Source organism: Gallibacter intestinalis, from assembly GCF_014982745.1.
GTDB classification, from domain to species: Bacteria; Bacillota; Clostridia; order Peptostreptococcales; family Anaerovoracaceae; genus Gallibacter; species Gallibacter intestinalis.
Genome location: NZ_JADCKA010000009.1, coordinates 1 through 57671, shown reverse-complemented (window position 1 = coordinate 57671; position 57671 = coordinate 1). Strand labels below are relative to the sequence as shown.

The following is a 57671-nucleotide window of genomic DNA, read 5'->3' as shown; positions in this document are numbered from 1 at the left end:
TTATGATTTGTTACGGCTTCAAAATAAAATAGGAGGTAAAACATGAATAAATTGCAGTTATTTGCGTATGACAATAACGATTATTGCGATTTCAGTGCGACCGCAGCAAAAGCGGTTGCCGGCAAAGACATATTGCTTGCCATATGGAACTCTGACGGTTCAGAGCTGCTTGCGATATCAGGGCAGCAGGGTTTGACAATCAACCGTTCTGCAGATTCCATCGAAATCACATCAAAAGACACAAAGGGCGGTTGGAAGTCAAAGATTGCTGGTATGAAGGAATGGTCCATTGATAATGATGGTATCTATGTTAACAACGACCAGTCGCATAAAGAACTCTCACAGGCATTCAATAACGGCGAGCCTGTATGTATCAAGGTCATAAACAATAAGACTAAGGCCGGAATGTTTGGCGGCCTTGCGGTAATTACTGATTATCCTCTTGAAGCGCCGTATGACGATTCTATGACATACTCATTAACCCTTGAAGGTATGGGCGAACTCGTAGACCTTACTATTGACCCAGTAGACCCAGACACAATGCCGGAAAGTGCAGGTTCACTCGGGAGTTTAACAGTAGTATCTGTTGCTGGCTCAACATCTGGAAAAACTAATGTGTATGTTAATCCGGCAAAAGGCGGAAGTAACAAGTATTTTTACAGAACTGGCTCAAATGTAGAGTATCCATCATATGGGGAAGTAATATCTGCTACAGCTTGGGACGGCACAGCAGAAATACAGGCTATTACAGGAAATGAGATAATGATTATCGAAACTGACTCTACAGGCAAAGCCTTAAAAGCCGGCAAAGCAACAGTGACATCGAAAGCGTAGGTGACAAATGAAGATAGGAACTAAAAAATACGAACTAAAATATAGCATTCAGCGTATCAATATGATTGAAGCGGCTACAGGAGTGCCTGTAATGGCTTCCATGCAGAAAAATGGCGGTATGCTCGGGATTGCTGAATATGAGACATATTTTGCATACGCTTTAAAAGAAGAGGGCAGTGATACTTTTGTACCATTCAAAGAAGCAAGGGAGCTGGCTGAAAAGTACCTTGTTGAAAGAGGATATGCAGAAGCGATAACAGAAGTTATTGAAGCCATCGAAAGGGACTGTCCTTTTTTCTTCCAAGCCGGCTAATTGAGTTCGAATACCTCGGCGATGATGAAGTTGATTCTGAATACGAAAAAATAGCGAAGCCTTTTCAAAAAGAGATAGACTTCGCTTTTTTCGTAGTTAATTTTGGATACACCAAAGCAGATTATGAAGCCTTAACACCAAAGGAGATTAGATTCATATACAAAGCATGGGAAAACAAGAAAATTTCTGATACATATAACGCATACAATGCTGCATTTACGGCTGCATATAATGTCCAAAGACCAAAGAATAAAAAGGCTTTGAACTTATTTAAAAAGCGCAATAAAAAGGCTGATATGGAAGTCGTAAACGAAAATCGCACCATCATTTACGAGGTCGAAGAAAAAGAAGGAAAATCATGGGTTAGAAAAGTTTACGAAAGAAATGGACTTCGATACCCGGAAAGGAGGGGAAATGGCTGATTATACTTTATCCGTCAATATAAAAGGTGATTCTGAAGAGTTTAAAAGGGCCCTTAAGGCGGCGCAAGATGCAGTTGACGGATTTGAAAAGAAAACAACATCAATGTCATCAAAGTTAAACAAAATTGGTGACAAAATGGCCGGCATAGGCGCAAAAATGAGTATAGGCCTTACTACTCCTTTGACTTTAGCAGGTAAGGCAGCAGTGAATGCGGCATCTGATTATGACGAGAACATGAACAAGATAGATGTTGCCTTTGGAAAGAGCGGCAAAGCTGTTAAAGAATGGTCTGAAACAGCTATTAAGGAGTTTGGACTTTCAAAGAACCAAGCACTTGAAGCGGCTGCACTATTTGGCGATATGGCGACATCTATGGGGCTTACAAAGCCTGCCGCATCGGATATGTCTATATCGCTTGCCAGCCTTGCCGGTGATTTAGCGTCATTTAAGAACATCGGAGTAGATCAGGCGATGACTGCTCTTGCCGGAGTTTTCACTGGTGAAACAGAATCGCTCAAACAGCTTGGTATAGTAATGACCGAGACTAACCTTGAGGAATTTGCGAACAAAAGTGGACTTGTATATAAAAATATGTCGCAGGCTGAGAAAGTACAGCTGCGATATAACTATGTAATGGCAATGTCGCAAAATGCTGTAGGTGACTATGCAAGAACAGCAGATGGAACCGCAAACTCCATTAGAACTTTTCAAGGTTCAGTTGAGAACTTAGGTATTGCATTCGGTCAAAACCTACTTCCTGCGGTCACTCCGATAATTCAAAAATTAACTGACATAGTAAACAAATTCGCAGAGTTATCACCAGCAACACAAACTAACATTATTAAAATCGGTCTTCTTGCGGCGGCTATGGGACCATTAACAACTGTTGCTGGTGGAGTTACTAAAGCGATTGGCACAACTATGTCAGCAATGAGTACTGCATCACAAGCTACTAGCGGTTTTATTGCTGGATTTATAGGTTTGGATACTAAACTAAGCGGCACAGGTGCAAAATTTCAGCAATTTGGAACTACAGCATCAAAAGCGTTGCGAAATTTAAGAACCGACATTGGAGTCTTAAAGATAAATGCATCAGACATGGCTAAAAGCCTTAAAAGTTCGCTTGCCGGCACAATGACATCAATTTCAACTTCATTTACAGCTGCTGGGTCAGGCATTCGAGCTACAGCGGCAAGTATGAAGGCGTCTCTTATAAGTGTTGGAACAGCAGCAAAAGCAGCGATAGCACCGTTTCTTCCGGCAATAGCGATATTTGCTGCAGTCGCAGCGGCGATGGTGTATTTATTCAACACCAATGAAGAGTTCAGAAATTCTATGCTGAAATCATGGGGTGAAATTAGTGCTGCTTTCAAACCTGTGCTTGAACAACTTGGAACTATGATATCTCAAGTCGCAGCGGCGATAACCCCGGCAATAAAACAATTGGCTACGGCTTTTTCGTCTGTAATGACGGCTGTTGCACCGCTTGTGTCGATGCTTTCAGGAGTATTTGCGCAAACACTTGTTACGATTGTGGGAACAATAAGCAATCTCATCACTACTATGGCGCCGCTTGTATCAACTTTAATCAGTCAGATTGCACCAGTTATGTCGACTATTATTCAGGCGATTGCAAACATAGTATCGCAGATTGCTTCTGCGCTATCTCCAATAATTGAAACAGTAGTTTCATTCTTATCTGGCACAGTAATACCAATAATAACTAAAGTAGCGACAACGGTTGCAAGTGTGATATCGAAAATAATAACAGTAATTACACCTATAGTTACATTTATTTCACAGGTGATTTCTAAAATTATCAGTATAATCTCAACGATCATCGGAAAAGTGGCAACTATATTTAACACTGTTAAAAGTACTATAACAAAGGTTTGGAATACTATAAAAAGTACAGTTGGTACAGTGGTAAATGGTATTATTTCGATAATTAAAAAAGTAACATCACCGGTTAGGACTGTATTTAACGGTGTCAAGTCGATAGTGGTTACTTGCTTTAATGCAGTTAAAAGTGCGTGGGGCAAATTGACTGGAGTTGTAAGTGGAGTTGTTGGAGGTATTTCCAGTGCTTTCAGTTCGCTCGTGAACAAAGTCAAAAGCGTGGTTAATTTCGTTATCGGAGGTATTAACGGTGCTATAGGAATTATCAATAAAATTCCGGGAGTAGAGATAAACAAAATACCTTACTTGGCACATGGTACCGATAACTGGCAAGGCGGTTTTGCTTACATGAACGAAGGCGGCAGAGGAGAGTTGACCTATTTACCAAATGGCGCACAAGTAATCCCTCACGACATTTCAGTTAAATATGCAAAAGAATCTGCGAGGGCTAATGCATCTGCAGAGCCGATAAGTCTCGAAGGTTTAATGAACGGCATGGTAGTGCAAATAGTTAATAACACATCGGTTGATGGTACTCCGCTTAAAGAAACTATCTCAGATTACACTATCAAAAAAATAGGCAACCAACAGAAAGCTACATTAAGATCGAGGGGGTATGCATATTGATTTACACAATGGACTATAATGGACATTCATCTACTGAATATGGGGTAATATTTAATGATTACCCCTCCTTCTCAGGAGCAAAAAAGCAGTATACGACCTCTGCGATTGCTGGCATGGTTGGAGAATTGGTAGGGAAAGATACGGGTGTCTCGAATTTAGAAATATCTTGTGTTTTCTCCGTGGTTAATGATAATTTTTTTGAAAACATCAGAGCTATAAAAAAATGGCTGTACGGTCCCGGCAAATTAAAGTTTTCTGATATGGACGATACTTTTTATAGGGTTCTAAAAATCAATTATGGAGAAATTGAAAGAGAGATGAGGTATTTTGGTACATTTACCGTTACCTTTACCTGTATTCCATATGAATATAGAGATGATGGCAACGCTGAATGGCCAATGATATGCAGCAACCCCTATTCTACATGCAAGCCTATATATAGGATTAACGGGGAAGGGATGTGCACTCTTGCTGTGAACGGCAAAAGTGTAAAGGCGCAGGTTGGCCAGAATTTGACTATAGATAGTGAAAAAATGATTTGCTACAGAAACGATGGTACTTTGGCAAATGTTCAGATGCAAGGCGATTATGAAGATTTATGGCTTCCAAATGGTAGTTGTGACATTTCAGTATCTTCTGGGTTTGACTTATCAATAATTCCGCAGTGGGGGTATGCAGTATGATTCAACTTTATAAACCAACAAATACAGACTATACGAAGAATGGAGACATGACATTGTTCCCCACATCTGCGGAGGTGTCTGTGGAACTTAATGGTACATGGGAAGCGTCTTTGTCACATCCAATAGACGAAGATGGACGTTGGCAGTATATCGTTGATGAAGCAGTAGTTAAGATGCCATCATTTAATGGTGAACAATTATTCCGAATCAAACAGAAAACAAAAACTGACAGTGGCGTGACAGTTACAATGGAGCCAATATTTATGGACGCTATGGAAGATTGTTACCTTGTGGATGTAAGACCTACATCGAAGAATGGGCAACAAGCGTTAGATTTAATGACTGCAGCTAATTCCAAATACGAAGGCGAAAGTAACATTTCTAAAGTATCAACAGCCTATTATATGGACAAAAACCTTATAGAAGCTATAAATAGCGATGATGAAAATAGTTTCGTGAATCGCTGGGGCGGTGAGATACTGTTTGATAATTTTAAAGTTATTATCAATGAAAAAATTGGTAGCGATCATGGCGTTGAAGTTCGATATGGGAAAAATTTGCCGATAAATGGTATCCAAGAAGAAGTAGATTTTAGAGACGTGAAAACTAGAATCTATCCGAAAGCATACAACGGTTATAAGATGACCGGGAATGGATACGTTGATTCACCGTTGGTTGATTCATATCCGACAATCAAAGTGGCATCTATTACATTTGATGACGTCAAAATGCGTGCAGACGCTGTCGAAGATGAGGCGGATAATGTTATTATCTGTGACAATCAGTCGGAGCTTGATGCGGCGCTTACCGAAAGATGCGAACAGCAATATGAGTTAGGGTTGGATAAACCTAAAATAACATTGTCGATTGATATGGTACTCCTGCACAATACAGAGAATTATAAGGAGTACGAGAATTTAGAGACTGTATCTCTCGGAGACACGATTCATTGCATCCACAACAACCTTAATATCAAGACAGATGCAAGAGTTATCAAACTCAAATACAATAGTCTGTTAAAAACAATAGATAGCGTAGTCTTAGGAGACTTTTCATACAATTACTTCGATAATGTTTCTGCTGGTATAAATAGAATCGATAATGTAGTACGAAAAGATGGTTCAATTATAGCAGAACAGATAAAAGGATTTATAGACGGAGCAATAGCACAGTTGCGAGTCCAGAGCACCATCGCTAAAAAACAAGAAACGAGAGCTATTTTATTTGAAGATTTAGACCCGGAGAGTGATATGTTTGGAGCAATGGCACTCGGCACTCAAGGACTTGAGATATCAAGGCAAAGAACGGCGGATGGTAGAGAATGGGAATGGACTACAGCATTGACTGCAGAAGGTCTTATAGCAAACGTCATTGTTGCCGGCACTATCTCCGACAAGCTCGGAAAGTCGTTCTGGAATTTGAACACTGGAGAATTTGAGATGGCGGGAGTTTTTAAGCAGTACGATGACGAGACTGGATACATATCAATATCCATCACGGATCATGAATTGTTTTTTTTCGATTATATGAAAAACGGAAAACTCGCTGGAAGCGTTGGCACGCTGCATCAAGGAGAACAAGTCGGAGTCGGAATGTGGTGTCAAGAAGACGGGCAAGTAGTATTAGGGGTATACGACTCGGAAGATGAAAACATTAAGTCAATAATCGCCTATGATGACATGTACCCAAAGCGAACTCCGTACATCACGAACACGGCAAATGGAACCATTTTTCAAAATAACTCTGGCGGCGGCATAGTCGTAGAAAATGGATTGATAAAGTCGTGGAATTTAGGAACGGCTACGGGCACCTTGAATCTTATGGGAGCGAACGGACAAGAAGTTATAGTTATGACGATAAAGGATGGGTTGATTCAATCATGGAGAGTAGAATAAATAAAAATGAAGAAATGAATAGAGATATACCCGACAGCGTGAACATTAAAGGGGAAACCATACCTTATAAGGAGGTGGAGGCTAATAATGATAATAATACCGATTCAAATAACAAACAAATCGATAACTCCAGTCATTAACTATGTGCAGGGAACCAACAGCGTACCATTGGCATTCGAGTTAACGGACTATCAAATTCCAACGGAATCTGAGGCAAGGATTTTTATAAAAAAACCGTCTGGATTAGAAGTTTATAACTCCGCGAGTATAACGGGAAACCGAGTTGTTGTGAAGCCGACAACCCAAATGTTCGCTGAATCAGGAAAACAGTTTGGGCAGATTCAAATATCCAAAGGAACGGATATTCTTGTTTCATTTTTACTTGATTTTCGTATAGAGAAAAATATCATCTCAGAAACAGCGGTTGAATCGAAGGATGAGTATGGCATTCTTGACGGTCTTATTAACGATGCAAGAGACGCTGTTACATCGGCGAATAATGCAGCCTCATCAGCGAACAACGCTGCCAACTCTGCGAATAAAGCGGCAAGCAGTGCAAATGCTGCAGCGACCGCAGCAAACAACGCAGCAGAAGAACTGCAAGAGAAAGTCAACGCTGGTGACTTTACCGCTTCAGTAACGGTCGGAACTGTAACCACCGGAAATCCGGGAACGCAGGCGTCAGTCGTAAACTCGGGAACGGATAAGGACGCGGTGCTGGACTTTACCATTCCAAGGGGCGACACGGGCAGCGTTGAGAACATAAGCAGTCAACCTGTGACATTCGCAGAGGCTTCAAATAATAACAAGATAGCATCAGGCGAAAGCCTATCAATATTATTCGGAAAAACCTCAAGACTTTTCACGCGTGTAGGAACTGCAGAAACAAACATTACCGACATTCAATCGGATATATCAATATCCGAAGAAACTATTGCAGCCTTCAAAGCCCTTGGCTGGACTCCTCCTAGTGGGGGGGCAGTGATTGAATCGCTGCTTAATTTGATATTTGACCGGGCGCATCCGGTCGGAAGTTACTATTGGTCATCTGATTCCACAAATCCATCCAAGTTATTCGGTGGAACATGGGAACAGGTGACTGATAAATTCATATTAGCCGCCGGAGATACCTACAAAGCTGGAACAACCGGCGGAGAGGCTACACATGTATTAACAGCCGATGAAATGCCCCGTCATGACGGACATTTGCAAAAAAATAGCGGAAGTATGAGTGGAGGCAATACAAACATGTATCTACCGACAACATCACTTAATAACTATATATCCGGTAGAGGATGGAACAATGACGGTGGCGGTGAAATGTACCCGGTTGGTGTAAGTAGAGGCAACAACGAGCCGCATAACAATATGCCGCCTTATGAAGTAGCCTACTGCTGGAAACGAACGGCTTAATAGCTCGCATAAGGGCGGGCGGAAGGGAGAAATACATGGATGAAAATACAATTGATAGCATGTTAGGCTTTACCGCCGAAAAAATCGGCGACATAGACGGCAAAGTTGACAATATTGGCGACTTACTGGTAGATTCCACGACAGAAGCGAGCGTATCGACATCAACTCCGAAGGTGCTAGAAATCACACTCCCAAAAGCTGGAGTGTATGTAGTGACAGGCTCTTGCGAATGGGGTGTTGATAATGCAAATTTAATAACCAAGTTGGTGCTGTTGGATGACGCCAACAACAGCTTCGCGAACGAACGGAACACGATGGCGAACGGTGGCGGTTCAAGTATCGCCGGGATAATAAAAGCAGACGCTGGCGATGCCGTTAAGCTTCAAATCTCTTGGAGCGGCGGCAGTGGAAGTGTTAGATGCGAAAAAATTAACTTCCGAGCCGTCCGCGTCGGGGGGCAATAGAATAAAAAAGCTCATCCACCGCATAAGAAAGTAACTCCAACATAGGAAGGCGGACAGGTAAATTTAAATATTAAAGGCAGATGGAAATAGGCTTAAGGCCTATATTTTTTATGGAAAGGAGCGAAAAAAATGAGTAACAAAACATATGACATATTGAAGTGGATAGCAGCTTTAGTGCTGCCAGCGCTTGCGACTCTTGTTATCGCCTTGGCTGGCATATGGGGGCTGCCATACGGCGAAGCCGTCGGAGCGACCATCACGGCAGTTGATGCATTCCTTGGCACTGTCCTCGGGATAAGTTCAAAGAACTATCAGGCTGGCACAGATGAGACCAATGCAGGAGAATAAAAATGACTGATACTAACATTATGGTGATATTGGGGTTTATCGGGACGATTATATGCGTAATGACTCCGATTATCAAATTAAACACTACTATCACCAAACTAAATGCAACGCTCGAACAGTTCCAAAGGCAAACGGAAGATAACCACAGGAATCTCGCCGACCGTGTGACAGTACACGGAAAGGAACTGGACGGGCACGAAAAAAGAATCACGATAATCGAGACCCATATGGGAATCGAGAAAGGAGAGGAATAAATGTCAACAGTCTTTAAAAGCAAAATAGGAAAGACACTGGCCAGGCACTTCATCGGCGTCGGCCACGGCGGAAGCGATCCGGGGGCGAGCAAGTATGTAGTCGAAAAGACTGCAGCACTAAACATGGCACTGGCAGAAAAGGACTATCTTGTAGCTCACGGGGTTGAGGTCTGCATGAGTAGGGTTAGAGATGAGAACGACCCAGTTGAGGAAGAGGTTAGGGAGTGCAATAGGTATAACCCAGACGCGACCAACGAAGTGCATCTGAATTCCGGCGGCGGTGACGGTTTTGAAGTATATAGATCCGTCATAGGGACAGACAGCAAAAAACTGGCCGAATGTATCGAAAAGCAGGTCAAGGCCATCGGCCAGAACAGCAGAGGCGTAAAGACAAAGACGCTCGCCAATGGTCAGGACTACTTTATGTATGTCCGCGAGACTTACGCTCCGGCAGCCCTCTGCGAAGGCGGCTTTGTTGACAATAAAAACGATTCCAAAGACTTTGACGAACTCGACGAGCAGAGAGCGTTCGGAATTGCATACGCGAAAGGAGTGCTCGACTACTACGGCATCGCCTACGACAAGGACGATACAGCCGGACAGACGAAGCCGTCTGGCGGAAGTTCTGGGAACAAAAAACCGGCAGTTAAAAAAGCGCCGGACGTCAAATATCAAACTTATACACGCGGCAAGGGGCTGCTACCTAACGTCATAAACTGCAGCGGCAAAGGAACGGACGCCTATGCCGGCTGGATAGGCTATGACATACTGGCTCTCTTTGCTAACACAGTTGGCAAAGAGGAAGTTGCCGGAAAACTCAAGTTTAGAGTACATGACAGAGAAAAAGGCATCTGGCTCAATTGGCAGTACGATAGAGAGAAAGATGCGAACGGCGAGAACTTCGCCGGCACGAAAAAGACAGCTATCGACGGACTACAGATGGAACTGGAAGGACTCAAAGGCTTTGAAGTTTGGTATCAGGCCTACACTGCCGAAGATGGCTGGCTTGAGTCTGTCACTGGCTGGGGCGCTGGTGATAACGGGTATGCCGGCATTTACGGACATGACATCCAGGCCATAAAAATCAAGATTGTAAAAGCGGCCTAAAAAAGTGAATATGTTGTTTTGCGAGAGGGGCATTTTGCCCCTCTTTTTTTATTTAACTATGAATGATATAATATAAAAATATACTAAATAAGTTTGAGGTGTCTAAAATGGAATACAATATTTATTGTGACGAAAGTTGTCATTTGGAAAATGACGGAATTAATTCGATGGTTATTGGTGCCGTATGGTGTCCAAAAGACAAACTAAAAGAAATAAATGATAGAATTTCTAAAATAAAAGAAAAATATAGAGTGTTAAAGCAATCAGAGCTTAAATGGGTTAAAGTTGCACCTGTTAAACTTGACTTATATAAAGAGATTGTCAATTACTTTTTTGATTGCAGTGATTTACATTTTAGATGTGTAATTGTGCCAGATAAAAACAAATTAGACCATAAAAAATTCGAACAAACACATGATGATTGGTATTATAAAATGTACTTTGAAATGCTAAAAGTAATTTTTAATCCACAAGATAAATATAATGTCTATGTAGATATTAAAGATTCTCATTCCTACGAAAAAACAACCAATTTAAAAAAAATCTGCAATAACAGCATGTACGATTTTTCAGGGAATGTAGTGAAAAAAATACAACCCATAAGGTCGCATGAAACTCAAATAATGCAAATAGTAGACATTTTAATTGGTGCGATTTGTTATGCTAATAGAGATTTTGATGAAAATTTTAAAAATAGTACAGCGAAGTTAGAGTTAATACGATTAATAAAGGAAAGATCTAATTATCAGTTAAATAAGACAACTCTTTATAGGGAAGATAAACTTAATATGCTGTTGTGGAGTGCGAGATAATAGGGAGATTAAATATAGATGGAATGCAAGTGGTTGCCTGAATTAATATATTACAATGATTTTGATTCATGCGAAGAATATAAAGCTGCTTTATATAAAATTTTTTGTGATGACTTGAAAAATTCAACTTTAACGCTTGATGGCTTAAAAATTCAAATAAGATATCATCCTAAAGAGAATAATATGGAAGAGGCGTTTTACCATGTAACTTGTCAAGATTATAACAAAGATAAGGATCGGGCTCCTGATTTTAGAAGGTGCGAACGTATTAAATGGATTAGAAAATTTATAGAAAATATTAATTGCAATGAGCCTGATTGCGAAGATTGTGAAGGGATAAAAGTTTGGGAGGAAAAGTATAAAAGCAATAAAAGAATACATATTCTTTTAGAAGAGGAAAGATATATAGTTGTTTTAGAAAAAAGACCTAAATACATCCTTTTGATAACAGCTTTTTATATAGAGCATGACCATTTTCTGGATAAGAAAATAAAACAATATAATCGATATAAAGCAAAAAACGCTTCACAAAGGTGAAACGTCTTTAGGAACTCCTTCTACAACTAGTAGATGAGCTACTTATAGTATAGCATATATCAACAAATTGTCAATTGACGATACAAGTATATAAAAGGGCGCAATAATGGTGTATATATAATAGTAGAAAGTGTGCACCAACCATGCACCAGAAATAATCGTAATCATTAGAAATAGAATAAAAATGAAAAGCATTTCCTATTTAATGTATAAATCCATAAATGTAAATCTGCGGAGGAATCTAAAGATGAAAGATATGGTAAAAAGGGCTCAAAGCCTTGCTGCAAAAGTCCATGCAAGCCAAAAGGATAAAGGCGGAAACCCATATATAAATCATATTGAAGGGGTAGCAGCGGGAGTGGAAAGCGTTGAAGCTAAGACAGTAGCCTATCTTCACGATGTGCTTGAAGACACTGCAACCACGGAAGATGATTTAAAAAAAGAAGGATTTCCTGCTGAAATAATTGAGGCGGTAAAGGCTCTTACAAAGGGGAAGGATGAAACCTATGAAGAATTTATAAAGAGAGTAGGGGAAAATTCTCTAGCGACAAAAGTTAAACTTTCGGATTTGGCAAATAATATGGACATTTCCCGCATACCGGAACCGACGAAAAAGGATTACGAAAGAATAGAAAAGTATCGTAAAGCGGCAAAATACCTGAAAAACTTATAATCTGACAATAAAAAAGACCTTGTGATACCAAGAAATGTATCACAGGGTCTTTATTTCGTTGTCTAAAACTATGCTGTCAGGAGTGATGATACAATCAAAGGCCTTTATATGAACTCCAGCTTTGCGGGCAGCACAGTAAGCCGCATCAAAATCCGGGTCGTTGGCTGCATTTGTTTTAAAGAAATCAATGCCCTTCATCTGTATAACAAAAATGGCATAGGAAATGAATCCATCCTGTGTTGCTGCTATAAGTTCTTTGAGGTGTTTTGCGCCTCGCAGGGTTGGGGCGTCGGGAAACATGGCGATGCCGTCATTTTCCAAAGTGACTCCTTTTACTTCCATATAGGCTTTTTGTCCTGCGCTGTCCTCAATATAAAAGTCAAATCGGGAATCCATATACTTTTGTTCTCGCTTAACGGTTATTGGATAAGTCATTTCCTTAATGTGCAGGCGTCCTGAAAGAAGAGCTTCTTCGACAACCTTGTTGGGTGCCTGACTGTCTATATTGGCCAAAACTCCAGTGGACGGTTTTCTAACTGTAACAAGAGAATATCGGGTCTTTCTGTTTTTTATACTCTTTGTATGGTCTTCAAGATGTATTTCTGCTCCCTCTTGTAAAAGCTCAGCACACCTTCCGGTATTTTTGATGTGAACCTTTTCTTCTACACCATCGACAAGTGCTGTTCCTACAAACCTATTGTGCCGCTTGACAAAGCGTCCGGATACTATTTTATCGTATTTCATTTTAAGTTTTTTCTCCTTTAAATCATAAAACTTATTATACAGTTTTTGATTGAAATTTCCACATTTGTAAGGACAAATTATAAAATAATTTTTGGCACATATATAGTATAGCCTTATTAAAACACACCTATATATTGGGGAAATAACAGCATGGGGTGGCGCAATGTGGTGTAGCGTGGAGTGCTGCGGTTATATAAGCCCATTTTTACCATGAAAAAAGTTGAAAAGTGGAGTAAAGTGGAGTAAAATTGAACATATATTGATAGTGCCCAACTATAACCAAAATTCGGAAGAAAGGAGCTTTCTCTAATGTTTATAGGGACATATAACAATTCAATAGATGCAAAGAACAGAATGATTGTCCCTGCTAAATTCAGAGAGGAACTGGGGTACAAAGTCGTGCTTACTTTGGGCATCGATAATTGTATTTATCTGTATCCGATGAAGGAATGGGAAGTTTTTATGGAGAAGTTGGCAAAGCTGCCGATTTCGGATCCTAAAGCGAGAAATTTTGCAAGAAACTTCACGGGAAATGCTGAAGAATGTGAAGTGGACAGACAGGGAAGAATAACCCTTCCGCAGAATCTCAGAGAGCAGACGGGCATGGTCAAGGAGCTTACCACCATCGGCTGCATGAACAAAATTGAAATCTGGAGCCGTGAAGAATACGAAGGCGCCGGAGATCAGGTGCAGATGGATAGGGGCGAGATAGCCAAAGGAATGGTGGAATATGGAATTTAACCACAAGTCGGTGCTCTTTGATGAATGCATGGAGCATCTTGATATAAAGCCGGGCGGCATATATGTGGACGGCACCTTGGGCGGCGGCGGACATAGCAGCGGCATTTGCGAAAGGCTCGGCAGCGAAGGCCTTCTAATAGGCATTGACAGAGATGAGGATGCTTTGGCTGCGGCAAAGGAAAGACTTGCAGGATACCAATGCAAAAAACTGTTTGTGCAGAGCAATTATTCGGACATTAAGGATGTACTAGCCGAAAATGGTATCGACGGTATAGACGGAGCTCTGCTGGACTTGGGAGTTTCCTCGTTTCAGCTTGATAATGCTGACAGAGGCTTTTCATACATGCAGACTGCACCTCTGGACATGAGAATGAACAGAAGGGATGGACTTACCGCATACGATGTGGTGAATACATATAGCAGACAGGAACTTACAGACATTATAAAAAAATACGGTGAAGAAAAATGGGCATCACGAATTGCGACCTTCATTACAGACAGAAGGAAAGAAAAGCCCATTGAAAACACCGAAGAACTTGTTGAAATCATAAAGGCGGCGATTCCAGCCAAGGCGAGAAGGGAAGGCCCTCATCCAGCCAAAAGAACTTTTCAGGCCATAAGGATTGAGGTAAACGACGAGCTGGGACAGTTAAAAAAAGCCGTCGGTGATTTCTGCGACGTTTTAAACCCAGGTGGAAGACTGTGCATTATCAGTTTCCATAGCCTGGAGGACAGAATAGTAAAGGATATATTCAATGAAAGGTTTGATCCGTGCATATGCCCAAAGGATTTTCCGGTGTGCGTGTGCGGCAGAAAACCTCAGATAAAAAAGATTACGAAAAAGCCTATAGTGGCAGGTGAGGATGAGCTTGAAGAAAATCCTCGTGCCAGAAGCGCAAAGTTGCGTGTGGCTGAAAAGATATAAAACAAATATTTATTTAAGGAGATAAAATGGCAGCTGAAAGAGTTTACGCAAGCACGGCAAATTCATATGCAAACACATACAGGATGGAAAGACAATATCAGGCAGCACCTTCTGTAAAGGACAGAAGAAAAGTCAATGTTGTCTTTAACAGCAAAACAAAAAAACATACCCTGACAGCGGTTATCGCAGCCGGGTTATTTTTCGTGATGATGGTTGTGTTTACGGCTTTTGCTTCACACCTGGCTTACGCAAATAATCAGCTTCAGAAAGAAAATCAGGACCTTGCCAACGAAGTACAGTCACTTAAGGTTGATATAAAAAGTGCGATGAACATCGGAACCATAGAAACCGCGGCTTCAGAGCAGCTGGGAATGGTTTATCCGACGGGTTCTCAAATGGTGACCCTGGAAAAAGGCAGCGGCGTTGACAACTTGGCAGCTAAGCTTAAGGCTGAGGCATTTAATTGAGGGGAAATTTAACAGCTATTTTCATAGGGACGGACAACTGAATGAGGTTATCATTTTTGTCCGGCCTTTTTACTTTCAGGAGAAAAAATGAAAAAGATTAAAGGATTTAAAGCGACAATCCTCAATAAAAAAAGAATAGTAGTGGCCTTTTGCATTTTTTCCGTAGTGCTTGTTGCTTTGTGTGTGCGTACGGGCTATTTGCAGATTGTGCGTGGCAATGAGCTTGAAACCATGGCTGTGGAACAGCAGATGAAGGATGAAATCCTTCAGCCTAAAAGAGGCGGCATATACGACAGAAACGGAAATGAGCTGGCGGTTAATATAGAGTCGTATTCCGTATGGGTAAGACCGGGCGAAATGAAAACCGGCAAAGACGAAGCGGAAAAACAGAAAAATTATGAGGATACAATAGCTAAACTCGCAGAACTCTTAGGTAATGATAAGGAAGAACTGCAAAAGACAATAGAAGATTCAAAAAGGACACTGCTTAAGGTTAGTAAATCTGTAGATAGAGATAAAGCAGATGAAATTAGAGAAGCAGGACTTACAGGGGTATCTTTAAATCAGGAAGTTAAAAGATATTATCCTATGGGTGATTTTCTTTCCCATACTTTGGGAAGTGTTACCGATGATAACAGCGGACTTTCTGGAATTGAGCTGGCCTATGACAGATACCTTGCGGGAGTTGAAGGCAGATGGGTTAAAAACACTGACATAAGCGGTAACTCTCTGGTGGATGGAACGGAAAAATACTATGAACCTCAGGATGGCAGCAATGTTGTTCTGACCATAGACCAGGTAATACAAAATTATACTGAAAAAAGCGTTAAGGCGGCTTATGAAAAATATAAAGCAAAAAGAGTAAGCTGTATTGTCATGGAAACTGAAACGGGAGAGATCATGTCCATGGCTTCGGCGCCAAGCTTTGATCCTAACAATTCAAGGGTTCCTACTGACGAAAAGGAGAAAGAGGAATTTTCTAAACTCTCTGCAGATGAGCAGATGGATTACCTTAATAATATGTGGAGAAATCCTCTTATAAGTAATGTTTACGAGCCGGGCTCCACAGCAAAGCTTATAACAACGGCAGCAGCCTTGGAAGAGGGTATTACAAAAAAAGAAGAGAGTTTTAAATGTGAAGGTTACTATACTGTAAACGGTATAAAAGTAAAATGCTGGAGCTATGAAAAACCTCATGGCACAGAAGACCTTTACGAAAGTGTGGGTAATTCATGCAACCCTGTTTTCATGCAGCTTGCCATGAGGCTGGGCAAGGAAAAATATTATGATTATCTCGATCTGTTTGGACTAAGTGAGCCGACGGGCATTGATTTCCCGGGAGAAGCATCGCCTATATTGGCAAATGAAGAAACTGCTTCTCAGCTGGATTTGGCCATAATGGGATTTGGACAGACCAATGCGGTGACCCCGATACAGATGATAACTGCCGCATCTGCCCTTGGAAATGACGGTAAGCTTATGGAACCTCATCTTGTTAAGGAACTTACAGATAGCGACGGTAATACTGTTGAAACTATCGAGCCGAAGGTTGTAAGACAGGCGGTATCAAAGGATACAGCAGACGAGATGCGTGTAATTATGCAGTCTGTAGTTGACAATGCCACAGGAAGCAAAGCGCAGATAGCAGGTTACAGCGTAGGCGGTAAAACAGGAACTTCACAGGTTGCCGATACGGAACACGGAGGATATACATCGGATGTTATCGCATCATTTATAGGTATGGCTCCTATGGAGGATCCGAAATACACGATACTTTACATAATAGACAGTCCTGCAGGTGGTGACCAAGGTGGTGAAATAGCAGCACCTGAATCAAGAGACTTGCTTGAAAAGATATTGAAGTATGCTGATATCAAACCTAATTACACTGAAGAGGAACAAAAGGAAATAGAAGAAGAGACTACGGTTTCCGTTCCAAATGTAACTGGCAAGAAACTCAGCGAAGCTAAGAAACTGTTGTCCGAGAAAGGACTTAAGTATATAATATCTCCGGAAATGGAAAAGGAGACCGAATTCGTCATCAAGGAACAGTATCCTGCTGCTGGCGAAAAATCCACAAAAAATGGTATAGTATACCTATATAGGGAGTAAATTTATGAGACCTTTCACAACTTATGAAATAGCGAATATTGTAAAAGGTAAAGTGATTGCCGGAGAAGATGTGACGGTAACGGGAGTATGCCAGGATTCTAGACTTGCTACTGAAGGAAGTCTGTTTGTGGCTATAGACGGTGATGCCTTTGATGGCCATGACTTTATAGGTTCAGCCATGGAAAAAGGCTGTGTGGCGGTAATTGCCGACAACGATAAAAAGGCTGCAACAGCTTTATCTGAAGCAAAGGGTAAAGTATGTTTGATCATCGTTGAAAGCAGCGAAAAAGCTCTGCAAGATTTGGCTTCATCATATATCAGAAGTCTTGAACTGAAAAAAGTGGCTGTGACCGGAAGCACCGGTAAAACTACAACAAGAGACATGCTTTACCATGTACTTAAGGGAAAATATAAAACTGGCAAAAACGAAGGCAATTTCAATTCGACGGTAGGCGTGCCGCTGACTATTATGACCTTTGATGATGATATGGAAGCAGCGGTTATAGAAATGGGTATGGATAAGCCCGGCGAAATAAGTATAATGACAAACATTGTCGAGCCGGATATTGCTGTTATAACAAATGTCGGAGTTTCCCATATGGAAAGACTGGGAAGCAGAGAAGCCATATTTAGGGCAAAGATGGAAATAACAGAAACCTTGGATGATACCAATACATTGATTGTTGCCAGGGACGATATGTTTTTGAATAAAGAAAACATAAGGGAAAAAATTGGAGGAAATTTCAATATCATCACTGTCGGCGAAGATAAAGATTGCGATTTTGTAGTTTCTGAAATAAACATGAGCGGAGATGGGCGAGTATCCTTTAATCTGACAGGTCCGTCTCGGTTTGAGGCGGGTGAAGGTAGATATATTGAAAGCTTAGCGTTTCATCTCCCGATTCCCGGAAAGCACAATGCAATTAACGGCTCTTTGGCTGTAGCAGCAGGCATCATGATGGGCGTTTCCATGAAGGAAGCAGCAGAGGGCCTTGAAAAAATGATTCTCACAGGCAAGAGATTGTCCATTGAAAGAAATGGCGGCATTACCGTAATAGATGATACATACAATGCCAGTCCTGATTCCATGAAAGCTGCTCTGGATATTTTGAGCAACATGGATGGAAAAAGGAAAATCGCTGTTTTAGGTGATATGTATGAGCTTGGTGATGAAGAGGAAAAACTTCACAGACAGGTGGGGCAGATAGCTTCGGAAAAGGCTGATATCCTGTTCACATTGGGAGAACTGGGAAAGTTCATTTCCTGTGAAAATCACTTTAATACGGTGGAGGAGTTTAAAGAGGCCACAAAGGATTTCTTTAAGGACGGCGATGTGGTGCTTGTGAAGGCATCACGAGGCATGGCCCTTGAAAGAATCACAGAATATATTTTGAATGAGATTGGGGAGAGATAAAATATGGATTTTGCTACAACCGACGCACTGCTTACAGGGCTTTTGGGATTCCTGCTGGCATTTATTTTAACAAAGCAGGCTATTCCTATTTTACAAAGAAAGCAGATGGGCCAGAACATAAGAGATGAAGGCCCTCAGTCGCATATGAAAAAATCCGGAACACCTTCCATGGGTGGAATTGCCATAATAATTGCAGTGGTAATTGCCGCCATCGTGGGAAGCGTCAGCAAGACTTCAATGGCAGATACTCTTATATGTCTAAGCGGATTGATATTCTTTGGAGCCATAGGTTTTTTTGACGACTATCTTAAGGTAATAAAGAAGCAAAACGAAGGGTTGAAGCCTTATCAGAAGTTCGGTCTGCAGTTTCTGTTTGCCGTGGTAATTGCAGTTTATATGGCGGAGTTTTCAGACATAGGAACTTTGGTATACATACCGTTTGCGCAGATTTATGTAGATTTTGGTATTTTCTATATACCTTTTGTTATCTTTACCATATTAGCCATGACAAATGGTGTTAATCTTACGGATGGCCTGGATGGCTTGGCTGCCGGTGTAACAACTATAGTATCCCTTTATATGGCATATGTGGCAAGCAGCGTTGGTCATCTTCCGAGCGAATTGATGTTTGCGGCTCTGTGCGGCGCATGCATAGGGTTCTTAGCCTTCAATAAAAACCCGGCAAAGATATTTATGGGAGATACAGGCTCCCTTGCCATAGGCGGAGGAATCACCGTTGCGGCGTTTATGATGAAAATGGAATTTTTGCTCCCAATAGCGGGACTTATATATGTGCTAGAGACTCTGTCAGTTATTCTACAGGTGGGATATTTTAAGGCCACAGGAGGAAAGAGACTGTTCAGAATGGCGCCTCTTCACCATCATTTTGAAGAAGGCGGCATGCACGAGAGAAAAGTTGTTCTGATGTTTTGGACCGTAACCCTGATCTGTTGCGGACTGGCGTTATGGTTAGCATAGGAGAGGAAATATATGAACGGATATCTTGATACACTTAAAGAAAAAAGCGTCCTGGTAGTCGGGCTTGGCAGATCTGGAAGGGCTTCCATTGAGGCTCTTGCAGGAAAAGTAAAAAGATTGGCTTTGCAGGATTCCAAGGAAGAAAGAGACATTTCCGATGAGGATATGAAATTCCTTAAGGATAAAGGCGTTGAGTGCCATTTTGCCCATGTACCAGAGGATGTCATTGATTTTGACATGCTGGTATTAAGTCCAGGAGTACCGCCTGCTGTAGCATTTGTGCAAGAAGCAAAAAATGCCGGTGCGGAAATCATCGGAGAATTAGAGCTGGCATACAGATGTGGCAGTGGACATTTTATAGCAATAACAGGTACCAACGGCAAAACAACTACAACAACTTTAGTAGGTGAGATTCTTGCCAACGCAGGAAGAGACACGAGAGTTGTCGGGAATATAGGAAATCCAGTGGTAACAGAAGCTTTAAATTCAACAGAAGATACATGGATGGTTACGGAAACCAGCAGCTTCCAGCTGGAAACAATAAAGGATTTTAAGCCTCAGGTTTCGGCGATATTAAATCTCACGCCAGACCATATGGACAGACATAAAACCATGGAAAATTACGGCAAGGCCAAGGCCAGAATTATGGAAAATCAGAGTGAAGGAGATTATGTTGTTATAAACTTTGATGACAAGCAGAGTCTAGCTCTGATTTCCGGAACAAAGGCAAAGGTTGTGCCTTTCAGTAGACTGGAACCTTTAAAATTCGGAGCTTTCGTAAAGGATGACCGAATTGTGGTGATAAATGAAGAGGAAAATTTGGTGGATATCTGCGGAAAGGATGAGCTTCTTATACCGGGAAGCCACAATCTGGAAAATGCATTGGCAGCGGTTGCCATGGCATATTTTGCCGGAGTTTCTGTGGAAATCATCGCAAAGACATTAAGAGAATTTGGAGGAGTCGAGCACAGGCTTGAGCCGTCAGGAGAAATCAACGGAGTTAAGTTTGTAAACGACTCAAAGGGAACGAATACAGATGCGGCTATAAAGGCCATTGAAGCGGTGGACGGACCGATTGTGCTTATTGCAGGAGGATATGATAAAAACGCCGATTATGGTGATTTTATAGACAGCTTCGGAGACAAGGTTAAACAAGTGGTCATGATGGGTGCGACGGCCGGTAAAATAAAGGCTGCCGCTGAGAAGAAAGGATATCAAAATACCATTATAGTAAAGGATATGGAAGCCTGCGTCAGAGAAGCATTTCGCGTGGCAGAACCGGGAGACACAGTGCTTCTTTCTCCGGCGTGCGCAAGCTGGGACATGTATAACAGCTTTGAGGAGCGTGGTCGCGACTTTAAGGAATGTGTTAATAAATTAAAAGATGAAGAAAGATAAGAGAAAACACGAAAAACACAAAACAAGAGAAATAAAAAAAGCGAAAAGAGGAGTGCTTAAAAAGCATACAAAGGCAGGAGCTGGATTTATAGAGCAGGTTAAAACCAGGGTACCGGGAGTTGATTTTCCGCTGGTGCTGGTTACTTTAGGACTAATGGTTTTCGGCGTTGTTATGGTATTCAGTGCCAGCTATTATTGGTCAATGGACCAGTACGGAAAACCCTATTCCTATCTTATAAGGGACGCGGCTTGGGTCATAATCGGCGCTCTGTGTATGTTTGTCTTTTCATATATAGACTACAAGCTGTATAAAAAGTATTACAAAATAATACTTATAGTCAGCATTGTTTTGCTATTGCTTTTGTTTACTCCTTTAGGAGTTACCGTAAAGGGTGCCACAAGATGGCTTAACCTTAAGATTACAACTTTGATGCCGGGAGAAATTGCTAAGATAGCAGCAATACTTTTTACGGCAGGTTATTTGGCAGATAAAAAAGAAAAAGAAATAAACTCCCTTACGGGCACCATTATTCCGATGCTGCTCATATGTGGCATTTACGGCGTGCTTATAATGATGCAGCCTAATATGTCAACGGCGGCAACGGTGGTAGCAATCATCATAGCAATGATGTTTATTGCGGGAGTAAGAATAAGTTATTTCGTTATTCTACTTGCCATTGGCGCGGCGGCAGGTTTACTGTACATATTTGCCGGCGGCGGATATCATCTGGATAGAGTTACTTCATTCCTAGACCCATTTGCAGACCCTCAGGGAGACTCTTATCAGGTAGTACAATCCCTTTTAGCCTTGGGCTCTGGAGGGCTTTTCGGTAAAGGATTGGGTAACAGTATACAGAAAACCCTGTATCTTCCGGAACCACAAAATGACTTTATCTTGGCTATTATTGGAGAGGAACTGGGTTATATAGGCATACTGATTATGGTTGCGGCCTTTGCTTATATGATATGGAGAGGACTTAAAGTTGCTCTCAACGCTCCGGATAGATTTGGATTGCTTCTTGGCTGTGGAGTGATGATGCAGATAGGAATACAGCTTATTTTCAATATAGCGATTGTAACTTCTTCCATGCCTCCTACGGGAGTTGCACTTCCTTTTGTAAGCTACGGAGGAAATGCGATGGTACTTTATTGTATAGGCATGGGTATAGTTTTAAATATTTCAAGGCAGGCGAAAAAAAGCGAGGAACAAGCAGCCACCAGGAAAAACCTGGAGGAAAGGATATATATTAACTGAGGTGTAAAATGAAAATTCTAATGACAGGAGGAGGTACCGGAGGTCATATTTATCCGGCCATAGCTATAGCTGACAAGTTTAAGGAAAGAACTCTGGATGCAGAGGTACTTTTCGTTGGCACGCAGCATGGACTGGAAAAGGAACTGGTGCCAAGAAGCGGATATGAGATACGCTTTATAGACGCCAGCGGCATAGATCGCAGAAACCTTCTTAAAAATTTCAAGACCCTTAAAGATTACAGTGCCGGTAAAAGACAGGCAAAGCGTATAATTGAAGAGTTTAAGCCTGATGCGGTTATAGGTACAGGTGGATATGTATGTGGACCGGTGGTGAAAACTGCTGCAAAGATGGGAATAAAGACATACATTCATGAACAGAATGCTGCGCCGGGACTTACAAACAAGCTTTTGGAAAAATATGTGGATGCGGTTTTTCTGGGCTTTGAGGAAGGAGCACAGTATTTTAAGGAGCCTAAAAAACATGTAGTGTCTGGAAATCCGGTAAGAGATTCGTTTTTTAGCGCCGATAAGGCAGAATCAAGAAAAGAGCTAGGCATTAATCCGGATGATTTTGTGCTGCTTTCCTTCGGTGGAAGTCAGGGTGCAGGAAGAATAAATCGTGCCATGCTTGATGTGGCAGCAAGGTACAATAACCAGGACGGTGTGCAGGTGTATTTTGTAACAGGTAAGAGATATTATGAGCCTGTGCTTCGCGAAATGGAAGATAGAAGTATTGAACCGGGCGGCAATATTCATGTTCTGGAATATATAAACGATATGGAAAAATATCTGTCAGCATCTGATATTGTGGTATCGAGAAGCGGTGCGTTGGCAGTTTCAGAAATTGCAGTGTGCGGAACACCGTCAATACTTATTCCTTCACCTAATGTAACAGGCAATCATCAGATGTTTAACGCCAAGGCCATAGCGGACAAAGGTGGGGCAGTTTTGATGGAGGAATCGGAGCTTTCCGGTCAAGCTTTGGTAGACGAGATAGAGAGTTTAAGGCAGGATACGGATGCCATATTAAAGATGTCTGGAGCGGCAAAGGATTGTGCGCCTTTAGATGCAGCTGATATTATTTACTATCATATAATCAATAACATGGAAGGATAGAATGGCAGAGGAAAGGGAGTTGAACCCGGAACTTACAACTGATACGATGACGAATGTGCAGCAGGAATCGGATACAACGGAGGATTCCATTGTGCAGCCGGAGGAAGAGCAGCTCAGACCTCAAAGACGAAAAAAGAGAAAGAAAAAACATTATCTCTTAAAGTTTTTTATACTGATAATAATAGTCGGAGCAGCTTTTCTTGTGATGTCTTCATCCAGATTTGATATTACGGAAATAAAAGTAGAGGGCAATGTTAATATTGCTGTGGAAACTGCCATAGAGGATTCGGGCATAAAGACCGGAGACAATATCTTTTTTATGAATAAAAGGCAGATAGTGAAGAAAATGCAGGAAAAGAGTCCTCTTTACGGAGATGTGACAATAGACAGACAGCTTCCGGGAACTCTTACCATAAATGTGGCAGAGAGAACGGCAGCCATGACCCTTCCATATGGCGAGAAATATGTGGTATTAGATGCGCAGGGCATTGTCATAGGCCTTGTGGATTCACAGCCACAGGTGACGGAAATAAATGGGATAACCATTAAAAAAATGGACAGCGGTGAAGAAGTAGAGCCGAAAGAAGCGGAAATCTACCAACAGTCAGTTGAGATAATACAAAAAGCAAATGCTGCAGACTTGTTCTTTAAGAGTGTCTCCGTGGGCGAGAAAGAAGTGGTCTGCAATGTGTATGATAGACTTTATGTTAAATGCACATATGATGAGCTGATTAAGATTATAGATAACGGAGATCTTAAGGGTGTTTTGTCAGATCTTTACGGAAGAAAAATAAAGCGAGGAACAGTAACCGTGGAAAAGAAAGGCTATTGCTCATTTAGCCCGACTTTTGAATAATTTTTAGATAATATTTTAGAGAATTGCTACAATATATACTACAATATTCGATGTAATTATGATATAATCAATACATATTGTAAAAAAGATAATTTACCGGAGGATTACATAAATGGGAGCAAATTTTTTGGACTTTGAAATCAACAATGAAGGCAAGGCCAAGATCATAGTTGTAGGTGTCGGAGGTGGCGGATGCAACGCAGTAAACAGAATGATTGAGGCAGATCTTAAAAATGTAAACTTCATTGCTATAAATACAGATAAACAGGATTTGGATGTATGCAAAGCAGAAGCTAAGATTCAGATCGGTGAAAAGCTTACAAAGGGTCTTGGTGCCGGAGGAAATCCTGAAGTTGGACAGCGTTCTGCAGAGGAAAATATCGAAGATATAACAAGACATATCAGCGGAGCCGATATGGTATTTGTTACAGCAGGTATGGGAGGCGGAACAGGTACAGGTGCTGCTCCTATCATTGCAAAGGTTGCCAAGGATATGGGAATACTTACAGTGGGAGTTGTGACAAGACCGTTTACCTTTGAAGGCAGAAGAAGATCTGAACATGCCGAAATGGGTATAAAATTCCTTAAGAAGTTTGTTGACTCCATAGTTATAGTTCCAAACGATAAGTTGCTTGATATAGCAGAGCCTAATACTTCAATGGTTGATGCTCTTAAAATGGCAGATGAAATCCTCAAGCAGGGTGTTCAGTCAATTACTGAGCTTATCGGAGATAACAGCTTGATTAACGCTGACTTTGCCGACGTACAGACTGTAATGAGAGACAGAGGCGTTGCTCATATGGGTATAGGTGTAGGAAAAGGCGAAAACAAAGTGCAGGATGCGGTTAAGAATGCCGTGGAAAGCCCTCTGCTGGAAACTACCGTTGCCGGAGCAAAAGCGATACTCTTAAATATCGCAGGCGGATACGAAATGGGAATGCTAGATGTAAACGAGGCTGCCAACCAGATACAGAATGTTGCGGATAAGGATGCAATCATCATATTCGGAACTTCCGTAAAGGAAGAGTTAAAGGACGAAATGAAGATTACTGTTATCGCTACAGGCTTCGAAAATCAGCCGGGTAATTATTCAGACGTACGCAAATTCGACGAAGAAGGTGACGATACAGAAGGCGAAAACACAGACAAGGACACTTTTGAAGACGGAACACCTAAAAAGCAGACATTAAGCGATGTACTTAAGGATCTGGAATCCGATACAGTGCCATCAGATTTCGAAGTACCGTCATTCCTTAAATAAATAACTTGTTAAAAAAGCCGGTAATTTTCACCGGCTTTTCTTTTAAAAAGAAAGGCTTATATTCCATGAAGGTCATTACATCTAAAGACAACAGAATATATAAGCAATGTAAAGCGTTAGGCACAAAAAAACATAGAGATGCCACGGGCCTATATTTGGTAGAAGGTGAAAAGCTGGTAAGAGAGGCCTGCAAGGCAGGCATGGCGGAGATTGTCATAGCAGAAACAGATCATGCTGAAAACATAAGCGGTTATGAAACTAATGCGGTGCTGTTTGATAACAGATTGTTTGAAAATATAGCCCATACGGAAACCAGTCAAGGGGTATTGGCTGTAGTGCGTAAAAAGACCTTTAATTGGGAAACCTTTATAGGTGCAGTTTCGGAAAGAGAAGAAGGACAGGGAAATATCATAGTTCTTGACAGACTTCAGGATCCGGGCAATATTGGCACAATTATAAGAACCGCAGATGCTGCAGGATACGGCGGTGTAATATCTGTAAAGGGTACGGGGGATATATATTCTCCTAAGGTGGTAAGAGCGGCAGCTGGCTCGATTATGCGACTTCCGATATATTTTGCGGAGTCTGCCACTGAAACCGTGGATATGCTGAAAAAATATGGAAAGACCATCGTAGGGACGGCATTAAATACTGACCTGTATTATTACGATGCAGACCTTTCCAAGGATACTGCTATTGTCATAGGAAATGAAGGCAACGGCATGAGCGAAGAATTTGAGAAAAACACGGATATAAATGTTAAGATTCCTATGAGCGGCAGTATAGATTCGCTTAATGCAGCGGTGGCAGCTGGAATACTTATGTATCAATCAAGGAGAGATAAGAGATAACTATGCAGGATAATTTTAAAAATATTGTAAAGAATATTCTTGAGGAAATGGGAGCGGAAGAGATTAAAACTTCCCTGTTTATAAATAACAGCATTTTGGACGATGCGGGTATAGATGAGGACTCCTGGGAAAGGGAGGCTGTTAGGCTAGAAGGCTCTCAGGGAGAGGAGCCTGTGGCTTTGAGAACTATATTGACTCCAGGAATGTTGGATATGCTGGGCAGAAACTGCCTCGGAGGCATGAGAAGCCTTAGATACTATGAGATCGGAAGTACATTTATGCCGAGCATGACTAGAAGCGAAAACAATGGATTTCCAGAGGAATCAGAGGATCTTACTATTGGAATCTGTGGCGGCGGAGATAGTTTTACGATTCTTAAAGAAATGATTGAAAATTTCCTTAGCAATTTAGGAATTGAAAATGTCATATTTGAACCGGAAGCTGAATATGGAGTATATAATCCGAAAAAATGTGTAAGAATCATTCTGGACATCGGCGATGAAAATAACGGAAAAGAGAAGATGGCAGAACTTGAGGAAAAGGTAAATAACGCAGGTAACGAATTTGGCGAAGCAGAACTTCAGATTATGAAGGATCTGGTTGCAGCTCTTTCTGGCATGACTGCAGAGGAACAGATTGAAATCGGTATTATGGGTGAGATTCATTCTGATGTAGCAGAAAGATTCGGAATAAGCAAAGGAGCTTGCTGCGAAATACATTTTGAAACCTTGGAAGAATTTGCTTCAAAAGAGGCTTAAGGGTAATTTAGGAGGAAACCATGAGCAACAGAGTAACGGTAAATATTTTCGGTCAGGAATATACCATCTCAGGGGATGAGTCTCAAGACAGAATGATACAGGTGGCATCCTGGGTGGATAACAAGATGAGAGAGATTGAAGAGGCGACGGGAAACGCGTTACCGTCATCGTCGATGGCTGTTTTGTCTGCGGTAAACATTGCCAACGAGTATTTTGCTTGTAAAGACGAGTTGGAAGAGACAAAGAAAATAGCTGAGCAGCTAGAAGGAGATACTCAGCATTATATACAGCTTTGGGATGAAGCAAAAAAGAATTTCCTGGAGTACAAAGAGGAAAATGCTGCCATCCAGAAGCAGAAGGAACAGCTGACTGCGAAGCTTCAGGCAAAGGAAAAGGAAGTTGAAAAGATTATTCAAGGACAGGGCTCCATTCAGGAGGAAATCCAAAAGGGAGTTCAAAAGAAGCTGGCGGAAGCTGAAGCTAGATATAAAGACCTTGAAAATAACTTCTTTGATTTACAGATGGAAAACATACGAATCAAAAGTGAACTTGAGAAATTAAGAGGCGGGATGAAATAAATGAACGAAAAAGCTTTGAAGGTTCTTGAATACGATAAGATCATAGGGCTTTTAAAGGCGCAGGCGGGCTCCGGTATGACAAGAGATGCCATTTCGGAGCTGAAGCCTTTTTCCGACCCAAGAGAGATAGAGACAGCTCTGGCAGAGACAGATGAAGCCGTAAGGCTCATAACCTATAAAGGAGCCCTTCCTCTTGGGAATTTTTATGATATAAGGGAAAGCGTTGTGTTGGCAGAAAAAGGCGGTACGCTGACAATCCGTCAACTGCTGCATATTTTGTATGATATTAAAGTGGCTACGGCGGTTAAATCGTATATGAAAGGTGATGTGCCTGAGCTTCCGATGATTATTTCCCAGACGGAACTGCTAGAGACATTTGCGAGCTTAGCAGATGATTTGGATAGATCTATAGAGTCGGAGGATATGTTAAGTGATAACGCTTCTGTGGATCTTAAAAATATCAGAAGAAATATTGTGCGCCAAAATGAAGCCATTAAAAACAGAATAAATCAGATAATAAGCAGATCTGACAATCAGAGCATGCTGCAGGATTCCATTGTTACGGTAAGAGATGGCAGATATGTTATACCGGTAAAGCAGGAACACAGAGGTAAATTCCCGGGAATTATCCATGACCAGAGTTCATCCGGTGCGACTCTGTTTATTGAACCACAGGTTATTGTTACCATGAATAATGAGCTCAGAGAGCTTGAGGCAGAGGAAAAAGCTGAGGTTGAAAGAATTTTGGCGGAGTTTTCTTCCAGAGTTGCGGAAGGAGCTTCCATGCTTAAAAACAATCTTCAGATTATGCTGCATCTGGATTTTATAATGGCAAAGGGTAAGCTGGCAAATATCCAGAAAGCAGGGTATCCAAGGATTTCAGCAGACGGAGTTTTGGAACTAAAGAAAGCAAGACATCCGCTTCTCGATCAGAGCAAAGCGGTACCAGTGGATATAATTCTGGGTGAAAAATATAATGTATTAGTGGTTACAGGGCCGAATACTGGAGGTAAGACTGTCACTTTGAAAACTGCAGGCCTTTTGAGCCTTATGGCTCAAAGCGGTCTTCATATTCCTGCAAATGACGGAAGCAAAATTCCCGTTTACGAGGACGTTTTTGCAGATATAGGTGATGAACAAAGCATAGAGCAAAGTCTTTCTACTTTTTCCTCTCATATGAAAAATATAGTGGAAATTGTTGATAGGGCTTCTGAAAACACCTTGGTGCTTTTAGACGAACTGGGAGCCGGCACAGATCCCACTGAGGGTGCTGCTTTGGCAATTTCCATTCTGGAAACATTAAAGGCCAAGGGAGCAAAGATGATGGCTACGACCCATTATACGGAACTTAAAAAATATGCTCTGCAGACGGAGGGTGTGGAAAACGCTTCCATGGAATTCGATGTGGAAACTTTAAGTCCTACATACAGGCTTTCCATAGGCATCCCAGGCAAATCCAACGCCTTTGAAATTTCAAGAAAACTGGGGCTTTCCGAAGAAATCATCGAAAGGTCAAGAGGCCTTTTGGAAGGCGGAGATATTCAGTTTGAAGCAGTTTTAGAGGCAATAGAATCCGATAGGAAAGCTGCCAGAGAGGAACTGGAGCAGGCGCGCATTGAAAGGGAGGAAGCCAGAAGCCTTAAGGAAGAAATGGATAAAAGGGCTGAAAGGGAAAGTGCCCGCAGAGAAAAGATGATAAACAGCGCCAAGGAAGAGGCCAGGGCCATTATTGCCGATGCTAAAGAGGTTAGTGAAACGGTAAGGGAAGAGCTTAAGGAACTGGATAGACTTGAAGACAGAAGTGAGAGAAACAGGCGTATGGACCGTTCGAGAAAGATGATAAGAGATGCGGCAGGAAGATATAAGGAAACTATACGCATTGAAGAAAATAACGATCCTGTTTCTTTAGATGACATAAAGGTTGGCGATAGGGTAAAGGTGCTCACCATAGGACAGAATGGAGAAGTAATTGCGCTTCCAGACAGTCGCGGTGAAATAACCGTTCAGGTGGGCATTATGAAAATGAAATGCAAGGCCGAAAATCTTAAACTTATTATTGACGGTACAAGAAAAAAGAAAAAGCCAAAGCCTAAAACCGGCAAAAGCACATATGCTGGACTGTACAGATCCAAGTCTGTGAGCGTATCGCCTACGATAAATGTTCAGGGGCAGAATCTCGATGATGCTTTGGCCAATGTGGCAAAATATATAGATGATGCCTTTATGGCGCATCTGTCGGAGGTTACGATAATTCATGGCAGAGGAGAAGGAATACTTAAGAACGGTATCCATTCCATGCTTAAAAAACATCCGCAGGTCAAATCCTTTAGAAAAGGAAATTTCGATGAAGGTGGAGACGGAGTTACTGTAGTAACTTTAAAATAAGCCGGTCGAAAGGAAAGGTATGCAAGTATGGCAAATTTGACAGTGCGAAAAGGCCGTAAAGAGGACATAGCCAGGATAGTTGAAATTTACGAAGATTTTTTGGACTATGAAGCGGAACATGGAACAAAAACAAACTGGATAAAAGGTGTCTATCCTACGGAAAAAAATGCCAGGGCCGGGCTGGAAGCGGGAACTATATATGTGGGCGAAATGGATGGTGAGATTGTGGGAAGCTATGTGCTTAATCACATTCAGCCGGAGGAATATGCAAAACTGGATTGGGAGTTTCCGGGAGAAGGCGATGAAATTATCGTGATTCATACTCTTTGTATTGATATAAATCAACAGGGCAAGGGTCTGGGAAAGGAGTTCGTGGATTTTGCTCTGGAGCATGGGCGAAAACTAGGCTGCAAGGCCATGAGATTGGACACATATGAATTTAATGAACCTGCTGCAAAGCTTTATACAAAACTGGGATTTAGATATGTGGGTATAACGGAATTCTTTTTTGAACAGGCAATACTGGAAAACCTTATATGTTTCGAATATAAACTGGTTTAATATGTGATATAATATAATTTAGTCTAAATGTGATTGCAGATTGCAAAGGGAGTTATAGCTGCATATAAATTGAAAAGGAGTGGCGTTATGTATATAGTAAGTGCGTGTCTGCTTGGAGAACCTTGCAGATATGATGGAAATGATAACCTTACAGATTGGGTAAAGGAATTAACAGAAGACCATACTGTTTGTATGGTATGTCCTGAAACTTTGGGTAAGCTGTCTGTTCCGAGACCTAAATCGGAAATAAAGGACGGTGCCGTAATAAACGAAGAAGGCGAAGATGTGACAAAGGCCTTTGAGGACGGAGCCAGAATCGCTTATATAAGAGCTGTGGCGGCAGCCATGTCTATCGGTGAAGAAATCGAAGGTGCGATTTTAAAATCCAACAGTCCTTCCTGCGGAAAAGATAAAGTCTATGACGGAACATTTACAGGAACTATGGTGGATGGTGAAGGCATTTTTGCCAAGACGCTCAGAGAACATGGAATAAAGATATACACCGAAAAGGAGAAGTTTTAAATGACAAGTTATAAGAAGTCCATCGCGGAGATTTTGGCGCCGCTGATAGACGGACTTACAGCAGAAGAAATAGAACAGATGATAGAAATTCCTGCCGATGAAAAAATGGGAGATTATGCATTTCCTTGCTTTAGACTGGCTAAAATTCTGAGAAAGGCACCACCTTTAATAGCTGCAGACATTGCGGCAGGAGTTCCAAATGACGGGCTCTTTGAAAAGGTGGAAAATGTAAACGCCTATGTCAACTTTTATCTTTCAAGAGAAAGATTTGTGGGAGATATAGTAAAGGAAGTCGGCGAAAAGAAGGAAAACTTCACAAAGAGTAATAAGGGAGAAGGAAAAACCGTTATTGTGGAATTTTCTTCACCTAATATAGCAAAGCCTTTCCATATAGGACATATAAGGTCCACTGTAATCGGAAATTCCATATATAAAATCTTTGATGAATTGGGATATAACACCGTAAGAATCAACCATCTCGGAGATTATGGTACGCAGTTTGGAAAGATGATAAGCGCCTACAGAAGATGGGGCAATAGAGAAGATGTGGAAAAGGAGCCTATAAAGACACTGCTCAGCTACTATACCAAGTTCCATGAGGAAGCGGAAAAGGATCCATCTCTTGAACAGGAAGCTAGGGATATATTCGCAAGACTGGAAAAGGGCGAACCGGAGGAAACGGAACTTTGGCAGTGGTTTAGAGATGAATCTCTTAAGGAGTTCACAAGGGTTTATAAAATGCTGGGTATTGAATTTGATTCCTATGCCGGAGAATCCTTTTACTCGGATAAAATGCCGAGAATCTTAGATGAACTTAAGGAAAAGGGACTTTTGCAAGAGTCTCAAGGCGCTCAGATTGTTGATCTTGAAAAATACGGGATGCCGCCTGCACTGGTTACAAAGTCGGATGGCTCTACCCTTTATATTACAAGGGATATTGCTGCTGCAGTATACAGAAAAGAACACTACGACTTTTACAAAAATATCTATGTGGTGGCTTCTCAGCAGAATCTTCATTTCCAGCAGTGGTTTAAAATCGTTGAGCTTTTAGGCTACGATTGGGCAGGAGACTGCGTTCATGTGCCGTTCGGAATGGTAAGTCTTAAGGACGGAGTGATGTCCACGAGAAAGGGAAGAGTTGTATTCCTTGAGGACGTGCTGAACAGAGCTGTGGAAAAAACCCGTGAAATCATTGAGGAAAAGGGCGTTGCCACAGATAATATAGACGAAACCGCAGCACAGGTTGGTATCGGTGCAGTTATGTTTAACGAACTGTCTAACAACAGAATCAAGGACTATGTTTTTGACTGGGATAAGGTTTTAAACTTTGAGGGAGAAACAGGTCCTTATGTTCAGTACACTCATGCCAGAGCATGCTCTCTTATGAGAAAGGCTGGAGAAGAGCTGACAGCAAAAGCCGAAAAGTTGGAAGGTTTTGATGCTTCTTTGATATGCTCAGACAGCGCATATGAGCTAGCAAAGCTTATATACAGAATGCCTGAAGTTATACAGGAAGCAGCAGATAAATATGAGCCGTCGGTTATAACAAGACATATAATTGACATAGCTCAGGCATTTAACAGATTCTATCAGAGTGAGAGAATCGTTACAGACGATGAAGCTGCAACGGTAAGTAGACTGGCGTTGGTAATATGTACAAAGACTGCTATTAGCAACGGATTGGCACTTTTAGGTATTCAGGCGCCAGAAAGAATGTAATTTAATTGCAATGTAAACTGGAGAAAACAAATGAGATATGAAGGAGACATATATAGACCTCCAAGCGAGGCCAGAAGCTATCTCCTGCAAGTTACAATGGGCTGCACTCATAATGGGTGCGCCTTTTGTAGCATGTATAGGGATAAACCATTTCGAATCAGGGATATAGATGAGGTTATCGAAGATTTGCATATGGCAAGGCAGTATTATCCTTACATAAGGAGAGTATTCTTATGTGATGGGGACGCTTTGTGCCTAGCTACGGATAAGCTTCTTTTTATCATGGAAAAAATCCATGAAATTTTACCAGAAGTGGAAAGGATAAATCTTTATGGAGCACCGAAGGACATTTTGGCAAAGACTCCTAAAGAACTGGAAGCCCTGCGAGATGCTGGCCTTGAATTTATCTATATAGGTGCGGAATCCGGTTCGGATAAAGTCTTAAAGGATATAAACAAAGGAGCTACCAGGGCTGAGATTATCGAGGCGGTTAAGAAAACAGAAGCTGCAGGTATAAAGGCTTCGGTTACATTTATATCAGGACTTGGAGGCAAGGCCAACTGGAGAGAACATGCCATCGAAACAGGAACTATGATAAGCGAAATGGGAGCGTCTTATGTGGGACTGTTGACTCTTTTGCTAGAGCCGTCGGCACCGATGTATAAGGATGTTCAGGAAGGAAAGATACAGCTTCTCACTGCCCATGAGGTGGTGGAAGAAACACTGCTCCTTATGGAAAATGTAAATGTGGATCCTTCTAAGCCGTGTGTATTCAGAAGTAATCACGCATCAAATTATGTGGTGCTGCGCGGAGATCTGCCGAGGGATAAAGACAGATTTATAAGACAGCTTAAAAATGCGTTGGCGGACAGCAGTCTGCTCAAGGCGGAGAGATTCAGAGCCCTGTAGGAGAAGGTTTAAATAAAATGAAAGTGCTTGTGGGAACTTTAAATTCAAAGTTCATACATTCATCACCGGCGGTGGCATATCTTAGTGCAGCTGCCGAAAAAAGAGCTGCTGAGCTCGACAGCAAAGGTAAAAAAGGCTTTAAAATTGAAAGAGCCGAATTTACCATCAACAACAGCGATGATTATATATATAACGAAATAGCCGCGGCGGGATACGACGCGGTATGTTTTGCTTGTTATATATGGAATATAGAAAAGACTTTGCATGTATGCGAAAACCTAAAAAAAGCATTTCCGAAAATGGTTATAGTTTTAGGAGGTCCTGAAGTAAGCTATGATGCGGAAGAACTTTTAAAGGCAAAGCCGTTTGTAGATGTTGTAATCAGGGGAGAAGGAGAAAAGGTGCTGCCGGATTTCCTTGAAGCGCTGGCGGCTAAAAATGACAAAGCCGTTAAAAATGAAGCGACAAATGATAATATCGGATGTCGCATAATCGATGGCGGATGCGTTGCACCAGAGGATGTTCCTAATGCTCTTAATAAAGCTGATGATTTGAAAATCTTATATTACGAAACGGCTAGAGGATGTCCTTATAACTGCAGTTACTGCATGTCATCCATTGATAAAAAAATCAGGGCTTTTCCTATGGAACGAGTAAAAAAAGAGCTTTCCAAGATAATAGATGCAGAGCCAAGACAGGTTAAATTTCTTGACAGAACTTTTAATTGGTCGGCGGAAAGAAGCGAAGAAATACTGAGCTTTATAATGGAAAATGACAACGGGACTACAAATTTTCATTTTGAAATCTGTGCAGAAATATTGACGGAAAAGTTGATGAAGCTTATAGCTGGAGCCAGAAAAAATCTATTTAGATTTGAGGTAGGCATACAATCGACAAATCCTAAAACCCTTGAAGCGGTGGGCAGAAGTGCAAATATCGATAAAGTTTTGGACAATACATCAAAGCTTGTGGCGGCAGCAAATTGCCCTGTGCATGTTGATCTTATTGCAGGGCTTCCATATGAGGATATGGAAAGCTTTAAGAAATCATTTAATGAGGTTTACGGGCTTGGAGCAGATGAACTGCAGCTGGGATTTTTAAAATTGCTTAAAGGTACTGTTATAAGAGCAGAAGCGGATAAATACGGATATGTCTTTGATGGTAAAGCGCCGTATCAGGTTATAAAAAATGATTTTATGGGCCCTGATGATATGGTAAGGCTTAAACGCATCGAACATGTTCTTGATGATTTTTATAATAAGGGTGGATTTAATCGAGGGCTAGCTGCTGTAATTGCATCATTTAAAACCGCCTTTGACTTTTATGATTGTTTTGCAGAGTTTTATTTTAGAGAAGGCTATCAAAGGAGCAGTCATAAAAAAGAGGATAATTACAGAATACTGGCTCGTTTTGCGAAGGAAGAAACCGATTGCGGAGAAAATATAAAAGAAGCTCTTTATAATGACCTTACAGAGCGCATGAATCCTGAGGCGGTAAAGAGATTTGATAAAAAAGGATGGGAAATTTAAATGAGTTATACTTTTGAAAAGGATCGTCTTGCAAAATACCTTGCAGAATACATAAAAGGATACCTTTTCGTGGAGTTTTCAGATGAATTCATGAAAAGGCTCAATATTGAAGACGTGGCAAGGGGTGTTCGTGTGCCCATTGACCCAAGAGACTTAAAAAGGTTTTCGGGAGGAAGCGGAGTATCGGCTACAGAGATTGCTGGCAATATGGTAAGAGTTGTAGGCTGTGATCCAAACTTTAAATATGCCAATGCCTACAAGAAATTCATGGGTAGATTTTTTAATGAAAGATTGCCGCAGGATGTTTTAATGACAGGCGTAAAAGCTGTTGAAGCGGGTAATATGCAGGAAGCATGTATTCATTTTAGGGCGGCCTTGTTTCTTGAGCCAGATATGATGGAAGCTATGTATAATTACGCGAGGGTATGTCGCGAAATGTACAACTCATCCGATGATGAGATTTTTATCGGAATGTGCAAGGCTGAATCCACAGAAGCCTTCGAAAAGCTCACAGAAGATTATCCGGACTTTGACCAGCCATATTTCTTTTTAGGTTATGCATATCTTAATATGGGACTTTATGAAAAAGCCGGCTTGGCATGGGAAAAGTTTCTGCCAATAGCAAAAGACCATCAGGCGGCTCAAGAGGCGGCCCAGAGACTTCGCGAGATAGCGGAGCCACGAAGAATTGAAGCTGGATGTAATGCTGTTATAAGCGGCAGATATGCAGAGGGCATAGGCATATTGTCGGGCTTTGCTGCTAGCGGATATGAAACCTGGTGGCCTCTCCACTTCTATCTGGGAGTTGCTTATGAAGAAGTGGGTAACATGGATGCTGCGGAGAGAGAATATAAGAGAACACTGCAGCTGAATGCCGCGGATATGGGTTCCATGGAAGGACTGATAAGGATATACAAAGGTCGCGGACAGGATGAGCTTGCGGAAAAATACGAAAAGAAAAAGAGCATCATAGAGGAAAATCTGAGAGCAGATGCGCAAGAACGATCAGAGAATCCAGAGTCGAACAGTGATGATGAAAAATAAAAAAGAAAGGACCACATGGAAGTACAGCAGAAGTATTTAAAGAAAACAGGGCTTATTGCATTAATAGCGGTAATATTACTTTGGTGGGGTTCTTTTTCTTTATGGCTGTAGGCATATTGCTTTTTGGGCCTCTCAGTGATAAATACGGAAGAAAGCCGATGCTTATAGCAGGCACTTGCATTTATATGATTTTCAGTGGTGCATGCGCTTTGGCACCTAGCGTTGGTTTTCTTATAGGAAGTCGTATAATACAGGCACTTGGAGCAGGCTGCATGGTGGCTGTATCTACTGCGCTAATCAAAGATTGCTTTGAAAGACAAACAAGAGATGTGGTACTGGCTGTGGTGCAGGCCATGGCTGTTATTGCACCTATGGTTGCTCCAGTGGCGGGAGCATGGATAGTAACTTTGTCCGGCTGGAGAGCAACTTTCTGGCTGCTGGCGATAATAGCACTGCTTTGCCTTGTGGCGGTAGCATTTTTGCAGGAAACTCTACCTTCGGAGGAAAGGGAATCAATTTCGGTGCTGAAAAGTCTAGGAGGTCTGATTAAAGTTGGCAAGAATCCGGGATTTTCATTGTTCTTGCTTTCCGTGGGAGTGCTGTCAGCTCCGTATATGGCATATATTTCCGTATGTTCATATATTTATATTGACTTTTTCGCTTTATCGGAAACCACATATAGCTATTATTTTGCGATAAATTCAGCGGCATCAATACTCGGCCCGTTATTATATCTTAAGGTTACAAAGCGTATCGGTGGCATTTCCTTTATGAATGCGGCGGTTATTATTTCCATAGTCTGTGGATTTATGCTTGTTTTCTTCGGAAGCGTTGCACCGATAATTTTCCTTTTATGCTTTATACCGTTTACCGTAATGGAAAGTGCCGTGCGTCCCTTCAGCACTGCGATACTTTTAAATCAGCAGGAAAGGGATACGGGGTCTGCATCGGCTCTTATAAATTTTACACATACTGCATTAGGTAGTTTTGGTATGCTTTTGGGAGCGGCAGGCTGGAGCAGCTTTATATTGGGACTGGGTATAATCCTAGCCGGAGGAGCCATATTGGCATTGCTCGCTTGGATTATACTGTTGAAATCCGGCATCAGAATAAAGGGAATCAAAGATTAGTCAATTTTCTCTTGACATTCGATAACAGATAACTTATACTTAACTATGTTGCTGATGAGTAACATGGCGTTCCAAGGTAGCTCAATGGTGGAGCAACCGGCTGTTAACCGGTAGGCTGTGGGTTCGAGCCCCACCCTTGGAGCCAATTTTCTGTTTACGCCGGAGTGGCGGAATTGGCAGACGCCCAGGACTTAAAATCCTGTGCCCGTTTCGGGCGTACCGGTTCGACCCCGGTCTCCGGCACCAAACAGGTAAATTAGCAACACAACTTAATAGATATCGCGGGGTGGAGCAGTTGGTAGCTCGTCGGGCTCATAACCCGGAGGCCGCAGGTTCAAGTCCTGTCCCCGCAACCAAGAAAGTACCAGATGCGACAGCATCTGTTTTTTATTTTAGATTCGGGGAGAGTGCTTGAACCTGCGAGCAGGTGAAAAGTCCTGCGGATTTTGCGCAGCTTTAGCTGCAGGGTGATTTTTCAGTTAGCCGCAATGCAAAATGCGACAGCGTAGCCGCCGTAAAAGGAAAAGAGAAATCAAAGAGCGGCGAAGGAACGACGACCGAAGGGAGTAAGAGTTGTCCCCGCAACCAAGAAAGTACCAGATGCGACAGCATCTGTTTTTTTGTCCTTGAAATGCGAACATATGTTCGATATAATGTAAACACAGAGAGGTGACATTAATGCTTGTATTTCATGTGGATGTAAATAGTGCCTATTTGAGTTGGACGGCCGCAGATCTGATAGAAAAAGGATATGGTATGGATATAAGAAATATGCCTGCGGTGATTTCCGGAAATCCGGAAAACCGCCACGGGATAATACTTGCAAAATCCATTGCGGCAAAGAAATTCGGCATCAAAACAGGAGAAAGTTTATTTGAAGCAAAACAAAAATGTCCTGAGCTTAAGGTGTTTGCACCAGATTATGATTTATATCTTTCGTGCAGTGAAGCCATGTATGAAATGCTTTATGAATATACACCATTGATTCAGAGATACAGCATCGATGAATGCTTTTGCGATATGACAGCATGCAAAAAAGCAATGGGAAATCCCATTGCGGCGGCCTACGAAATAAAGGAACGCATAAAAAAGGAATTAGGATTTACCGTTAATATCGGTATCGGAGAAAATAAGCTGTGTGCAAAGATGGCAGGAGAATTGAAAAAGCCCGATTTGATTCACACCATGTGGAAATACGAGATACCGAAAAAACTGTGGCCACTTCCTGCAAGAGAATTATTTATGGTGGGGAGAGCAACTGAAAAAAAGTTGCAAAAATTCAATATAAATACCATTGGAGATATTGCAAAGGCGTCGCCAGTATGGCTTAAGACGGTGCTTAAGAGCCATGGGCTTTTAATACATAACTATGCCAATGGCGTCGATAATGAACCGGTAACAGTAAACGAAGAAATACAGCGAAAAGGATTAGGCAACGGACTGACATATTCCTACGATCTCTTGACAAGAGAGGAAATTGATACAGAGTTGTTGGCTTTGTGCGAAAGGGTAGGAGAAAGGCTACGCAGATACGGAAAAGTCGCAGGACTTGTAAGGGTGCATATAAGAAGCAGCAATCTTAACGGATACAGTCATCAGATAAAATTAACAGGCACCATAGAAACAACAGATGAAATCTATGTAATTGCAAAACAGCTTATTGATGAAATGTGGAAAGGAGAACCGGTGAGGGCCATGAGTGTATCGTTATCAGATTTGTATGGTCATAATCAGGTGCAACTATCCATGTTTGACAGTAAAAACAAAGAGAGAAACGAAAAGCTGGATAAGGTGGTGGATGAAATTAGGAAACTTTTCGGAGATGGCAGTATATTCAGAGGCAGATTTGCAAATACTGAAATTTCACCAATCCAAGGTGGCGTTAATGACGGAGATTATATTATGATGGGAGGCTTCAAGCAGTGAAAATAGTATCAAAACCGATAAAAACCATAGCTGTGTTTGAGTATGATGACGGGACACCTATGCCGTATAAGTTTAAAATAATGGAAGATTCGGAGGAAGAGATTACAGTACAGGTGAATAAAATATTTGGACATGAAAGAAAACGCATTGCAGGTATCGAAAGTATTATATATAAATGCCAGAGTGTTTTTGGCAATATAGAAAGGATATATGAACTGAAATATATGGTTTCGGAATGTCGATGGGTGTTATATAAAATATGAAAATGTACAATAAACAGAATTGTAAAAAAATTTAAAATATTTTTGCAAAACCCATTGACTTTGAAAGATGAGATGCTATAATTAAGACAAGAACAGAGGAAGAGTAGAAAAAGAAGGGAGCGAGTAAGACTCCTGAAAAAAGAAAAAGCGGAAGACAGAGAGAAAGAAAGGGAGTGAGTCCACCAGAAATGTCAAATGAAGTGAAGAGATAACACCGACTGGAAGTTGCGTAAAGAAGCAAAAGAAGGTCGGTGTTTTTATGTGCAAAAAAAGATGCCATGAAGGGCATCTTTTCGCAATTATTTAAGTTCAAGTACCACCGGACAGTGGTCGCTTCCCATAACATCAGTTAAAATTTTTGCATCGGACAATCGACTTTCCAGTTCTTCGGAAGCTAGGAAATAGTCTATGCGCCATCCTGCGTTGTTTTTTCTCGCATTGAAGCGATAACTCCACCAGGAATATACACCTTCCAGATCAGGATAAAAATATCTAAAGGTATCTATAAATCCGGAAGCCTTTAGTTGTCGAAATTTCTCTCTTTCTTCATCAGAAAAACCGGCGTTTTTTCTATTGGTTTTCGGATTTTTAAGATCAATTTCTTCGGCCGCCACATTCATATCACCGCATACTATAACCGGCTTGCTTTTTCGCAACTGTGACAGATAATCTCTTACATCATATTCCCATTGCATTCGATAAGCCAGTCTTTTAAGCTGATCCTGAGAATTTGGCACATAAAAATTAACGAGATAAAAATCGTTGAATTCAGCGGTGACAGCTCTGCCTTCGTGATCATGTATATCAATGCCGATACCATAGGAAACGGACAGAGGTTTTTCCTTTGTTAAGGTGAGAGTACCGGAGTACCCTTTCTTTTCGGCACTGCACCAGAACTGATGGTAACCAGGTGTTTCGATGATCTCCTGTCCTTCCTGCATCTTAGTTTCTTGTAAGCAGAGTATATCAGCGTCTGCGGATGCAAGGAAGTCCATAAATCCTTTCTTTATACAAGCCCTAAGGCCGTTTACATTCCATGAAATAAGTTTCATCTGTTCCTCCATGTAGGGTGTTATATATCTTAGAAATAGAGTATAACAAAAAAGTCGCGTCAGTGCATTACTATATGATATAATCATTAGGCGAGACTTAAAACTTGTAACAGGAGGATAACAGTAGATATGGCTGATTTTAATATGCAGGCAATCGAATGCCCAATATGCAAAACCGAGCAGACAACAAAAATATGGGAATGTGTAGATGTAACTGCCAATGAAAAGCGAAAGGAAAAGCTATTGGCAGATGAAATTTTTGTTTTCAAATGCGCCAAGTGCGGTCATACAGTACCACTGGTGTATAATTGCCTTTATGTGGATGACGATGCCAGACTGATGATATGGATGTTGCCGGAAGCAACGGAAAAAGAACTGGCAGAAATGTCAGAACAGATGAATGCAATAAAGAAAAAAGACGAGAATGGTAAACCATATACTCTTAGAGTTGTTTCAAATCCCAATGAACTTAAGGAAAAGGTCATCATAAAAGATGCGGGACTTGATGATTGCATGGCGGAGTTGATGAAGATGGTATATCTTTCTCAAATACCGGCAATTACCGGCGATGAAAAACTGGCAGAGGAAGGAATTAGTGAAATGTATCTTAATCTGACAGAGGACGGTGGATATTGCTTTACTATTTTCTTTGAAAGCGACAGAGAACTGATAATCGGTGCCGATAGGGAAGTATATGATAAACTAGTTGATGATTTTGGTAAGCTTGTTGAAGAAAATATGGATGAAGGTTTTGCCAGAATAGATTTTGAGTGGGCAAAGAACATGTTTGTATTGAAAAATGAGGAACAGGCTAAAAGTCAAAAAGTCGAGGAAAAGGGTTCTGAACAATAAATAAAAACTGCTTGACTTTGAACTGTTCCAATGGTATCATAACTCTTGCAGTAATTGTTGCTGCGAGCGTGGCGGTGTAGCTCAGCTGGCTAGAGCGTTCGGTTCATACCCGAAAGGTCGGAGGTTCGATTCCTCTCGCCGCTACCATTTTATTTGAGGGCGCTTAGCTCAGCTGGGAGAGCATCTGCCTTACAAGCAGGAGGTCATAGGTTCGAGCCCTATAGCGCCCACCATAAATAAATATGCGGTCCGGTAGTTCAGTTGGTTAGAATGCCAGCCTGTCACGCTGGAGGTCGTCGGTTCGAACCCGATCCGGATCGCCAATTTATTTTTATCCTGTTGAAAAATATGTGGAACTATGATATGGTGGGAGTAGTCAAGTGGTTAAGACAACGGATTGTGGCTCCGTCATGCGTGGGTTCGAATCCCACCTTTCACCCCATTTATTTTTTTCAAAAGGGGTAGTTAAATACAGATGTTGGGGTATCGCCAAGCGGTAAGGCAACGGATTCTGATTCCGTCATGCGCAGGTTCGAATCCTGCTACCCTAGCCAATCTGGCGACATAGCCAAGTGGTAAGGCAGAGGTCTGCAAAACCTTTATTCCCCAGTTCAAATCTGGGTGTCGCCTCCATAAAAAGAGAGAGTTACTGAATAGTGACTCTCTTTTTTCGTTTTATTTGATGTTAACCCGCAGTTCAAACTTCAGGCGCGGCTTCGCCTTCTGCCAGAACCTTTTCATATTCTGCGAAGATGGCATCTTTTATTCTGCCGCGGGTCTCCGATGTGAGAGGATGAGCGATGTCTCTGAAATCTCCTTCTGCAACTTTTCGGCTCGGCATTGCTATGAATGGTCCGTTTTGCCCGTCAATGATTTTGATATCATGAACCACAAACTCATCATCAAAGGTAATGGAGGCTACGGCTTTCATTTTGCCGTCACTGTTAATCCTGCGAATCCTTACATCTGTTATATTCATTTGTACCGCCCTTTCTTACTAGTATAACAATCGATATGTATAACTTAATTATATACTTTTAAGAGCGATAAAACAATTTAAATATTCTCAAAAATTTGAAAATTCGGAGTAACTTCGATGAGGCCTGTACTTTCGTCCACATCTCCCAAATAAACTAGCGGGCGATAACCTGAAATTTTCTTTGTTTTTGGTGTGATGGAAGCTATTCCAACGCCTATGCCCACAACTGTTACATCAAGTTCTGATAAAAGTTCGCCTATGCCCTTTATGCTGCCTCCTGCTCTCATAAAGTCATCTATGATTATAGCCCTTGATCCCGGTTTTACAGCTTTTTTGGAAATGGACATTTTTTGCATTTTTTCAGCTGCCGCCGAAAAATAGTTTATGCTGATGGTTGGTCCTTCGGAAATTCGAGGCTCGCGCCTTACTACTACAGTAGGCAAATTTAAAAGTCTTGCGGTCATAAGTGCCAAAGGGATTCCTTTGGTTTCAATCGTTACAACGCAGTTGGCATCGGTGTTAAAAAAGAGTCCTGCAAATACTCTTGCCATATCAGTGGAAAATGAGGGATCAAACATTATGTCTGAAGTATAAAGAAAGCCGCCTCCAAGCATTCTGTTTTTATCATTAAGGGCATTGCACAGTCGATTTTGTATATCGAGGGCGGACTTTTCATCTGCAAAAGGTAGATATCTTACTCCGCCTCCTGGACCGGAAACGGTTATAAGTTTGCCATGTCCATGGGCTTCAAGGCTACGTCTGACAACGGATATATCTTCGCTTACTGTGGAACGGGCGGTGCCGAATATATCACAAAAATATGAAAGCCCGAAAACCTTTCCTGGTGCATCGGATACAATCTTTGAAATGAGAGCTGTTCTCTCGGATCTTTTCATGGTAATTTCCTCCTGTTTTCTATGGTGTCATTTTACCAAAAACTTTGAATTCACTCCACAAAAGGATGCGGTTTTATGATATAATCTTTGTGCATTATTACAGGGGAGGATGAGTATGATAGATTTAAAAAACGCGAAAAGGATTCATTGCATTGGAATCGGCGGCATAGGGCTTTCCGCCATCGCGGATATACTCATAGCCAAGGGTTATGAAGTTTCCGGCTCCGATATGAACAAAGGTGAAAATGTCGAAAAACTTATCAGAGACGGAGCAAAAATATATATAGGACACAGCGCCGAAAATGTAGAAGGTGCTGATCTGGTTATTTATTCAGCGGCCATCGGAGAAGATAATCCGGAGCTTGCAAGAGCCCATGAGTTGGGAATAAAGACAGTAACGAGAGCTGAGATGCTGGGGCGGTTAATGGAACAGAGTCATACCAGCATTGCCATTGCCGGTACCCACGGCAAGACAACGACCACATCTATGATTTCTCTTATACTGAAAAACGCAGATGTGGATCCTACGTTGCTGGTTGGAGGTAATCTTCACGAGCTTGAGGGAAATGTTAGAGTAGGTCATGGAGATTATTTTGTTACAGAGGCTTGCGAGTATATGGACAGCTTCCTTTCTCTGAGACCTAAAGTGGAAATTATTTTGAATATAGATTCAGATCATCTGGACTATTTCAGGGATATTGAACATATATCCGAAAGCTTCCAGAAGTTTGCAAGGCTTGTCCCTGAAGATGGTATGATTATCGCCTACAGCGCAAATCCGTTTGTGAGCAGAGCTGTAAAGGGACTTGATAATGTTATCACCTTCGGCCTGGAAGAAAGCTGTGATTATGCGGCGATAAATATTGAGTTTGACCATGGCGGACTTCCTACATATGAGCTTTACAAACATGGTGAGCAGATTGGAACTATTCATTTGAGCATTCCAGGGGAACACAACATATTGAATTCCCTTGCGGCAATTGCCTGTGCAGATATGCTTGGCATTGAGTCTGCAGTTACTAAAAAGACTTTAGCTGAGTTCAAAGGTACAGAGAGAAGATTTGATATATTGGGCACAACTGCTAAAGGTGCAAAGGTAGTAGACGACTACGCTCATCATCCGACGGAAATAAGAGCTACACTTTCTGCAGCTCATAATATTCCTCACAAAAAGATGTGGGTACTTTTCCAGCCTCATACATATACAAGAACTATTGCTCTCTTTGACGAGTTTGCGGCTTCCTTCGGAGAAGCGGATTGCGTGGTTTTGGTGGAAATTTATGCGGCTAGAGAGAAAAACATTCATAAGATAAGTTCAAGTTCACTGGTGCCGGCGATAAAGAAACACTTCCCAGATAAGGAAGTGCGTTACTTCCCGACCTTTGAGGAAATTGCCGAATTTGTCAATGAAAACAGCGAAGAAGGCGATTTAATAATCACAATGGGAGCTGGAGATGTTTATAAAATCGGCGAAATGCTGATTGAGAAAGGTGAAGAGTAAAATGATGGAACTTACTGAACAGAAAAAACTGGAAATAAATAAAAGACACGAAGCCAACGGGGTTCGCTTTATGGATATAAATACCGCTTATATCGACGAAAATGTCAAAATCGGAAGCGGTACATGCATATATCCGTCGGTGATTATCGAAGGGGACAGTCAGATAGGAGAAAACTGTGTTGTAGGTATGTGCACCCGTATTGAAAACAGTGTAATCGGTGACGGTACGCAGATACAAAATTCGGTGATTATCGAAAGCAAAGTGGGAAATGACACTAAAGTAGGGCCTTTTGCATATATGAGACCAGGCAGCAATGTGGGAAATAACTGCAAGGTCGGAGACTTTGTGGAAATTAAGAATTCCAACTTTGGAAACGGTAGCAAGGTTTCTCATCTGACATACATAGGTGATGCAGATGTTGGAGAAGAAGTAAACCTAGGCTGCGGAGTGGTGTTCGTAAATTACGACGGCACAAACAAATACAGATCTACTGTAAAGGACGGAGCGTTTATCGGATGCAATTCAAATCTGGTATCTCCAGTGACTGTGGAAGAAGGAGCGTATGTGGCGGCAGGAAGTACGGTAACCACTGATGTGCCGTCAGAAGCTCTTTATGTGGCCAGAAGCAAAGGCCGCGTTATAGAAGGATGGGTTAAAAAGAGAGGTCTTATTAAGGGCCGTAGAAAATAAGGAGGAACAGATGAAAAACATAGCTTTTCCGGATTTCAAACTTTTTTCCGGCAATTCCCATAGAGAACTGGCTGAAGAAATTGCCAAAATCATGGGAAAACCGCTGAGCAAAGCGGAAGTAAAAAAATTCAGCGACGGCGAAATATCCGTTTCCATAGGAGAATCCGTCAGAGGATTTGACTGCTTTATTATTCAGTCAACCTGCGACCCTGTAAATGACAATCTTATGGAAGTTCTTATAATGATGGACGCTCTTAAGAGAGCATCTGCAGGTAGAATCAATGTGGTTATACCATACTACGGATACGCAAGACAGGACAGAAAGGCAAAGGCAAGAGATCCAATTACAGCAAAGCTGGTGGCCGATCTTTTGGAAGCTGCAGGCGCTGACAGGGTTATAACCATGGATCTTCATGCAGCTCAGATTCAGGGATATTTCGACATTCCTGTTGACCATCTTTTAGGTATGCCTATCCTGGTGGAGTACTACACTAAAAACCATCTGGATGATTTGGTAATCGTTTCTCCTGACCACGGTTCCGTTACAAGGGCCAGAAAAATGGCAGAGCCTCTCAATGCTCCTATTGCCATTATCGATAAGAGAAGACCGGAACCTAATAAGAGCGAGATAATGAATATCATCGGAGATATAGAAGGTAAAAACTGCATCGTTGTTGACGACATGATTGATACTGCAGGAACAATCTGCAATGCAGGTAAGGCTCTGATGGACCTTGGGGCAAAGAGCGTAAGAGCTTGTGCAACTCATGCGGTTCTTTCGGGACCAGCAATTGAAAGATTGGAAGAATCTCCTTTCTGTGAAGTTGTGCTCCTCAATACGATTCCGCTTAATAAGAATGTTAGCGACAAATTTAAGACTCTTTCCGTTGCTGCTCTCTTTGCGGAAACTTTAGAGAGAATTCATGACAGCAAGCCTATCAGCGAACTGTTTAAATAGGAGTTAAATATGTACGTTATAGTCGGGCTTGGAAATCCAGGCAGAAAATATGAGAACACGAGACACAATATCGGGTTCATCACTATTGACTATCTGGCCGATGAGCTGGGCATAAAAGTAAATAAACTTAAACATAAGGCTTTGGTCGGAGAGGGACGCATCTCCGGCCAAAAAGTTCTTTTGGTAAAGCCTCAGACATTTATGAATCTTAGTGGGCAGTCGGTCAGAGAAATAGTTGCCTATTACAAGACGGAGCTTTCTCAGCTTATTGTTATATATGATGATATCGATATAGAAAAAGGATCGGTTAGAATCAGAAAGAAGGGCAGTGCCGGAACACATAACGGAATGAAGTCCATAATATACGACTTAGGTGAAGATTCATTTCCGAGGGTGAGGATAGGCATAGGAGCCAGTGGCGGAGCACCTTTGGTTGATCATGTTATAGGCAATTTCACAAAAGAAGAAGTACCGCTGATGGAAAAGGCGGTACAGAGAGCTGCGAAAGGAGTAATTTCCATAGTCGAGGACGGAATCGACATGGCGATGAACAAATATAATGGCAGTGATTGAGATAACAGGAATATCTGACAGCAGGAGCGCTGCTGTCAGCGGAAAACTAATTGAAGATAGAAAAGGACAGACACTGATTGTGGTTCCCAATGCCAACAGAGCTAAGGACCTAGCGTCTGACCTTTCTTTTTTCGTGTCAAAAAACATATATATGATGGATCAGGAAGACGACACCCTGACCTTTTACGATGCAAAGAACAGAGATCAGATGATGACAAGGCTTAAAGCTATGAGGGCTGCCATTACAGATGAGGATTGTGTCATCATCGCCCCTGCTTTTACCTCCATAAAAAAACTACCTCCAGCAATGGTGTTTTCCAAAAGTGCAGTGACAATAAAGGTGGGAGATGAACTTGAGCCTGAAACGGTGGTAAAAAGCCTTGTAAAAATGGGATATGAACGAGTTGCTATGGTTTACGGCAGCGGACAGTTTGCATTAAGAGGCAGTATTCTCGATATTTTCACCCCATATGATGATGATCCTCTCAGAATCGAATTCTTTGATATAGAAGTGGATTCCATGAGATATTTTGATGTTGATACGCAAAGATCCGTAGAAAAAGTGAAGTGGGCTGATATTTTCCCTGCTATTGCGTTGATAGATGAGGAGGACTCCTTCGATAGGGCTAAAAAGGTATTTGAAAAAAGATATGCTTCCATACCGGCGAGAAAAGAAGAATTGATTGACGAGTTGGATTCCATGGATAATATGCAGCAGATGGAATTTTATATGGACTGTTTTTATGAAAATCCTGTAAATATTGCTGGATATATGAAAAATCCTCTTTTGATAATCGACGACCCTGTTAGAATACAGGAGGCCATGGATGTAAGGACACTGGAATATAACGGGGATTTTAGAGAATTTCTCAAAGGAGAAAAGGTAGTAAAAGAAGATTTTGAGAACATGGCGGGAAAAGATGACTACCTACGCCTAGTAAATGGCATCGATGGTGCTGTTTTGCTTATGCCTTATGCAAGAAACCTTGAAGGCATCACGGACATAGGTTCAATTCAAGATCCCGATATAAAGGAAGTCCTCGATTTTAACGGCAGGCTAGATGTGTTTGCTAGAGAAATAAAAAGATATATCAAAAACGGATTTAAGATTTCCCTGGTGTGTTCAACAGATGAGCGAAAGGCTAGCATAGAGGATTTCCTTTCTAGAGAAGGCATTGCGAAAAATGTAAGTCTAAGAACTGGTGAGCTTAGTCGCGGTATGGAATTTGCAAGGGATAGGCAGGTTATCATAACCGACAGGGATATATTTGGAAATAGGAAGGCTTCAAGACGCAGAGTAAGAAAATCAAGAAATGCTCAGCCGATTAAAGCATTTACTGAAATAAAGCCCGGTGATTTTGTAGTACATGAAAATCATGGCGTAGGAAAATTTTTAGGCATTAAGCAGCTTGAAATAGCTGGAATAAAAAAGGATTATATCCATATAAAATATGCAGGAGACGACGCTCTCTATGTTCCTGTAGAAAATATGGATATGGTTCAGAAATATGTAGGCTCGGAGTCAATAACTCCTAAAATCTACAGGCTGTCTGGAACCGAATGGAAAAAGACAAAGGCGAGAGCCAAGGAAGCTATTGCTGAAATGGCAAGGGAGCTTATTGAAATGTCTGCGGCAAGAAAAGCAGAGCCTGGACATATGTTTGGTCCCGATACGGTATGGCAGAAGGAATTTGAGGATGATTTTCCATATGAGGAAACAGATGATCAGCTCAGGTGCATAGAGGAAATTAAAAGGGATATGGAAAAGCCTGAGGCCATGGATAGGCTGCTGTGCGGTGATGTGGGCTACGGTAAGACAGAGGTTGCTGCAAGGGCCATGTTCAAATGTGCTGCTGAAGGAAAGCAGGTGGCTGTACTGGTACCTACAACTATTCTTGCAAATCAGCATTACAATACATTAAAGCAGCGTTTTGAAAAATTCCCATTTAAGGTGGAAATGCTGTCCAGATTCAGAAGTGCCTCAAGGCAGGAAGAAATAATAAAAGAGCTCAAAGCAGGGCAAATCGATATCATAATAGGCACTCATAGACTTCTTTCGGAGGATGTCCGCTTTAAGGACCTTGGATTATTGGTTGTGGATGAGGAGCAGAGGTTTGGTGTTGCTCACAAGGAAAGGATAAAGCAACTTAAAAAGAATGTGGATGTACTGACACTGTCGGCTACTCCAATTCCAAGGACGCTGCATATGTCTCTTACGGGGATAAAGAATATGAGCGTTATCGAGGAACCTCCCCGTGAGAGGATTCCGGTACAGACCTATGTTACCGAAGAAAACGACCATATTATAAGGGAAGCCATTGAAAGAGAAGTGGGCAGAGGCGGTCAGGTGTTTGTGGTGTTTAACAGGGTTAAAGGAATACAGCGCTTGGCAAAGAAGATACAGGAGCTTGTGCCTGATAAAAAAATCATAGTGGGACACGGTCAGATGAATGAAACTCAGCTTGAGGATGTGATGATGAGTTTTGTAAACGGCGAAGCTGACGTGCTGATAGCCACAACGATTATAGAGTCCGGCATAGACATACCAAATGCTAATACGGAGATAATAATAGATGCTGACAGATTTGGACTTTCCCAGCTATATCAGTTAAGGGGCAGAGTAGGGCGTTCCACAAGGCTTGCCTATGCTTATCTGATGTATAAAAGGGGAAAGGTATTAAATGAAGCGGCGGAAAAGAGACTTCGTGCTATCAAGGAATTTACGGAGTTTGGAGCAGGCTTTAAGGTGGCAATGCGAGATCTGGAAATAAGAGGAGCGGGCAATATCCTCGGCACTCAGCAGCATGGCCACATGATAGATGTAGGATATGAGCTTTACTGTAGGCTCGTGGATGAAGCAGTGGCTGCTTTGAAGGGAAGCATCATAAAGGATGAAAGAGAAGAAATAACCATCGACATCAAAGTGCCTGCATATATTCCGGATGTATACATTTCAGACGAGATGACAAAGCTTAACGTTTATAAGCAGATTGCTTCTGTTGAAAATCAGTCGGAGGCTGCAGAACTCAAAGAGGAACTTGAAGACAGGTTTGGCGCTGCACCTGATGAGGTGCTTAATCTGATACAGGTATCTGTGATAAAATCTTTGGCAGAACTTTTGGATATAAAGAAAATCCAGGAAAGAGAAGAGCGGCTTATATTTACATATGCTGCAAAGGGAACAAAGCCATTGGTTATCTATAAGAGATCCGGAATACCTGTGCTAGAGGATGTAGCGGAATTTCTTTCAGCCATGGGTAGAAAAGTTACAGAAATGTAATTTTTCTATTGACTTGAAACTTTTATAGGAGTAATATACTTATGCTGACTGAAAACAGTGGTTTTCAGAGGATAAACAGATAAGTCAATTAAGGTCTTCGGTGCTGCTTAATTGCCGCCGGGGGCTTTTTATTTGCCTGTTTTATTGAAAAATCCACAATCATCATGTAAAATATTTCGGGTGAAAAATATGTTATTTAAAGAAATTACTATACTTGATGAAAATTTTAATATAAAGGAAAATATGTATGTCGGCGTCCGCGGAGACAGAATTGTCTATGTTTCGAACCAAATGCCAGAGGAAGATTTTGGCGAGGTTCGCAACGGAAAAGGCAGGCTTCTGATGCCAGGCTTTGTTAACGGTCATGCCCATGCACCTATGGGGCTTATGAGGGGTTACGGAGAAAACATGGCACTTCAGGATTGGCTGTTTAAAAAAATCTTTCCCTTTGAGGATAAGCTGACATCTGAAGGTGTATATTATGCTACTCTGCTTTCCATGGCAGAATGCATGCGCTTTGGGATAGTGTCCACTTCGGAGATGTATTATTTTATGGATGAAATGGCCGCTGCGGTTACGGAAAGCGGAATGAAAAGCAATTTAAGCAGATCCATTTCTCATTTCGATGACAGCGATTTTATGAGCTCCTATCGTGCAAAGGAAATGATAGAAGCCTATGAAAAATACAATGGGGCAGCAGAGGGCAGAATTATAATAGATATGAGTCTGCACTCGGAATACACTTCTACACCGGAAAGTGCAAGGCAGCTGGCTGAATACACTAAAAGCATCGGTGCTAGGATGCAGGTGCATGTGTCTGAAACAAAAAAAGAACATGAAGAATGTAAAGAAAAATACAATATGACTCCGGTTAAATACCTAAACAGCCTCGGAATATTTGACACTCCTTCAACAGCAGCACATTGTGTGTGGATTGAGGAGGATGATAGAGATATTCTTAAAGAAAAAGGAGTCAGCATATGCGTAAATCCGATTAGTAACCTGAAATTGGCCAGCGGCATATGTGACATTCCTAAGCTTTTGGATAAAGGGATAAACATTACCATAGGAACCGACAGTGCAGCAAGCAATAACTGCTTGGATTTTATGGAAGAAATCAAGATGTTTGCGCTGCTACCTAAACTGGTTACGGGAGATCCTACGGTTATTACACCGAAGCAGGCATTGATGGCAGCTACTGTAAACGGTGCAATGGCACAGGGCAGAACGGACTGCGGCTGTATCAAAGAAGGTAACAAAGCGGATTTGATTATGCTTAATACGGATGTTCCGTGGATGCATCCAAAGCACGATTTGCTAGGAAATATCGTATATGCGGCAAGGGGGTCGGATGTTGTTATGACCATGGTAGACGGCCGCGTGCTTTATGAAAACGGAGTATACAAAACTTTAGATATAGAAAAGGTAATATACGAAACTGAGAAAGCGACAAAGGAGATATTGGCTGAAATATGAATAAACAGTCTTTGATAAAGGGAGCTACGGTTCTGGCGGCAGCGGGAATCGTGGTAAAGATACTGGGAGCAGTTTTCAGACTGCCTCTGGTCAACTGGATAGGCGATACGGGCATGGCCAACTATGGTCCGGCCTATTATATCTATGCATTTTTGGTGATACTGGCAACTTCAGGTCTTCCGGTTGCGATATCAAAGATGGTTTCTGAAAGTATAGCTGTCGGAAATTACTATCAGGCCCATAGAGTGTTCACCCTGTCATCGAGATTGATGTTTGGTATGGGGCTTACATTCTTCCTGATACTTTTCATATTTGCACCGCAGATAGCAGCACTTATGAGCAATCCTGATTCGGCGCCTGCCATGAGGATGATAGCACCTTCCCTTTTGCTAGTGCCGATAATGGCTGCATACAGGGGATATTTTCAGGGAATGCAGAACATGAAACCTACGGCGGTATCTCAGATTGTTGAGCAGTTCTTTAGAGTGGTAATCGGACTTGGAGCTGCATACATATTGTTCTTCGTTGTAGGTGACGGAGTATTCGGAGGATATGACAAGTATGCAGGAGGAGCTGCCGGTGCAAATCTGGGAGCTACTGCAGGAAGCTTGGGCGGCCTTCTGATGATCCTTTTTATATATATGCTTGCAAGAAAGGGAATCCTTTCAAAAGTAAGAAGAACAGCTTCCATGGGTAGCGACTCCAACGGCAGAATCATGAGAGACATATTAGTTATTGCTGTGCCTATTACCATAGGGGCTGCGATAATGCCAATTTCAAACCTAATTGACTCTGCGCTGGTAATGAATAGATTGACAGACGGAGCAGGCTTTTCTCAGGAAATGGCAAAGGAACTTTACGGTCAGCTCAGCGGTTTTGTGGGTTCTCTAATCAATTTCCCGCAGCTTTTAACTCAGGCTGTAGCTGTTTCTATTGTGCCGATTATAGCGGCGGCTTATCAGACTAAAAATAGGGAAAACCTTAACAACAATGTATCCTTGGGTATAAGAATGTCCGTTATAATAGGATTCCCTTGTGCCTTTGGCCTTATGGTTTTAGCAGAACCTATACTGCTGCTGCTTTATCCTAATCAGGTGGAAAGTGCTTCAAACGCAGCTTCTATACTGATGATAAATGCCTTTGGTGTGCTGTTCCTTTCCACTACTCAGACGGTAACCGGAATACTGCAGGGTGTTGGTAAGCAGATGGTGCCAGTTAAAAATCTGCTGATAGGTATGGTGGTTAAAATACTGCTGACATGGATACTTGTGGGAATGCCATCAATAAATGTCAATGGTGCTGCCATAGGTACGGTAGTTTCATATATAATAGCAGTGACATTGAACCTCAGAGCGGTTAAGAAATATACAGGAACTAAGCTTGATGCAGGACTTACATTCGTTAAGCCGTTTATAGCATCAGCGCTGATGGGAGCTGTTGTTTTCGGAGCATATAAGCTATTTATGGGAATTACAGGTCATAACAGCATTGCTACACTGCTCGGTGTCGGTGTCGGCGTTGTAGTTTATGTAATAATGATTTTTGTGACAAAGGCTATCAGAAAAGAAGAGCTGGCAATGCTTCCTAAAGGAGATAAGCTGGTAAGGATAGTAGGAAAGTTTGTTAAATAGTAAAACGGAAAGATAAGAAGATGAAAGAAAAGGCAACCACAAGAGAAGAGGCGATAGCAAGACTTTGCGATATAGTGGCTCTTCTGAGAAAGGAATGTCCATGGGACAGGGTACAGACTCATGAAAGTCTTAAGACATGTATGATCGAGGAAGCCTATGAAGTTTGCGATGCTATAGACAGGCAGGATTATGACAATCTCAGAGAGGAATTGGGAGATGTAATGCTGCAGGTGATTTTTCACAGTGCTCTGGAAGAAGAGAAGGGAACGTTTGATATTACAGATGTAATAAACGACGAATGTGAAAAAATGATACGCAGACATCCACACATTTTTGCAGAAGAAAATACAAAAAGTGTTGACAAAGTACTGGAAAAATGGGAAAATATCAAGCGTAGTGAGCATGGGAGCATGTCCTATACCGATGAGTTGAGGCATGTGCCTAAGGGAATGCCGGCTCTTATGCGCAGCTACAAAGTACAGAAGAAGGCTGCAAATGCAGGCTTTGACTGGGATGATGTAAGCGGTGCCATAGATAAACTCCATGAGGAAACAGGTGAGTTTGCTCAGGCATACGCAGAAGGCAATCCCGAACATATAAGAGAAGAACTGGGTGATGTCCTGTTCTCCGTTGTGAACATAGCCAGATTTTTAAAGATTGATCCTGAAGCTGCGCTTCATGAAACCAGTGAAAAGTTCATCAGAAGATTTGCTGAAATGGAGCAGACGGCAACAGATAGAAATCAAAATCTTAAAGATATGAGTCTTGAAGAGATGGATAAAATCTGGGAAGAAGTTAAAAGAAGTGAATAACAGTTAATATGTATACAACTGTTATACATAAACGCGTATATAAGGAGGAAGAAATATCATGAACAAAGCAGAACTGATTGCAGTAGTAGCAGAAAAAACAGGATTTACTAAGAAGGACGCTGAAGCGGCAGTAAACGCAACTATGGCTTCCATCGAAGAATCTCTCGTAAAGGGTGAAAGAGTTCAGCTGATCGGCTTCGGTACTTTCGAAGTTCGTCAGAGAAAAGCAAGAACTGGCAGAAACCCAAGAAAGCCTGGCGAAACTATCCAGATTGCAGCTTCTAAGGCTCCTGTATTCAAGGCCGGAAAAGCTCTTAAGGATTCCGTAAACAAATAGGAATAAAATGCTTTGGGGAGCGGCGAAGGCTGCTCCCTTTATTATTTAAAATTTATTTTGGGAGATAATAATGAGAATAGATAAATATCTTAAAAACTCTAGACTTATAAAAAGAAGGTCGGTGGCAAAAGAAGCCTGTGACAGCGGTAAAGTATCAGTTAACGGCAAGGTAGCAAAGGCTGGTACAGAAGTTGTCGAAGGGGATACGATAAGAATTGAGTTTGGGACAAAGATAATAACAGTAAGAGTTCTGGATACAAAGGATTCTCAAAGAAAAGAGGACGCCGGAACAATGTATGAAGTGATTGAAAATCAGTAAGAGCAGCATCTGTGTCGATGCTGCTCTTACTGTTTAAACAATCTATTGTGGAAGTTGGTTATTTCGCAAAATATCGGCTAACGGGAAGTATACATATTCCAATTATTATAGCGATGGATGAAGCTATTATAAATAACGACAGGCCAGAAATAAACGAAACTAACATGGCAGACAGGAACTGTCCTGTAAACATGGCCATTGTGCACAGACTGGCGTTGATACCTTTCTTTTCCGGAGCGCTTTTGCTGACAACAAGACTGTTAAACAGTGGAGTAGAAAGTCCGAAACCAAGGCCCATAAATACAACGGCGATAGCCAGAATAATTTTTGCCGGTGAAATAAAATACAATATATATGCAAGAGCATAGCATATAAAGGCGATGGTAAGGCATCCTTGGGCTTTAATCTTAGCGACAATCTTAGGCATAAAGCCTGCAGCTAAAACTGCGATTAAATCTAAAACAGCCAGATAATATCCTGTAAAGGAAGGAGAGTAGCCAAGGTTGTTTTGCAGATATATAGGCAGAGAAACCATCGCAGTGAAGAACATCAGCATTCCTAAAAAAGCTATAAGCAGTACTAAAGCAAGAGGTACGCCTTTTGCATTGGTTTGATTATTATTGTCATCGTTATTTTCTGAAATAGGCCCTATAGCAGGGATAAATATTAGAATCATAAGTAGGGCAAGGAAGCCTAAAGCATATATGAAAAATGGAGTCTTCCAAGTGAAATCCGCCAGAAAGCCTGCAACGCCCAAGAAAACGACGCCGCCAAATTCCATGGACATGCCCTGTATAGCTAAAATTTTAAGCTGCATTTCTCCTTGGAAGAATCCTGCAATCAGCGTTACTCCCGAACTCATGATGGTTGCCGTTGCGGCACCTAAAAGAAATCGATCGATAAATAAAAGTACAGCATTAGGCATAAAGGCGCCTAAAACTCCCGTTAAACCGTAAAAAAACAGTCCTGCTACGCCAACCTTGTAAGGCCCGACCTTATCAATAAGTTTTCCAAAGAAGATAGAAGTAACAACAACTCCTAAGGCAGGGGCGGTTACGAGCCATGAAGCAAAATTGCCAAGTCCAAATACTTTTCCAAGCTCAGGTAGAGCCGGAGTTATGGCATTTCCAACCATTACAGTAAGACTGCTCATAAACATTATTGCGACTATACCCGCTTTACCTATATCCTTTTTCATAGTGTTCATAGATATCTGTCACCTCCGAATAAAAAAGGGAAACACCTTTTTAAGATGTTTCCCGATTTAGCCGTTCAGATTTTATATGAGAAAAGAAATGAAAGCACCTTAAAATAAGGTTTGTCTTTCTTCTCTCATCCAGACTTCACTGTTGGCTTCGTGATTTAAACGAATTAGCTTTCGCTCGCGGGCTATACCGCCAGTAGAGTAAATGACTCATTCTAGAAGAAATCCGATTCCGTATTTATTTGTTATAAACAGGATAACAAACCGCGGTACGGCTGTCAACCGATTGCATTGATGTGCAGATTAGAAAATAGGTTTCATTGGGATTTTGAGAATGACCCTATTCCAGATAAACGGTATTGTAATAGTTTGTACCACCAGCATAAGAGCTGCTTCTGCAAGTCGTGTAGGTACCAGTGCCCAGAAACCCTGTCCCATCATAATGTACAGCCAGAGGGTGTTTAAAACTACCGTGATGCTGCATAAAACGGTAAGGGCTGCAAGAAAAGCACGCTTTGTAGTCACTTCACGATTGTGCAGTATTAGTCCGTAAAGGACGCCTGTGATAAAAGCTGATAGCGTAAATCCCGGGAAATACATTCCGGAAGGAAAGATCAACATCCCGAGGACATCGCCGATGGCATAACATATGCCGGCCTTAATAGGGCCAAACATTATAGCGGTTACAGCTACAGGCAGGAATCCGAAACCGATTCTTGCTATAGGAAGCTGTATCGACAGGAACCTCGTAAATACGATCTCAAGAGCAATAAGAAACGCCATCACTATCAGCTGATATGTCAGATTAGCTTTCTTCATAAAAAAACTCCTTTCGACGATAGAGTGTTCCTACACTGCTAGAAAAGAGCCTGTTTCTCATATTCATAAGTGTAGTAGCGGACGCAATATTGTATCGTAAGCCGGATTGCTTTTCGTCCACAGGCAACATCCCATCCCATGGCACTTGACGCACAATATTTACTCTACGCAACTAAAGACTATCACAGAATATATTGGCAGTCAATGAAACCGTTGATTATGGATGTAAAACTTTTTTAAATATCCTATTGACATGGTATGTGTCATTTAGTATACTGACAAAGCTGTCGTTAAGGCAGCTTAACAGAAGAAATTGGAAGTCAAAAAGACTTCGAAAAAGAAATAAATATTTCTTGACAAGGCAATTTGATTCTGTTAAACTAATAAAGTTCGCTGAAGCGGACAGAACCTAAAAAACTTCATAGTATAAAGAACAAGTCAAAGATAAGAAACAGACTATGCCAGTAAGGTAATAGAGGTTTCTGACAATTTCTAAGAGACTCAAAACAATAATTCGGGCTAAGAAATAAAAGCCTGGCGTAACTTGAGCAAGATATAAACTTTCTAA

Annotated in this window: 56 protein-coding genes, 9 tRNA genes and 2 riboswitches (1 of these 67 running past the window's edge); of the genes, 59 read left to right on the top strand and 6 right to left on the bottom strand. The window is 41.6% G+C overall.

What is annotated here, in order from left to right; all coding sequences use genetic code 11:
• The 15 genes from INF20_RS05955 to INF20_RS05890 form a co-directional block, all read left to right on the top strand.
• Window positions 1-32 carry the 3' portion of a DUF5072 family protein gene (locus tag INF20_RS05955; protein ID WP_226385460.1) on the top strand. 373 nt of this gene lie to the left of the window's left edge, so only the last 32 of its 405 coding nucleotides appear in the window; its start codon lies off the left edge, out of view; it ends in the stop codon at window positions 30-32.
• 10 nt (window positions 33-42) lie between these two features.
• Complete coding sequence (locus INF20_RS05950; RefSeq protein ID WP_226385459.1) at window positions 43-834, top strand: phage major tail protein, TP901-1 family; 792 nt, start codon at window positions 43-45, stop codon at window positions 832-834.
• A gap of 7 nt (window positions 835-841) precedes the next feature.
• On the top strand, window positions 842-1147 hold the full coding sequence (locus INF20_RS05945; protein ID WP_226385458.1) for a hypothetical protein: 306 nt from the start codon (window positions 842-844) through the stop codon (window positions 1145-1147).
• Window positions 1148-1443: 296 nt separating this feature from the next.
• Window positions 1444-1569, top strand: a complete 126-nt coding sequence (locus tag INF20_RS07955; RefSeq protein ID WP_264175480.1) for a hypothetical protein — start codon at window positions 1444-1446, stop codon at window positions 1567-1569.
• Window positions 1562-4096, top strand: a complete 2535-nt coding sequence (locus INF20_RS05940) for a phage tail tape measure protein (RefSeq protein ID WP_226385457.1) — start codon at window positions 1562-1564, stop codon at window positions 4094-4096. The genes INF20_RS07955 and INF20_RS05940 overlap by 8 nt, the downstream gene beginning before the upstream one ends.
• Window positions 4093-4779 (top strand): hypothetical protein, encoded by a 687-nt coding sequence (locus INF20_RS05935; protein WP_226385456.1) that lies wholly within the window; start codon window positions 4093-4095, stop codon window positions 4777-4779. The genes INF20_RS05940 and INF20_RS05935 overlap by 4 nt, the downstream gene beginning before the upstream one ends.
• 80 nt (window positions 4780-4859) lie before the next feature.
• Window positions 4860-6674, top strand: coding sequence for a phage tail spike protein (locus INF20_RS05930; protein ID WP_404812924.1), 1815 nt, complete (start codon window positions 4860-4862; stop codon window positions 6672-6674).
• 306 nt (window positions 6675-6980) lie between these two features.
• Window positions 6981-8087 carry a phage baseplate protein gene (locus INF20_RS05925; protein ID WP_226385454.1) on the top strand — a complete coding sequence of 369 codons (1107 nt, stop codon included), beginning with the start codon at window positions 6981-6983 and terminating at the stop codon, window positions 8085-8087.
• A 35-nt stretch (window positions 8088-8122) separates the two neighbouring features.
• The gene (locus INF20_RS05920; RefSeq protein ID WP_226385453.1) at window positions 8123-8551 is read left to right on the top strand and encodes a hypothetical protein; all 429 of its coding nucleotides are present in this window, start codon (window positions 8123-8125) and stop codon (window positions 8549-8551) included.
• A gap of 129 nt (window positions 8552-8680) precedes the next feature.
• A complete protein-coding gene (locus tag INF20_RS05915; RefSeq protein WP_226385452.1) occupies window positions 8681-8899 on the top strand; it encodes a phage holin in 219 nt (72 codons plus the stop codon).
• 2 nt (window positions 8900-8901) lie between these two features.
• Window positions 8902-9153 carry a hypothetical protein gene (locus tag INF20_RS05910; RefSeq protein ID WP_226385451.1) on the top strand — a complete coding sequence of 84 codons (252 nt, stop codon included), beginning with the start codon at window positions 8902-8904 and terminating at the stop codon, window positions 9151-9153.
• Window positions 9154-10260: an N-acetylmuramoyl-L-alanine amidase gene (locus INF20_RS05905; RefSeq protein ID WP_226385450.1), complete on the top strand. Its 1107-nt coding sequence runs from the start codon at window positions 9154-9156 to the stop codon at window positions 10258-10260.
• Between the two features lie 107 nt (window positions 10261-10367).
• Entirely contained in the window at window positions 10368-11072 is a 705-nt protein-coding gene (locus INF20_RS05900; RefSeq protein WP_226385449.1) for a DUF3800 domain-containing protein, read from the top strand.
• A gap of 18 nt (window positions 11073-11090) precedes the next feature.
• Complete coding sequence (locus INF20_RS05895) at window positions 11091-11609, top strand: hypothetical protein (RefSeq protein WP_226385448.1); 519 nt, start codon at window positions 11091-11093, stop codon at window positions 11607-11609.
• A gap of 247 nt (window positions 11610-11856) precedes the next feature.
• Window positions 11857-12282, top strand: a complete 426-nt coding sequence (locus INF20_RS05890) for an HD domain-containing protein (protein WP_226385447.1) — start codon at window positions 11857-11859, stop codon at window positions 12280-12282.
• A gap of 39 nt (window positions 12283-12321) precedes the next feature.
• Here the strand turns inward: INF20_RS05890 and sfsA are convergent, their stop codons facing one another.
• Entirely contained in the window at window positions 12322-13026 is a 705-nt protein-coding gene (gene sfsA / locus INF20_RS05885) for a DNA/RNA nuclease SfsA (RefSeq protein WP_226385446.1), read from the bottom strand.
• A gap of 309 nt (window positions 13027-13335) precedes the next feature.
• On the opposite strand from sfsA, the gene mraZ reads away from it, so the two are divergent.
• The 27 genes from mraZ (at window position 13336) to INF20_RS05750 (ending at window position 39723) form a co-directional block, all read left to right on the top strand.
• Complete coding sequence (gene mraZ / locus INF20_RS05880) at window positions 13336-13767, top strand: division/cell wall cluster transcriptional repressor MraZ (protein ID WP_226385445.1); 432 nt, start codon at window positions 13336-13338, stop codon at window positions 13765-13767.
• Window positions 13757-14692, top strand: a complete 936-nt coding sequence (gene rsmH, locus INF20_RS05875; RefSeq protein ID WP_226385444.1) for a 16S rRNA (cytosine(1402)-N(4))-methyltransferase RsmH — start codon at window positions 13757-13759, stop codon at window positions 14690-14692. The genes mraZ and rsmH overlap by 11 nt, the downstream gene beginning before the upstream one ends.
• A gap of 26 nt (window positions 14693-14718) precedes the next feature.
• On the top strand, window positions 14719-15159 hold the full coding sequence (locus INF20_RS05870; RefSeq protein WP_226385443.1) for a cell division protein FtsL: 441 nt from the start codon (window positions 14719-14721) through the stop codon (window positions 15157-15159).
• Between the two features lie 87 nt (window positions 15160-15246).
• Window positions 15247-17271: a penicillin-binding transpeptidase domain-containing protein gene (locus INF20_RS05865; protein ID WP_226385442.1), complete on the top strand. Its 2025-nt coding sequence runs from the start codon at window positions 15247-15249 to the stop codon at window positions 17269-17271.
• Between the two features lie 4 nt (window positions 17272-17275).
• Window positions 17276-18685, top strand: a complete 1410-nt coding sequence (locus INF20_RS05860) for a UDP-N-acetylmuramoyl-tripeptide--D-alanyl-D-alanine ligase (protein ID WP_226385441.1) — start codon at window positions 17276-17278, stop codon at window positions 18683-18685.
• 3 nt (window positions 18686-18688) lie between these two features.
• Window positions 18689-19663, top strand: a complete 975-nt coding sequence (mraY, locus tag INF20_RS05855) for a phospho-N-acetylmuramoyl-pentapeptide-transferase (protein WP_226385440.1) — start codon at window positions 18689-18691, stop codon at window positions 19661-19663.
• 12 nt (window positions 19664-19675) lie between these two features.
• The gene (murD, locus tag INF20_RS05850) at window positions 19676-21061 is read left to right on the top strand and encodes a UDP-N-acetylmuramoyl-L-alanine--D-glutamate ligase (RefSeq protein ID WP_226385439.1); all 1386 of its coding nucleotides are present in this window, start codon (window positions 19676-19678) and stop codon (window positions 21059-21061) included.
• Complete coding sequence (gene ftsW / locus INF20_RS05845) at window positions 21048-22316, top strand: putative lipid II flippase FtsW (RefSeq protein WP_226385438.1); 1269 nt, start codon at window positions 21048-21050, stop codon at window positions 22314-22316. The genes murD and ftsW overlap by 14 nt, the downstream gene beginning before the upstream one ends.
• Window positions 22317-22324: 8 nt before the next feature.
• On the top strand, window positions 22325-23431 hold the full coding sequence (gene murG, locus INF20_RS05840; protein ID WP_226385437.1) for an undecaprenyldiphospho-muramoylpentapeptide beta-N-acetylglucosaminyltransferase: 1107 nt from the start codon (window positions 22325-22327) through the stop codon (window positions 23429-23431).
• A 1-nt stretch (window position 23432) separates the two neighbouring features.
• The gene (locus tag INF20_RS05835; RefSeq protein WP_226385436.1) at window positions 23433-24287 is read left to right on the top strand and encodes a cell division protein FtsQ/DivIB; all 855 of its coding nucleotides are present in this window, start codon (window positions 23433-23435) and stop codon (window positions 24285-24287) included.
• 112 nt (window positions 24288-24399) lie between these two features.
• Complete coding sequence (ftsZ, locus tag INF20_RS05830; protein ID WP_226385435.1) at window positions 24400-25548, top strand: cell division protein FtsZ; 1149 nt, start codon at window positions 24400-24402, stop codon at window positions 25546-25548.
• 65 nt (window positions 25549-25613) lie between these two features.
• Window positions 25614-26399, top strand: coding sequence for a TrmH family RNA methyltransferase (locus INF20_RS05825; RefSeq protein ID WP_226385434.1), 786 nt, complete (start codon window positions 25614-25616; stop codon window positions 26397-26399).
• A gap of 2 nt (window positions 26400-26401) precedes the next feature.
• Complete coding sequence (locus INF20_RS05820; RefSeq protein WP_226385433.1) at window positions 26402-27157, top strand: hypothetical protein; 756 nt, start codon at window positions 26402-26404, stop codon at window positions 27155-27157.
• A gap of 20 nt (window positions 27158-27177) precedes the next feature.
• Window positions 27178-27735, top strand: a complete 558-nt coding sequence (gene zapA / locus INF20_RS05815; RefSeq protein ID WP_226385432.1) for a cell division protein ZapA — start codon at window positions 27178-27180, stop codon at window positions 27733-27735.
• Entirely contained in the window at window positions 27736-30120 is a 2385-nt protein-coding gene (locus tag INF20_RS05810) for an endonuclease MutS2 (RefSeq protein ID WP_226385431.1), read from the top strand.
• A gap of 27 nt (window positions 30121-30147) precedes the next feature.
• Window positions 30148-30681 (top strand): GNAT family N-acetyltransferase, encoded by a 534-nt coding sequence (locus tag INF20_RS05805; RefSeq protein WP_226385430.1) that lies wholly within the window; start codon window positions 30148-30150, stop codon window positions 30679-30681.
• 87 nt (window positions 30682-30768) lie between these two features.
• Window positions 30769-31203, top strand: coding sequence for a DUF523 domain-containing protein (locus INF20_RS05800; RefSeq protein WP_226385429.1), 435 nt, complete (start codon window positions 30769-30771; stop codon window positions 31201-31203).
• Window positions 31204-32922: an arginine--tRNA ligase gene (argS, locus tag INF20_RS05795; RefSeq protein WP_226385428.1), complete on the top strand. Its 1719-nt coding sequence runs from the start codon at window positions 31204-31206 to the stop codon at window positions 32920-32922. It begins immediately after the preceding gene.
• Window positions 32923-32952: 30 nt separating this feature from the next.
• A complete protein-coding gene (locus INF20_RS05790; RefSeq protein ID WP_226385427.1) occupies window positions 32953-33831 on the top strand; it encodes a radical SAM protein in 879 nt (292 codons plus the stop codon).
• 17 nt (window positions 33832-33848) lie between these two features.
• Window positions 33849-35360 (top strand): B12-binding domain-containing radical SAM protein, encoded by a 1512-nt coding sequence (locus INF20_RS05785; RefSeq protein WP_226385426.1) that lies wholly within the window; start codon window positions 33849-33851, stop codon window positions 35358-35360.
• A complete protein-coding gene (locus INF20_RS05780; RefSeq protein WP_226385425.1) occupies window positions 35361-36404 on the top strand; it encodes a tetratricopeptide repeat protein in 1044 nt (347 codons plus the stop codon).
• An 83-nt stretch (window positions 36405-36487) separates the two neighbouring features.
• Window positions 36488-37534 (top strand): MFS transporter, encoded by a 1047-nt coding sequence (locus INF20_RS05775; protein WP_226385489.1) that lies wholly within the window; start codon window positions 36488-36490, stop codon window positions 37532-37534.
• Between the two features lie 70 nt (window positions 37535-37604).
• A tRNA-Asn gene (locus tag INF20_RS05770) sits at window positions 37605-37679 on the top strand.
• Window positions 37680-37692: 13 nt separating this feature from the next.
• Window positions 37693-37780: transfer RNA gene (locus INF20_RS05765), tRNA-Leu, on the top strand.
• Between the two features lie 34 nt (window positions 37781-37814).
• Window positions 37815-37890, top strand: a tRNA-Met gene (locus tag INF20_RS05760).
• 322 nt (window positions 37891-38212) lie between these two features.
• Window positions 38213-39460, top strand: a complete 1248-nt coding sequence (locus INF20_RS05755) for a DNA polymerase Y family protein (protein WP_226385424.1) — start codon at window positions 38213-38215, stop codon at window positions 39458-39460.
• On the top strand, window positions 39457-39723 hold the full coding sequence (locus INF20_RS05750; protein WP_226385423.1) for a hypothetical protein: 267 nt from the start codon (window positions 39457-39459) through the stop codon (window positions 39721-39723). The genes INF20_RS05755 and INF20_RS05750 overlap by 4 nt, the downstream gene beginning before the upstream one ends.
• A gap of 299 nt (window positions 39724-40022) precedes the next feature.
• On the opposite strand, the gene INF20_RS05745 is transcribed toward INF20_RS05750, so the two are convergent.
• Window positions 40023-40775 carry an exodeoxyribonuclease III gene (locus INF20_RS05745; RefSeq protein WP_226385422.1) on the bottom strand — a complete coding sequence of 251 codons (753 nt, stop codon included), beginning with the start codon at window positions 40773-40775 and terminating at the stop codon, window positions 40023-40025.
• Between the two features lie 129 nt (window positions 40776-40904).
• On the opposite strand from INF20_RS05745, the gene INF20_RS05740 reads away from it, so the two are divergent.
• The 7 genes from INF20_RS05740 (at window position 40905) to INF20_RS05710 (ending at window position 42260) form a co-directional block, all read left to right on the top strand.
• On the top strand, window positions 40905-41627 hold the full coding sequence (locus tag INF20_RS05740) for a CpXC domain-containing protein (protein ID WP_226385421.1): 723 nt from the start codon (window positions 40905-40907) through the stop codon (window positions 41625-41627).
• 70 nt (window positions 41628-41697) lie between these two features.
• A tRNA-Met gene (locus INF20_RS05735) sits at window positions 41698-41774 on the top strand.
• A 10-nt stretch (window positions 41775-41784) separates the two neighbouring features.
• Window positions 41785-41860: transfer RNA gene (locus tag INF20_RS05730), tRNA-Val, on the top strand.
• Window positions 41861-41873: 13 nt separating this feature from the next.
• Window positions 41874-41950 (top strand) — tRNA-Asp (locus INF20_RS05725).
• Between the two features lie 43 nt (window positions 41951-41993).
• Window positions 41994-42069, top strand: a tRNA-His gene (locus tag INF20_RS05720).
• A gap of 37 nt (window positions 42070-42106) precedes the next feature.
• Window positions 42107-42181 (top strand) — tRNA-Gln (locus tag INF20_RS05715).
• Between the two features lie 4 nt (window positions 42182-42185).
• Window positions 42186-42260 (top strand) — tRNA-Cys (locus INF20_RS05710).
• Between the two features lie 64 nt (window positions 42261-42324).
• On the opposite strand, the gene spoVG is transcribed toward INF20_RS05710, so the two are convergent.
• Both spoVG and purR read right to left on the bottom strand, forming a co-directional pair.
• A complete protein-coding gene (gene spoVG / locus INF20_RS05705) occupies window positions 42325-42606 on the bottom strand; it encodes a septation regulator SpoVG (RefSeq protein ID WP_226385420.1) in 282 nt (93 codons plus the stop codon).
• Window positions 42607-42683: 77 nt separating this feature from the next.
• Window positions 42684-43502: a pur operon repressor gene (gene purR / locus INF20_RS05700; RefSeq protein WP_226385419.1), complete on the bottom strand. Its 819-nt coding sequence runs from the start codon at window positions 43500-43502 to the stop codon at window positions 42684-42686.
• 109 nt (window positions 43503-43611) lie between these two features.
• On the opposite strand from purR, the gene murC reads away from it, so the two are divergent.
• The 10 genes from murC (at window position 43612) to INF20_RS05650 (ending at window position 55080) form a co-directional block, all read left to right on the top strand.
• A complete protein-coding gene (gene murC / locus INF20_RS05695; protein ID WP_449757711.1) occupies window positions 43612-45003 on the top strand; it encodes a UDP-N-acetylmuramate--L-alanine ligase in 1392 nt (463 codons plus the stop codon).
• Window position 45004: 1 nt separating this feature from the next.
• A complete protein-coding gene (locus INF20_RS05690; RefSeq protein WP_226385417.1) occupies window positions 45005-45694 on the top strand; it encodes a UDP-N-acetylglucosamine diphosphorylase in 690 nt (229 codons plus the stop codon).
• A gap of 10 nt (window positions 45695-45704) precedes the next feature.
• Window positions 45705-46652 (top strand): ribose-phosphate diphosphokinase, encoded by a 948-nt coding sequence (locus INF20_RS05685; protein WP_226385416.1) that lies wholly within the window; start codon window positions 45705-45707, stop codon window positions 46650-46652.
• A 9-nt stretch (window positions 46653-46661) separates the two neighbouring features.
• A complete protein-coding gene (gene pth / locus INF20_RS05680) occupies window positions 46662-47225 on the top strand; it encodes an aminoacyl-tRNA hydrolase (protein ID WP_226385415.1) in 564 nt (187 codons plus the stop codon).
• Window positions 47212-50505 (top strand): transcription-repair coupling factor, encoded by a 3294-nt coding sequence (mfd, locus tag INF20_RS05675; RefSeq protein ID WP_226385414.1) that lies wholly within the window; start codon window positions 47212-47214, stop codon window positions 50503-50505. Before pth ends, mfd begins: the two co-directional genes overlap by 14 nt.
• Window positions 50506-50694: 189 nt before the next feature.
• Entirely contained in the window at window positions 50695-51981 is a 1287-nt protein-coding gene (locus INF20_RS05670) for an amidohydrolase (protein ID WP_226385413.1), read from the top strand.
• Window positions 51978-53612, top strand: coding sequence for a putative polysaccharide biosynthesis protein (locus INF20_RS05665; RefSeq protein ID WP_226385412.1), 1635 nt, complete (start codon window positions 51978-51980; stop codon window positions 53610-53612). The genes INF20_RS05670 and INF20_RS05665 overlap by 4 nt, the downstream gene beginning before the upstream one ends.
• Window positions 53613-53632: 20 nt before the next feature.
• Window positions 53633-54424, top strand: a complete 792-nt coding sequence (gene mazG / locus INF20_RS05660) for a nucleoside triphosphate pyrophosphohydrolase (RefSeq protein ID WP_226385411.1) — start codon at window positions 53633-53635, stop codon at window positions 54422-54424.
• A gap of 58 nt (window positions 54425-54482) precedes the next feature.
• Complete coding sequence (locus INF20_RS05655; RefSeq protein WP_226385410.1) at window positions 54483-54761, top strand: HU family DNA-binding protein; 279 nt, start codon at window positions 54483-54485, stop codon at window positions 54759-54761.
• Window positions 54762-54831: 70 nt separating this feature from the next.
• Window positions 54832-55080 (top strand): RNA-binding S4 domain-containing protein, encoded by a 249-nt coding sequence (locus INF20_RS05650; RefSeq protein ID WP_226385409.1) that lies wholly within the window; start codon window positions 54832-54834, stop codon window positions 55078-55080.
• Between the two features lie 58 nt (window positions 55081-55138).
• Here INF20_RS05650 and INF20_RS05645 read toward each other — a convergent pair whose 3' ends face one another.
• Both INF20_RS05645 and INF20_RS05640 read right to left on the bottom strand, forming a co-directional pair.
• The gene (locus tag INF20_RS05645) at window positions 55139-56287 is read right to left on the bottom strand and encodes an MFS transporter (RefSeq protein WP_226385408.1); all 1149 of its coding nucleotides are present in this window, start codon (window positions 56285-56287) and stop codon (window positions 55139-55141) included.
• 113 nt (window positions 56288-56400) lie between these two features.
• Window positions 56401-56512: riboswitch (FMN riboswitch) on the bottom strand.
• A gap of 75 nt (window positions 56513-56587) precedes the next feature.
• On the bottom strand, window positions 56588-57103 hold the full coding sequence (locus INF20_RS05640; protein ID WP_226385407.1) for a folate family ECF transporter S component: 516 nt from the start codon (window positions 57101-57103) through the stop codon (window positions 56588-56590).
• A gap of 73 nt (window positions 57104-57176) precedes the next feature.
• Window positions 57177-57272, bottom strand: a riboswitch (THF riboswitch).
• Between the last annotated feature and the right edge of the window lie 399 nt (window positions 57273-57671).

Excerpts from the sequence above, each read along its gene's own strand:
- INF20_RS05950 (WP_226385459.1), top strand. The coding sequence starts at position 43 with ATGAATAAATTGCAGTTATTTGCGTATGACAATAACGATTATTGCGAT.
- INF20_RS05945 (WP_226385458.1), top strand. The coding sequence starts at position 842 with ATGAAGATAGGAACTAAAAAATACGAACTAAAATATAGCATTCAGCGT.
- INF20_RS07955 (WP_264175480.1), top strand. The coding sequence starts at position 1,444 with ATGGAAGTCGTAAACGAAAATCGCACCATCATTTACGAGGTCGAAGAA.
- INF20_RS05940 (WP_226385457.1), top strand. The coding sequence starts at position 1,562 with ATGGCTGATTATACTTTATCCGTCAATATAAAAGGTGATTCTGAAGAG.
- INF20_RS05925 (WP_226385454.1), top strand. The coding sequence starts at position 6,981 with ATGTTCGCTGAATCAGGAAAACAGTTTGGGCAGATTCAAATATCCAAA.
- INF20_RS05920 (WP_226385453.1), top strand. The coding sequence starts at position 8,123 with ATGGATGAAAATACAATTGATAGCATGTTAGGCTTTACCGCCGAAAAA.
- INF20_RS05915 (WP_226385452.1), top strand. The coding sequence starts at position 8,681 with ATGAGTAACAAAACATATGACATATTGAAGTGGATAGCAGCTTTAGTG.
- INF20_RS05910 (WP_226385451.1), top strand. The coding sequence starts at position 8,902 with ATGACTGATACTAACATTATGGTGATATTGGGGTTTATCGGGACGATT.
- INF20_RS05905 (WP_226385450.1), top strand. The coding sequence starts at position 9,154 with ATGTCAACAGTCTTTAAAAGCAAAATAGGAAAGACACTGGCCAGGCAC.
- INF20_RS05900 (WP_226385449.1), top strand. The coding sequence starts at position 10,368 with ATGGAATACAATATTTATTGTGACGAAAGTTGTCATTTGGAAAATGAC.
- INF20_RS05895 (WP_226385448.1), top strand. The coding sequence starts at position 11,091 with ATGGAATGCAAGTGGTTGCCTGAATTAATATATTACAATGATTTTGAT.
- INF20_RS05890 (WP_226385447.1), top strand. The coding sequence starts at position 11,857 with ATGAAAGATATGGTAAAAAGGGCTCAAAGCCTTGCTGCAAAAGTCCAT.
- sfsA (WP_226385446.1), bottom strand. The coding sequence starts at position 13,026 with ATGAAATACGATAAAATAGTATCCGGACGCTTTGTCAAGCGGCACAAT.
- mraZ (WP_226385445.1), top strand. The coding sequence starts at position 13,336 with ATGTTTATAGGGACATATAACAATTCAATAGATGCAAAGAACAGAATG.
- rsmH (WP_226385444.1), top strand. The coding sequence starts at position 13,757 with ATGGAATTTAACCACAAGTCGGTGCTCTTTGATGAATGCATGGAGCAT.
- INF20_RS05870 (WP_226385443.1), top strand. The coding sequence starts at position 14,719 with ATGGCAGCTGAAAGAGTTTACGCAAGCACGGCAAATTCATATGCAAAC.
- INF20_RS05865 (WP_226385442.1), top strand. The coding sequence starts at position 15,247 with ATGAAAAAGATTAAAGGATTTAAAGCGACAATCCTCAATAAAAAAAGA.
- INF20_RS05860 (WP_226385441.1), top strand. The coding sequence starts at position 17,276 with ATGAGACCTTTCACAACTTATGAAATAGCGAATATTGTAAAAGGTAAA.
- mraY (WP_226385440.1), top strand. The coding sequence starts at position 18,689 with ATGGATTTTGCTACAACCGACGCACTGCTTACAGGGCTTTTGGGATTC.
- murD (WP_226385439.1), top strand. The coding sequence starts at position 19,676 with ATGAACGGATATCTTGATACACTTAAAGAAAAAAGCGTCCTGGTAGTC.
- ftsW (WP_226385438.1), top strand. The coding sequence starts at position 21,048 with ATGAAGAAAGATAAGAGAAAACACGAAAAACACAAAACAAGAGAAATA.
- murG (WP_226385437.1), top strand. The coding sequence starts at position 22,325 with ATGAAAATTCTAATGACAGGAGGAGGTACCGGAGGTCATATTTATCCG.
- INF20_RS05835 (WP_226385436.1), top strand. The coding sequence starts at position 23,433 with ATGGCAGAGGAAAGGGAGTTGAACCCGGAACTTACAACTGATACGATG.
- ftsZ (WP_226385435.1), top strand. The coding sequence starts at position 24,400 with ATGGGAGCAAATTTTTTGGACTTTGAAATCAACAATGAAGGCAAGGCC.
- INF20_RS05825 (WP_226385434.1), top strand. The coding sequence starts at position 25,614 with ATGAAGGTCATTACATCTAAAGACAACAGAATATATAAGCAATGTAAA.
- INF20_RS05820 (WP_226385433.1), top strand. The coding sequence starts at position 26,402 with ATGCAGGATAATTTTAAAAATATTGTAAAGAATATTCTTGAGGAAATG.
- zapA (WP_226385432.1), top strand. The coding sequence starts at position 27,178 with ATGAGCAACAGAGTAACGGTAAATATTTTCGGTCAGGAATATACCATC.
- INF20_RS05810 (WP_226385431.1), top strand. The coding sequence starts at position 27,736 with ATGAACGAAAAAGCTTTGAAGGTTCTTGAATACGATAAGATCATAGGG.
- INF20_RS05805 (WP_226385430.1), top strand. The coding sequence starts at position 30,148 with ATGGCAAATTTGACAGTGCGAAAAGGCCGTAAAGAGGACATAGCCAGG.
- INF20_RS05800 (WP_226385429.1), top strand. The coding sequence starts at position 30,769 with ATGTATATAGTAAGTGCGTGTCTGCTTGGAGAACCTTGCAGATATGAT.
- argS (WP_226385428.1), top strand. The coding sequence starts at position 31,204 with ATGACAAGTTATAAGAAGTCCATCGCGGAGATTTTGGCGCCGCTGATA.
- INF20_RS05790 (WP_226385427.1), top strand. The coding sequence starts at position 32,953 with ATGAGATATGAAGGAGACATATATAGACCTCCAAGCGAGGCCAGAAGC.
- INF20_RS05785 (WP_226385426.1), top strand. The coding sequence starts at position 33,849 with ATGAAAGTGCTTGTGGGAACTTTAAATTCAAAGTTCATACATTCATCA.
- INF20_RS05780 (WP_226385425.1), top strand. The coding sequence starts at position 35,361 with ATGAGTTATACTTTTGAAAAGGATCGTCTTGCAAAATACCTTGCAGAA.
- INF20_RS05755 (WP_226385424.1), top strand. The coding sequence starts at position 38,213 with ATGCTTGTATTTCATGTGGATGTAAATAGTGCCTATTTGAGTTGGACG.
- INF20_RS05745 (WP_226385422.1), bottom strand. The coding sequence starts at position 40,775 with ATGAAACTTATTTCATGGAATGTAAACGGCCTTAGGGCTTGTATAAAG.
- INF20_RS05740 (WP_226385421.1), top strand. The coding sequence starts at position 40,905 with ATGGCTGATTTTAATATGCAGGCAATCGAATGCCCAATATGCAAAACC.
- spoVG (WP_226385420.1), bottom strand. The coding sequence starts at position 42,606 with ATGAATATAACAGATGTAAGGATTCGCAGGATTAACAGTGACGGCAAA.
- purR (WP_226385419.1), bottom strand. The coding sequence starts at position 43,502 with ATGAAAAGATCCGAGAGAACAGCTCTCATTTCAAAGATTGTATCCGAT.
- murC (WP_449757711.1), top strand. The coding sequence starts at position 43,612 with ATGAGTATGATAGATTTAAAAAACGCGAAAAGGATTCATTGCATTGGA.
- INF20_RS05690 (WP_226385417.1), top strand. The coding sequence starts at position 45,005 with ATGATGGAACTTACTGAACAGAAAAAACTGGAAATAAATAAAAGACAC.
- INF20_RS05685 (WP_226385416.1), top strand. The coding sequence starts at position 45,705 with ATGAAAAACATAGCTTTTCCGGATTTCAAACTTTTTTCCGGCAATTCC.
- pth (WP_226385415.1), top strand. The coding sequence starts at position 46,662 with ATGTACGTTATAGTCGGGCTTGGAAATCCAGGCAGAAAATATGAGAAC.
- mfd (WP_226385414.1), top strand. The coding sequence starts at position 47,212 with ATGGCAGTGATTGAGATAACAGGAATATCTGACAGCAGGAGCGCTGCT.
- INF20_RS05670 (WP_226385413.1), top strand. The coding sequence starts at position 50,695 with ATGTTATTTAAAGAAATTACTATACTTGATGAAAATTTTAATATAAAG.
- INF20_RS05665 (WP_226385412.1), top strand. The coding sequence starts at position 51,978 with ATGAATAAACAGTCTTTGATAAAGGGAGCTACGGTTCTGGCGGCAGCG.
- mazG (WP_226385411.1), top strand. The coding sequence starts at position 53,633 with ATGAAAGAAAAGGCAACCACAAGAGAAGAGGCGATAGCAAGACTTTGC.
- INF20_RS05655 (WP_226385410.1), top strand. The coding sequence starts at position 54,483 with ATGAACAAAGCAGAACTGATTGCAGTAGTAGCAGAAAAAACAGGATTT.
- INF20_RS05650 (WP_226385409.1), top strand. The coding sequence starts at position 54,832 with ATGAGAATAGATAAATATCTTAAAAACTCTAGACTTATAAAAAGAAGG.
- INF20_RS05645 (WP_226385408.1), bottom strand. The coding sequence starts at position 56,287 with ATGAACACTATGAAAAAGGATATAGGTAAAGCGGGTATAGTCGCAATA.
- INF20_RS05640 (WP_226385407.1), bottom strand. The coding sequence starts at position 57,103 with ATGAAGAAAGCTAATCTGACATATCAGCTGATAGTGATGGCGTTTCTT.